General features: G+C 68.3%; 54 protein-coding genes, 1 tRNA gene and 1 pseudogene (2 of these 56 only partly in view). 36 read left to right on the forward strand and 20 right to left on the reverse strand.

Features of this window, described 5'->3' with window-relative positions; genetic code table 11:
• Both FDA38_RS00305 and FDA38_RS00310 read right to left on the reverse strand, forming a co-directional pair.
• Positions 1-199 carry the 5' end (the start) of an SRPBCC family protein gene (locus FDA38_RS00305; RefSeq protein ID WP_137252068.1) on the reverse strand. 200 nt of this gene lie to the left of the window's left edge, so the window shows 199 of its 399 coding nt (coding positions 1-199); its start codon is at positions 197-199; its stop codon lies beyond the left edge, outside the window.
• Positions 200-201: 2 nt separating this feature from the next.
• Entirely contained in the window at positions 202-678 is a 477-nt protein-coding gene (locus FDA38_RS00310; RefSeq protein ID WP_137252069.1) for a MarR family winged helix-turn-helix transcriptional regulator, read from the reverse strand.
• A gap of 161 nt (positions 679-839) precedes the next feature.
• Here FDA38_RS00310 and FDA38_RS00315 point away from each other — a divergent pair, with 161 nt between their 5' ends.
• Positions 840-2465 carry a long-chain fatty acid--CoA ligase gene (locus FDA38_RS00315; RefSeq protein ID WP_170989532.1) on the forward strand — a complete coding sequence of 542 codons (1626 nt, stop codon included), beginning with the start codon at positions 840-842 and terminating at the stop codon, positions 2463-2465.
• 21 nt (positions 2466-2486) lie between these two features.
• On the opposite strand, the gene FDA38_RS00320 is transcribed toward FDA38_RS00315, so the two are convergent.
• On the reverse strand, positions 2487-3299 hold the full coding sequence (locus FDA38_RS00320) for a nucleotidyltransferase domain-containing protein (RefSeq protein ID WP_137252070.1): 813 nt from the start codon (positions 3297-3299) through the stop codon (positions 2487-2489).
• Between the two features lie 57 nt (positions 3300-3356).
• On the opposite strand from FDA38_RS00320, the gene FDA38_RS00325 reads away from it, so the two are divergent.
• From FDA38_RS00325 to FDA38_RS00365, 8 genes and pseudogenes are all read left to right on the forward strand, one after another.
• On the forward strand, positions 3357-3944 hold the full coding sequence (locus FDA38_RS00325; protein WP_137252071.1) for a nucleoside/nucleotide kinase family protein: 588 nt from the start codon (positions 3357-3359) through the stop codon (positions 3942-3944).
• A gap of 57 nt (positions 3945-4001) precedes the next feature.
• Positions 4002-5474, forward strand: a pseudogene (locus FDA38_RS43745) (DNA polymerase III subunit gamma and tau); the annotation flags it as partial.
• 2282 nt (positions 5475-7756) lie between these two features.
• Positions 7757-8359, forward strand: coding sequence for a YbaB/EbfC family nucleoid-associated protein (locus tag FDA38_RS43525; protein ID WP_137252072.1), 603 nt, complete (start codon positions 7757-7759; stop codon positions 8357-8359).
• Position 8360: 1 nt separating this feature from the next.
• Positions 8361-8960, forward strand: a complete 600-nt coding sequence (gene recR, locus FDA38_RS00345; protein WP_137252073.1) for a recombination mediator RecR — start codon at positions 8361-8363, stop codon at positions 8958-8960.
• Positions 8953-9597, forward strand: a complete 645-nt coding sequence (locus FDA38_RS00350; RefSeq protein ID WP_137252074.1) for a DUF5063 domain-containing protein — start codon at positions 8953-8955, stop codon at positions 9595-9597. Before recR ends, FDA38_RS00350 begins: the two co-directional genes overlap by 8 nt.
• A 7-nt stretch (positions 9598-9604) precedes the next feature.
• Positions 9605-10255 (forward strand): hypothetical protein, encoded by a 651-nt coding sequence (locus tag FDA38_RS00355; protein ID WP_137252075.1) that lies wholly within the window; start codon positions 9605-9607, stop codon positions 10253-10255.
• Between the two features lie 21 nt (positions 10256-10276).
• Positions 10277-12052, forward strand: coding sequence for a serine/threonine-protein kinase (locus tag FDA38_RS42565; protein WP_137252076.1), 1776 nt, complete (start codon positions 10277-10279; stop codon positions 12050-12052).
• Complete coding sequence (locus FDA38_RS00365) at positions 12052-12543, forward strand: GNAT family N-acetyltransferase (protein WP_137252077.1); 492 nt, start codon at positions 12052-12054, stop codon at positions 12541-12543. The genes FDA38_RS42565 and FDA38_RS00365 overlap by 1 nt, the downstream gene beginning before the upstream one ends.
• Here the strand turns inward: FDA38_RS00365 and dinB are convergent.
• Positions 12517-13710 (reverse strand): DNA polymerase IV, encoded by a 1194-nt coding sequence (gene dinB, locus FDA38_RS00370; protein WP_325053024.1) that lies wholly within the window; start codon positions 13708-13710, stop codon positions 12517-12519. The genes FDA38_RS00365 and dinB overlap by 27 nt on opposite strands.
• Before the next feature lie 88 nt (positions 13711-13798).
• Here dinB and FDA38_RS00375 point away from each other — a divergent pair, with 88 nt between their 5' ends.
• Positions 13799-15010 (forward strand): MFS transporter, encoded by a 1212-nt coding sequence (locus tag FDA38_RS00375; RefSeq protein ID WP_233714435.1) that lies wholly within the window; start codon positions 13799-13801, stop codon positions 15008-15010.
• Here the strand turns inward: FDA38_RS00375 and FDA38_RS00380 are convergent.
• Together FDA38_RS00380 and FDA38_RS00385 are read right to left on the reverse strand one after the other, a co-directional pair.
• On the reverse strand, positions 14893-15486 hold the full coding sequence (locus FDA38_RS00380) for a dihydrofolate reductase family protein (protein WP_137252080.1): 594 nt from the start codon (positions 15484-15486) through the stop codon (positions 14893-14895). The two genes, FDA38_RS00375 and FDA38_RS00380, sit on opposite strands and share 118 nt — an antisense overlap.
• 34 nt (positions 15487-15520) lie before the next feature.
• A complete protein-coding gene (locus FDA38_RS00385) occupies positions 15521-15844 on the reverse strand; it encodes an ArsR/SmtB family transcription factor (RefSeq protein WP_130445872.1) in 324 nt (107 codons plus the stop codon).
• 231 nt (positions 15845-16075) lie between these two features.
• On the opposite strand from FDA38_RS00385, the gene FDA38_RS00390 reads away from it, so the two are divergent.
• Both FDA38_RS00390 and FDA38_RS00395 read left to right on the forward strand, forming a co-directional pair.
• On the forward strand, positions 16076-17344 hold the full coding sequence (locus FDA38_RS00390; RefSeq protein ID WP_137252081.1) for an aspartate kinase: 1269 nt from the start codon (positions 16076-16078) through the stop codon (positions 17342-17344).
• Positions 17341-18447, forward strand: a complete 1107-nt coding sequence (locus tag FDA38_RS00395; protein WP_202877510.1) for an aspartate-semialdehyde dehydrogenase — start codon at positions 17341-17343, stop codon at positions 18445-18447. Before FDA38_RS00390 ends, FDA38_RS00395 begins: the two co-directional genes overlap by 4 nt.
• A gap of 51 nt (positions 18448-18498) precedes the next feature.
• On the opposite strand, the gene FDA38_RS00400 is transcribed toward FDA38_RS00395, so the two are convergent.
• Entirely contained in the window at positions 18499-19488 is a 990-nt protein-coding gene (locus FDA38_RS00400; RefSeq protein WP_137252082.1) for a helix-turn-helix domain-containing protein, read from the reverse strand.
• Positions 19489-20688: 1200 nt separating this feature from the next.
• On the opposite strand from FDA38_RS00400, the gene FDA38_RS00405 reads away from it, so the two are divergent.
• From FDA38_RS00405 to FDA38_RS00495, 19 genes are all read left to right on the forward strand, one after another.
• A complete protein-coding gene (locus FDA38_RS00405; protein ID WP_137252083.1) occupies positions 20689-21555 on the forward strand; it encodes an ABC transporter permease in 867 nt (288 codons plus the stop codon).
• Entirely contained in the window at positions 21542-22360 is an 819-nt protein-coding gene (locus FDA38_RS00410) for an ABC transporter ATP-binding protein (RefSeq protein ID WP_233714436.1), read from the forward strand. The genes FDA38_RS00405 and FDA38_RS00410 overlap by 14 nt, the downstream gene beginning before the upstream one ends.
• 3 nt (positions 22361-22363) lie before the next feature.
• Positions 22364-23458 carry a glycosyltransferase gene (locus tag FDA38_RS00415; protein WP_137252084.1) on the forward strand — a complete coding sequence of 365 codons (1095 nt, stop codon included), beginning with the start codon at positions 22364-22366 and terminating at the stop codon, positions 23456-23458.
• A complete protein-coding gene (locus tag FDA38_RS00420; protein ID WP_233714437.1) occupies positions 23455-24777 on the forward strand; it encodes a glycosyltransferase in 1323 nt (440 codons plus the stop codon). The genes FDA38_RS00415 and FDA38_RS00420 overlap by 4 nt, the downstream gene beginning before the upstream one ends.
• Positions 24774-25478: a hypothetical protein gene (locus FDA38_RS00425; protein WP_137252085.1), complete on the forward strand. Its 705-nt coding sequence runs from the start codon at positions 24774-24776 to the stop codon at positions 25476-25478. Before FDA38_RS00420 ends, FDA38_RS00425 begins: the two co-directional genes overlap by 4 nt.
• Positions 25471-26664, forward strand: a complete 1194-nt coding sequence (locus FDA38_RS00430; RefSeq protein ID WP_137252086.1) for a hypothetical protein — start codon at positions 25471-25473, stop codon at positions 26662-26664. The genes FDA38_RS00425 and FDA38_RS00430 overlap by 8 nt, the downstream gene beginning before the upstream one ends.
• Complete coding sequence (locus FDA38_RS00435) at positions 26661-27272, forward strand: acyltransferase (protein WP_137252087.1); 612 nt, start codon at positions 26661-26663, stop codon at positions 27270-27272. Before FDA38_RS00430 ends, FDA38_RS00435 begins: the two co-directional genes overlap by 4 nt.
• Positions 27269-28360 carry a DegT/DnrJ/EryC1/StrS family aminotransferase gene (locus FDA38_RS00440; protein WP_137254034.1) on the forward strand — a complete coding sequence of 364 codons (1092 nt, stop codon included), beginning with the start codon at positions 27269-27271 and terminating at the stop codon, positions 28358-28360. The genes FDA38_RS00435 and FDA38_RS00440 overlap by 4 nt, the downstream gene beginning before the upstream one ends.
• 2 nt (positions 28361-28362) lie before the next feature.
• Positions 28363-29364 (forward strand): Gfo/Idh/MocA family protein, encoded by a 1002-nt coding sequence (locus FDA38_RS00445; RefSeq protein ID WP_137252088.1) that lies wholly within the window; start codon positions 28363-28365, stop codon positions 29362-29364.
• A gap of 2 nt (positions 29365-29366) precedes the next feature.
• Positions 29367-30419: a non-hydrolyzing UDP-N-acetylglucosamine 2-epimerase gene (gene wecB, locus FDA38_RS00450; protein WP_137252089.1), complete on the forward strand. Its 1053-nt coding sequence runs from the start codon at positions 29367-29369 to the stop codon at positions 30417-30419.
• A 4-nt stretch (positions 30420-30423) separates the two neighbouring features.
• Positions 30424-31632, forward strand: a complete 1209-nt coding sequence (locus FDA38_RS00455; protein ID WP_137252090.1) for an acyltransferase family protein — start codon at positions 30424-30426, stop codon at positions 31630-31632.
• A 25-nt stretch (positions 31633-31657) separates the two neighbouring features.
• Positions 31658-32959 (forward strand): nucleotide sugar dehydrogenase, encoded by a 1302-nt coding sequence (locus FDA38_RS00460; RefSeq protein ID WP_137252091.1) that lies wholly within the window; start codon positions 31658-31660, stop codon positions 32957-32959.
• Positions 32956-35598: a glycosyltransferase family 4 protein gene (locus FDA38_RS00465; protein WP_137252092.1), complete on the forward strand. Its 2643-nt coding sequence runs from the start codon at positions 32956-32958 to the stop codon at positions 35596-35598. Before FDA38_RS00460 ends, FDA38_RS00465 begins: the two co-directional genes overlap by 4 nt.
• Before the next feature lie 12 nt (positions 35599-35610).
• Positions 35611-36750, forward strand: a complete 1140-nt coding sequence (locus FDA38_RS00470; protein ID WP_137252093.1) for a glycosyltransferase — start codon at positions 35611-35613, stop codon at positions 36748-36750.
• 46 nt (positions 36751-36796) lie between these two features.
• Positions 36797-37705: a hypothetical protein gene (locus tag FDA38_RS00475; RefSeq protein ID WP_137252094.1), complete on the forward strand. Its 909-nt coding sequence runs from the start codon at positions 36797-36799 to the stop codon at positions 37703-37705.
• Positions 37706-37756: 51 nt separating this feature from the next.
• Positions 37757-38728 (forward strand): hypothetical protein, encoded by a 972-nt coding sequence (locus tag FDA38_RS00480; protein ID WP_137252095.1) that lies wholly within the window; start codon positions 37757-37759, stop codon positions 38726-38728.
• Positions 38729-38938: 210 nt separating this feature from the next.
• Entirely contained in the window at positions 38939-39862 is a 924-nt protein-coding gene (locus FDA38_RS00485) for a hypothetical protein (RefSeq protein ID WP_202877511.1), read from the forward strand.
• A 107-nt stretch (positions 39863-39969) separates the two neighbouring features.
• The gene (locus FDA38_RS00490) at positions 39970-40155 is read left to right on the forward strand and encodes a hypothetical protein (RefSeq protein WP_137252096.1); all 186 of its coding nucleotides are present in this window, start codon (positions 39970-39972) and stop codon (positions 40153-40155) included.
• Positions 40156-40189: 34 nt separating this feature from the next.
• Complete coding sequence (locus FDA38_RS00495; protein WP_137252097.1) at positions 40190-41239, forward strand: hypothetical protein; 1050 nt, start codon at positions 40190-40192, stop codon at positions 41237-41239.
• Here FDA38_RS00495 and FDA38_RS00500 read toward each other — a convergent pair.
• Together FDA38_RS00500 and FDA38_RS00505 are read right to left on the reverse strand one after the other, a co-directional pair.
• Positions 41188-42063: an NAD(+)/NADH kinase gene (locus FDA38_RS00500; RefSeq protein ID WP_137252098.1), complete on the reverse strand. Its 876-nt coding sequence runs from the start codon at positions 42061-42063 to the stop codon at positions 41188-41190. The genes FDA38_RS00495 and FDA38_RS00500 overlap by 52 nt on opposite strands.
• A gap of 58 nt (positions 42064-42121) precedes the next feature.
• The gene (locus FDA38_RS00505; RefSeq protein ID WP_137252099.1) at positions 42122-43120 is read right to left on the reverse strand and encodes an SPFH domain-containing protein; all 999 of its coding nucleotides are present in this window, start codon (positions 43118-43120) and stop codon (positions 42122-42124) included.
• An 80-nt stretch (positions 43121-43200) separates the two neighbouring features.
• Here FDA38_RS00505 and FDA38_RS00510 point away from each other — a divergent pair, with 80 nt between their 5' ends.
• From FDA38_RS00510 to FDA38_RS43345, 3 genes are all read left to right on the forward strand, one after another.
• Positions 43201-43878, forward strand: a complete 678-nt coding sequence (locus FDA38_RS00510; protein ID WP_137252100.1) for an NUDIX hydrolase — start codon at positions 43201-43203, stop codon at positions 43876-43878.
• 182 nt (positions 43879-44060) lie between these two features.
• Positions 44061-46832, forward strand: a complete 2772-nt coding sequence (locus FDA38_RS00515; RefSeq protein ID WP_137252101.1) for a DUF4365 domain-containing protein — start codon at positions 44061-44063, stop codon at positions 46830-46832.
• Between the two features lie 460 nt (positions 46833-47292).
• Complete coding sequence (locus FDA38_RS43345; protein ID WP_267901730.1) at positions 47293-47424, forward strand: hypothetical protein; 132 nt, start codon at positions 47293-47295, stop codon at positions 47422-47424.
• 99 nt (positions 47425-47523) lie between these two features.
• On the opposite strand, the gene FDA38_RS00520 is transcribed toward FDA38_RS43345, so the two are convergent.
• The 10 genes from FDA38_RS00520 to FDA38_RS00565 all read right to left on the reverse strand — a co-directional run bounded on the left by FDA38_RS00520 (position 47524) and on the right by FDA38_RS00565 (position 55127).
• Positions 47524-48429 (reverse strand): carbohydrate kinase family protein, encoded by a 906-nt coding sequence (locus tag FDA38_RS00520; RefSeq protein WP_170989535.1) that lies wholly within the window; start codon positions 48427-48429, stop codon positions 47524-47526.
• A gap of 94 nt (positions 48430-48523) precedes the next feature.
• Entirely contained in the window at positions 48524-49153 is a 630-nt protein-coding gene (locus FDA38_RS00525) for a CoA transferase subunit B (RefSeq protein ID WP_137252102.1), read from the reverse strand.
• A gap of 2 nt (positions 49154-49155) precedes the next feature.
• Complete coding sequence (locus tag FDA38_RS00530; RefSeq protein ID WP_137252103.1) at positions 49156-49911, reverse strand: CoA transferase subunit A; 756 nt, start codon at positions 49909-49911, stop codon at positions 49156-49158.
• Between the two features lie 88 nt (positions 49912-49999).
• Positions 50000-50932, reverse strand: coding sequence for a tetratricopeptide repeat protein (locus FDA38_RS00535; protein WP_137252104.1), 933 nt, complete (start codon positions 50930-50932; stop codon positions 50000-50002).
• Positions 50933-50994: 62 nt separating this feature from the next.
• Complete coding sequence (locus FDA38_RS00540; protein WP_137252105.1) at positions 50995-51693, reverse strand: carbohydrate-binding family 9-like protein; 699 nt, start codon at positions 51691-51693, stop codon at positions 50995-50997.
• Positions 51686-52090, reverse strand: a complete 405-nt coding sequence (locus FDA38_RS00545; RefSeq protein WP_137252106.1) for a hypothetical protein — start codon at positions 52088-52090, stop codon at positions 51686-51688. Before FDA38_RS00545 ends, FDA38_RS00540 begins: the two co-directional genes overlap by 8 nt.
• 9 nt (positions 52091-52099) lie before the next feature.
• Positions 52100-52720: a lipoyl(octanoyl) transferase LipB gene (lipB, locus tag FDA38_RS00550; RefSeq protein WP_137252107.1), complete on the reverse strand. Its 621-nt coding sequence runs from the start codon at positions 52718-52720 to the stop codon at positions 52100-52102.
• A 9-nt stretch (positions 52721-52729) separates the two neighbouring features.
• A complete protein-coding gene (locus FDA38_RS00555) occupies positions 52730-54019 on the reverse strand; it encodes a J domain-containing protein (RefSeq protein ID WP_170989536.1) in 1290 nt (429 codons plus the stop codon).
• 71 nt (positions 54020-54090) lie between these two features.
• Positions 54091-54167: transfer RNA gene (locus FDA38_RS00560), tRNA-Pro, on the reverse strand.
• A 9-nt stretch (positions 54168-54176) separates the two neighbouring features.
• Positions 54177-55127 carry a metallophosphoesterase gene (locus FDA38_RS00565; protein WP_137252108.1) on the reverse strand — a complete coding sequence of 317 codons (951 nt, stop codon included), beginning with the start codon at positions 55125-55127 and terminating at the stop codon, positions 54177-54179.
• 26 nt (positions 55128-55153) lie between these two features.
• On the opposite strand from FDA38_RS00565, the gene FDA38_RS00570 reads away from it, so the two are divergent.
• Positions 55154-55621, forward strand: a complete 468-nt coding sequence (locus tag FDA38_RS00570; RefSeq protein WP_137252109.1) for a GatB/YqeY domain-containing protein — start codon at positions 55154-55156, stop codon at positions 55619-55621.
• An 11-nt stretch (positions 55622-55632) separates the two neighbouring features.
• Positions 55633-55929 carry a hypothetical protein gene (locus tag FDA38_RS00575; protein ID WP_137252110.1) on the forward strand — a complete coding sequence of 99 codons (297 nt, stop codon included), beginning with the start codon at positions 55633-55635 and terminating at the stop codon, positions 55927-55929.
• A gap of 6 nt (positions 55930-55935) precedes the next feature.
• Here FDA38_RS00575 and FDA38_RS00580 read toward each other — a convergent pair whose 3' ends face one another.
• Positions 55936-57388, reverse strand: partial view of a penicillin-binding protein gene (locus tag FDA38_RS00580; RefSeq protein ID WP_137252111.1) — the 3' portion only. The gene runs 950 nt beyond the window's last position; only the last 1453 of its 2403 coding nucleotides appear in the window; its start codon lies beyond the right edge, outside the window; its stop codon occupies positions 55936-55938.

Raw genomic sequence — 57388 nt, forward strand, 5'->3', positions numbered from 1 at the left:
CCGGCTCGACCACTGTGTACTGCAGCTCACCGGCGAACCCCGGCCGGACCCGCAGCGCGTAGCTGCTGCCGAGGTCTGCCTCGGCCGGGCCGTCGATGGCCAGGAACGCCTCGTTCCACTCCGGGAGCGCGAGTGCGTCGAGCAGGACGTGGCGGATCGCTGCGGGGCCGGCGTGGATGATTTCGGTGGCCTGTTCCATGACTAGTTCTCCTGAGTGGCGAGTTCGGGATCCCGGCGACGGGCCAGGGCCGCGCCGGCCGGGAAGGCGTCGGCGAGCGTGCGGAGCGTAGTGATGGTCTCGTCGAGCGCCTGGCCGGCGACGAGGTCGTGCATGGTGCGGTGCAGCCGGTTTTCCGCGGTGACGATGCGGCGGTGCAGGGCGCGGCCCTGCGTGGTCAGGCTGAGCGTGAGGTAGCGCCGGTCGACCTTGTCGATGCCGCGTTTGACCAGTCCTTGCGCGACGAGGCGATCGACGAGACGGCTCGGGCTGTTGCCGGTCTCGCAGACCAGCAGGCCGCCGAGCGCATTCAGCGTGAGCGGGCCGTGGTCGCGCAGGACGCGCAGAACCTCTGCCTGGGAAGGCGTTATGCCCAACGGGCGCAGCTCGGCGGCGAGCAGCCGGTTGCCCTCGCGCTGGATCGCCAGCACGAGATAGCGAAGCTCCTCGACAACCTTCATGGTCGATATATTACACGACACGTGTGTCATGACATCTATTTGGCGCGAGTGTTTCGATCGGTGAGAATCTGTTGCCTGAGGCGACGGGTTCCGGAAGAGTGCCGGAGAAAGTCCGGTTGAGGTCATGGCCAAGGCGACATCGCGGCTGGCACAGTGTCTGCATGAAGGGTCTGATGCAGAACTACCAACTGTCCCTGGACACGATCTTCCGCCGGGCCGAGCAGTTCTACCCGGACAAGACCGTCTACACCGGCGGTCCGGCGCCGACCAAGCTGACGTACGCCGAGTGGGCGGAGCGGACCAGACGTCTGGGCGGCGTCCTGGACACGCTCGGGGTCACCCCGGACGGCCGCGTCGGGACATTCGCGTGGAACTCAGGACGCCACCTCGAGCTGTACTTCGCTGCGCCCTGCACCGGCCGGGTGCTGCACACGCTCAACATCAGACTCTTCCCGGACCAGATCGTCTACATCGCGAATCACGCCGAGGACGAGGTCGTGTTCGTCGACCGCTCGCTGCTGGGGGTGTTCCTGCCGCTGCTCGAGCGGCTCCCGCAGATCCAGCACGTGGTCGTCATGGACGACCTGCCGCCTGGGGCGCCGGGTGCGGAGGTCCCGGACGACTCACGGTTCCACGACTACGAGGAGCTGCTGGCCGCGGCCCAGCCGGTCGAGTTCCACGTCGAGGACGAGAACCAGGCCGCCGCGATGTGCTACACGAGTGGGACGACGGGGCATCCGAAGGGAGTCGTCTATTCGCATCGGTCCACCTGGCTGCACTCGATCGGCGTACTGACGAATGCCGGCATCGGGCTGACCGAGACGGACACGGTGATGCCGGTCGTGCCGATGTTCCATGCGAACGCGTGGGGTCTGGCGCACGCGGCGCCGATGGCCGGCGCGTCGCTGGTGTTCCCGGGACCGGACATGACGCCGGCCGGGATTCTCAAGCTGCTCCAGGAGCAGGAGGTCACGTTGTCGGCCGGGGTGCCGACGATCTGGCAGGGGCTGTTGCCGCTGCTCGACGGCGTCGAGTTGCCGAAGCTGCGGAGGATCCCCTGTGGCGGTTCGGCCGTGCCCTTGGCGTTGTCGGAGGCGTTCCGGCTGAAGCTCGGCCGGCCGATCCTGCAGGCGTGGGGCATGACCGAGACGAGCCCGGTCGCGACCGCCTCCCATGTTCCATCGCGGAATGCGGATCTTCCTGAGGAAGAGCAGGCACACCTGCGCGCCCGGGCCGGACTGCCGCTGCCTGGTGTCGAGGTGCGCATCGTCGAGCCTGGTTCGATCGAGGCGCTGCCGTGGGACGACGAGGCCACCGGTGAGCTGCAGGTCCGTGGCCCGTGGATCGCGGCGGAGTATTACCGTCCCGACGACGGTGTCCAGCTGAACACCGAGGACGGCTGGATGAAGACGGGCGACGTCGCCGCGATCGACCAGTACGGTTCGGTCCGGATCGTCGACCGGACGAAGGACCTGGTGAAGTCCGGCGGCGAGTGGATCAGCTCGGTCGAGCTGGAGAACCTGTTGATGGCCCACCCCGCAGTACGAGAAGCGGCGGTCATCGGCGTGCCGCACCCGAAGTGGGTCGAGCGGCCGCTGGCGTGCATCGTCCTGCAGGAGGGTGCGACTGCGACGGGCGAGGACATCCTCGAGTATCTGCGTCCGCTGGTTGCGAGTTGGTGGGTCCCGGATGCGGTCGAGTTCATCGACGAGGTCCCGAAGACCTCGGTCGGCAAGTTCTCCAAGAAGGACCTCCGCACCCGCTTCGCCAACTACCACCTGGAATGAGGTGCGTGCCTCCGGCAACCATCAGGAGAAGTCGACCTGGAAATGGTTCCGGAGGTGGGTGAGGGTTGCGTCGACGAACTCGGTCGGCCAGGGGTTGTCGGTCAGCTTGGCCAGTGCGGTGCCGCGGGTGATGAACTCGCGGCAGATGTACTGGTTCGCCGCGATGATGTCGGCGGGCTCGGTGCCGGCGGCCGGGACGGCTTCCAGGGCGGCGCGTTGCTCGTCGGACAGTAGGGCGTTGAGGCGCTTGGCCCCGCTGGTCCGGCGTACGCCGCGTTCGGCCAGCATGAGCGCGACGAGTTGGTCGCGGACGACGCCGACGCCCTGGTTGCCGACGATCCGCTCGTCACGACCGAGGACCGTGACCAGGTTCCCGAGGAAGTAGAAGAAGAGGTTGACGTTGGTCGCCGGCCAGTACGGTTCTCCGGGTCGGCCGCCCTTCGCAGCGATATCGCCGTGCGGGAACAGCGTCCCGTCCCGGTCGAACAACACGCGCACCCCGTCGTACTGCTCCCGTTCGAACGAGGCCAACGGGTGCACGAACAGATCCACATGCAACCAGTCCGGCGTGATCCCCAGTCCACCGATGAGCCCCGGGACCCTGTCCGTCAGCACGGTCGGCCCGGTCAGCTCCCGCAGTACGTCGTCCCAGTGCTCGCCGAACCACTCCAGGCTGTCGTCTGTGACCACGAGATGTACGTCGACATCGCTGAACCGATCGGCCGCGCCCGTCGCATAACTCCCGATGAGGTAGACCCCGAGCACCCGCTCGTCCTGCGGCAGGACCTCGGCCGCTCGCGCGATCACTGCCTGCTGCCGCTCGTCCCCAGTCATCGCTCCACGCTAGATCGTGTCTGGCGTTTCCCGGGATCAGGGGCCTACGGTCGAGGGGTGACGACTCGGCAGGCCGTTCTCACGCGGTTGATCGAGTCGATCGTCGGCATTTCTTCGGATCGTCCCGTGCGGGTCGCGGTGGACGGGCCGGATGCGGCCGGGAAGACGACGTTGGCCGACGAGCTGGCAGCCGCGTTGTCCGGCATCCGTCCGGCGATCAGGGCGAGCGTTGACGACTACATCCGCCCCGCGGATGAGCGACCGCAGTCGCCGGGCGTCCCCGCGGCGGGGTACTTCGACGACAACTTCGACTTGGCTGCGCTGGTCGCCGGGTACCTGATTCCGCTGGGGCCGGGCGGCGATCGTAGCTATCGGGCCGCGGACGGCTCGACAGGGATCGCGCCGTACGACGCGGTGCTGCTCGTCGATGGCGTGTTTCTGCTCCAGGAGCGACTACGCCCGCACTGGGATGTCGGCATCTACTGCACATCGGCGAGGACGAGATGCTGCGGCGAGGTGTGCTCCGTGATCGGGACAGCTACGGCGGGGAGGACGCCGCGCGGGGGATGTTCGAGACGCAGTTCGTCCCGGGCTGGCGCGCGTACCAGGCTCAGCATGATCCGGCCGCGGCGGCCACCGTCGTGATCGACCACGCAGACGCGTCCCACCCGGTCATCCGGCCCGGCAGCGCGGGCGAAGGAAATGTCGGGCGGCAGCGCTAGGGTTGCGGGCGTGGAAGCACCCCTTGCGCTGTACCGCCGGTATCGCCCGGAGACGTTCGCGGAGGTGATCGGGCAGGAACATGTCACGGCGCCGTTGCGGAACGCGTTGAGCAACAACCGGGTCAATCACGCCTACCTGTTCTCCGGACCGCGAGGGTGTGGAAAGACCACCAGTGCGCGGATCCTCGCCCGCGCGATCAACTGTGAGAAGGGCCCGATCGCCGAGCCGTGCGGGGTGTGCAAGTCGTGCACCGACCTGGCGCGTGGTGGCCCCGGCAGCATCGACGTGATCGAGATCGACGCGGCGTCGCACGGGGGCGTGGACGACGCCCGTGATCTGCGGGAGCGTGCGTTCTTCGCCCCGGTCGAGAGCCGCTACAAGATCTACATCATCGACGAGGCGCACATGGTGACCACGCAGGGCTTCAACGCCCTGCTCAAGCTGGTCGAGGAGCCGCCGCCGCACCTCAAGTTCATCTTCGCCACCACCGAGCCCGACAAGGTCATCGGGACGATCCGGTCGCGTACGCACCACTATCCGTTCCGGCTGGTGCCGCCGAAGGTGCTGGCTGATTACATGGCCAAGCTATGTGAGGCGGAGGGCGTCGCGATCGAGTCGGCTGCGCTGCCTCTGGTCGTGCGGGCCGGCGCGGGTTCGGTGCGTGACTCGCTGAGCGTGCTGGACCAGCTGATCGGTGGGGCTGGGCCGGGAGGGGTGACGTACCAACTGGCGGTGGCGCTGCTCGGGTTCACTCCCGACTCGTTGCTCGATGCGTGTGTTGATGGATTCGCGGCGCATGACAGCGCTGCCGTGTTCGAGACGATCGAGAAGGTCATTGAGACCGGTCAGGACCCCAAGCGGTTCGCCGAAGACCTGCTGCGGCGGTTGCGCGATCTGGTTGTGCTGTCCGCCGTGCCGAATGCTGTCGCGTCCGGTTTGATCGAGGCTGCCGAGGACCAGGGTGAGCGGCTGCAGACGCAGGCCGCTGGCATCGGTCCGGCGGAGCTCACGCGGGCGGCGGACATCGTCGCTGCCGGCCTGCTGGAGATGCGCGGCGCGACGGCACCCCGCCTCCAACTCGAGCTGATCTGCGCCAAGGTCCTGCTCCCCGGCGCCGACGACTCCACCAACGGCATCCAAGCCCGCTTGGACCGCATGGAACGCCGCCTAGCCATCGGTGTGCCTGCCGGTACTCCAGACGCCGCGCAGTCAGCCGCAGGTACTGCGCCTGCGGGGCGGCCGGCCGGATCCAGTACTGCGAACGCGGGGCAGCCCGTGTCAGGTACTGGGAACGCGGGGCAGCCGCACGCAGCCGGCGTGGGTACTCCGGGCGCTGCCGCGCCGGGTGGTGCCTCCGACGACTTCGGCGCACCTGGAGGGGACGCCGCGACAAGCAGGGCGGCAGCACGCGCTGCCGCAACCGCGGGGGGCTCCCGGGGCGCCGCCGATGGCTCGTCGGACGCTGGTTCCGTCGGAGGATCGGCTGCTGGAGCTGGTGCACCTGGTGGAGCAGACGGTGCGGCTGGTGGAGTAGATGCAGCTGGCGCCGGATCTGGTGGAGCTGTTGGAGTTGGCGCGGGTGCCGGGGCTGCTGGGGTCGGTGGAGCTGGCGCGGGTGCCGGAGCAGGTGAGGCCGGTGGAATCGGTGCGGGTGCCGGATCTGGTGGGGCTGCTGGCGCCGGCGCCGGGGCTGGTGGGGCCGCTGGAGGTGGCGCGGGTGCTGGAGCTGGTCAGGCCGGTGCGGGAGCAGGTGGTGGGTCTGCTTCGGCCGGCGCGCAGCGGGCCGGCGCCCCGACCGCAGCCTCGAGCAGCTCCTCGGCTGGTGGTGGGCGTACGGGGGCTTGGGGTGATGGGGCTGAGTCTTCGGTTGGCGGTGTAGTTCCCGCTGAGGTAGTTGCTGGTGGTGCTGGTTCCGGCGGGGGTGGGGCTGCGGCTGGTGGGGGTGCTGGTGGGGCGGTTGGGCTGGCTGACATTCGGCGGTTGTGGCCTGAGGTTTTGGAGGCCGTGAAGAGCAAGCGGCGGTTTGCTTGGATCATGTTGAGCCAGAACGCGCAGGTCATCGCGATCGACGATCAGACGCTGACGCTCGGGCTGGTGAACGCGGGGGCTCGGGAGAGCTTTGCGCGTTCGGGAAGTGACGAGATCCTGCGGCAAGCGATGAACGACACCATCGGCGTCGACCGCCGAGTCGAAGCCGTCGTCGACCCCTCCACGGACCCAGGCGCCGGCGGTTCGGGCGCCAGTGGTCCCGGTGGTCCCGGTGGTCCCGGTGGTCGACAGGGTGGTGGCCCCAGCGGCAGCACGCCAGGCGGTTCCGGCGGCGGTGTCCAGGGCGGACCTGGCGGCGGTGTCCAGGGCGGACCTGGCGGTGGTGCCCAGGGCGGACCTGGCGGCGGTGTCCAGGGCGGACCTGGCGGTGGTGCCCAGGGCGGACCTGGCGGTGGTGCCCAAGGCGGACCCGGCGGTGGTGCCCATGGCGGACCCGGTGGGGGTGTCCAGGGCGGACCCGGTGGAGGTGCTCAAGGCGGACCCGGTGGAGGTGCCCAGGGCGGATCCGGCGGAGTCGGTCAGGGTGGGCCGAGTGGTGTTGCCCAAGGCGGGCCCGGGGGCCACGATGCGCCCGGAGGTCACGGTGGTGGTGCTTCGGGTGATGCCGGTGGTGCTTATGCAGGCGGGTCTGGTGTGGGCGCGCCGGGAGGCCATGGTGGAGATGTGGCGGGCGGACGCGGGCGGGGTGCTGCTGGGATGGGCAGCTCCGGAGCGGGCGGCTCACACGACGGCGGTCTAGGGGCGGGTCCAGGCATTGGCGGACCGGAGGCGGGCGGGTCTGATGTCGGCGGCGGCCTCGCCGCTACCGGGCCGGTTGACGCAGCCTCGCTTGGCGCGGGCGCAGGTGAGTCTGGCGCAGGTGGGCCAGGTGATCGCGTAGCCGCTGGGGGCGGCGTGGACGGAGCTGTGGCGACTGGTCCCGCGGCTGGAGGGTCGGCTGCTGGTGGTCCTGCGGCGGGCGGGTCGGGTGGCGGTGGCGCTGATGGGCGCGGTTCGGCGGGGCGGGCAGGAGCGGCTGGCGGTGCGTCCGGCGAGCCGGTTGGCGGTCGGGAATGGGCGGACGGAGCGGGGAGTGTTGCGCTGCGGGAGCCGCCTGAGTCGGAGTACGACGTGCCGCCGGGGGTGGATCCGTGGGAGGACGGCCGAGGCGGTGCGGCCCAGCCGGTCCAGCCGGTCCAGGCGTCTCCGGTGGATCGGCGGGAGCAGGCGGCTAGTAAGCGGCGGGCGGCGGAGGCTGCGGTAGCGGCTGAGCAGGCTCGGGCTGCGGCGCGGGCGCCGGTTGTGCCTGAGGTGCCGTTGACGCCTGAGGAGGAAGCCGCCTCGATCGGTGAGGACGACGTGGTGCTGGATGACGATCCGCGGTCGCACACCGATCTGCTGCGGGAGACTCTTGGCGCGCAGATCATCACCGAAGAGCCGAACTGAGTTCAGCTGAAAGTCACTCGCACAGGATCGTCCACAGCCAGGACTAGACCGGCACGGTGGGTGTCCACATCATCCACAACCCTGTGGGAAAAGATGTCCACAAGGTTGTGGATAACTTTGGGGAGACTGGTCGGTTTCTGGGCGTGCGTGGGGTTGTCCGACCGACCGGCTAGTGTGGAGTCTCCGGTCGTCGGACGCGTGTCAGGGGCCGGGTAGGCAAGCTCGGGGCTCGGGAGAGCGGTTCGGACGAGGAGATCGCAGTGTTCGACGGTGGCGGTGCTGGGGGCTTCGACATGTCCAACCTGCTCGCGCAGGCGCAGGCGATGCAGAACCAGCTGATGGAAGCGCAGGCAGACCTCGAAGGTCAGGAGATCGAGGGGTCGGCCGGTGGCGGTTTGGTGACTGCCCTGGTGTCCGGCACGGGCGAGCTGCTCAGCCTGAACATCAAGCAAGAGGCTGTCGACCCGGACGACACCGAGACGCTGGCCGACCTGATCGTCGCCGCGGTCCGCGACGCCTCTGAGAACGCGAAGCAGGCTGCTGCCGCCGCCATGGGTCCGCTGGCCGGCGGGCTGGGCGGCGCGTTCGGCGAGGGCGGCATCCCCGGCTTCGGCGGTGGAGCTCCGGCGCAGTCCGCGCCCGCCGGCTTCGGGCTGCCGAGTGCGACGCCGCCTGCAGTAGGACCGGGCGACGACACCACCGCGACCGAGCCGGGCAAGCCTGGGCCGAGCGGTCCGGCGGACGACGAGGGCCGTGCGCAGGCGTCCGAGGGGACCCATGGCTCGGATGACCAGAATCGTGGCGGCGTCGGGTTCGTGAACCCGGGGAGCGGGGCCGGCGCTTCCGGTCAGAACCCGGTCTGACGTGTACGAGGGTGCCGTTCAGGACCTCATCGACGAGCTGGGGCGGTTGCCCGGAGTGGGTCCGAAGTCCGCGCAGCGGATCGCGTTCCACCTGCTCGCGGCCGACGAGACCGACGTACGGCGGCTTGCGCATGTGCTCGTGCAGGTCAAGGAGAAGGTCAAGTTCTGCGAGATCTGCGGCAATGTCTCGGAGGAAGTGCAGTGCCGGATCTGCCGTGACCCGCGCCGGGACCTGAGTCTGATCTGTGTGGTCGAAGAGGCCAAGGACGTGGTCGCGATCGAGCGCACCCGCGAGTTCCGCGGCCGGTACCACGTGCTCGGCGGGGCGATCTCGCCGATCGAGGGGATCGGGCCGGACGAACTCCACATCAAGGAACTGATGCAACGGCTGGCCAGCGGTGAGGTGACCGAGATCATCCTGGCCACCGATCCGAACCTGGAGGGTGAGGCGACAGCCACCTACCTGAGCCGCCTGCTGCGGCCCATGGGGTTGCGCGTCACCCGTTTGGCTAGTGGACTTCCTGTAGGCGGTGACCTCGAGTACGCCGACGAGGTCACACTCGGACGGGCGTTTGAAGGGCGACGATCAATCGATGACTGAACCAACCGATATTGCAGAGCGCGCATTGGCCACGGACTCCGAGGACCTCACCGAGTTCGCCGAACAGATCGCCGACCAGGTCCGGAGCTTCCTGATCTCGGTGCGCGACATCGCCGCGCAGCCGGACGAGGACGGGGTCGACGAGGGCCTCGCCTCGCTGCCGTACCTGCTGCTCGAGGTGAGCCAGTTGCTGCTCGCCGGCGGCCGCCTCGGCGCGTTCGAGGACTTCGTCCCCGAGGAGCGGTTCGAGAGCGACGCCGGTCCGGACCCGGATCTGGACGCGATGCGGGACCGTCTCGCGGTGCTGTTCGAGGGCCTCGACGAGTACGCCGAGGTCTTCGACCCGTACGCCGCTCCGCCGGAGATCACCGTGAACCGGCTCTCCGACGACCTCACCGCGATCGCGACCGACCTTGTGCACGGCCTCGCGCACTACGAGGACGGCCGGGTCGTCGAGGCGCTGTGGTGGTGGCAGTTCTCGTACGTCTCCACGTGGGGCGCGGCTGCGAGCGCCGTACTGCGGGCGATCCAGTCGCTGATCGCGCACGACCGGCTCGAGCCGGCGCACGATGCAGAGACCGAGGCGACCGATCGTGAACTCGTCGAGGTTGCCGAAGAGGCCGTCCAGCGTCGCTGACCACGGAGTGTCTGTTCATGAGGTGATCCGGCGGTTGCCGGATGTCGGCACGGTTCGGCGGGTCAGTCGGGCGTTGGCCGTGTTGGACCTGGTGCTCAACGAGGACGAGCGCACCAGGTACTACGAGTTCGACGCGCGCTGGTCCGAGACCGAAGAGGCCGCGTTGATGCGGAACGGGTCGGGGGACGAGTACTCGATCGTGTTCTCGCCTGACGGGGCGTTCGCGTACGGGTTCGACCATGAGTCGCCGATGTCGCCGTACGCGAATGATCAGAAGGTGTGGCCCGGCCTGCTTGAGGGTGTGCCGGAGGTGTTCCATGCGGCGCGGGACGACAAGGCGTTCAGCGATGAGGGCGTGCCGCGCGCGACCGTGTGCTTCTGGCGTACGACGGATGACTCGGCCTGGCGATCCGGTCCGGTGGAGGACGCGGACCGCGACGGGGCCGACTGGCTGTTCGAGTTGGTCGCTGATGGCCGGCCCGAGGCGTACCTGACGTTTGCCGAGGAGTACTACGAGGTGGCGCTCGACCTCGACGCGATCCGGCATGTGTACGCGCTGATGCCGTTGACGGAGTACGTCGTGACGTCGCTGAACAGGCAGCGACGACTGAGCGATCTCTCCGACGGGATCGCCGAGATCGGTTACCCGCGGTCCTGAAGCGCGTTAGCGTGTCGCCCGATGACAACGCATCCACACGATCCGGCCGTGGTCGGATCGTTCGCGATCCAGGGCCGGCTCGGTCGTGGGGCGATGGGTGCGGTCTACCTTGCGCGTTCGCCGGGCGGCCGGTTGGTCGCGGTGAAGGTGGTGCGCGAGGAGCTCGCCGATGATCCGGGGTTCCGGGCGCGGTTCGCGCGGGAGATCGACGCTGCGCGGAAGGTGAGTGGGGCGTTCACGGCGGCCGTTGTGGACGCTGATCCGGATGCGGATCGGCCCTGGCTTGCGACGGAGTACCTGCCGGGACCGACGCTGCAGAAGGCGATTGAGATGTCTGGACCGATGTCGCCGGGTGGCGCGCAGTCGCTCGCGAGTGGGTTGGCCGAGGCGTTGATGGCGATCCACGCGAGCGGTGTCGTGCATCGCGACCTGAAGCCGTCGAACATCGTGCTGACCGACAACGGGCCGCGGGTGATCGACTTCGGGATTGCTCGGGCGTTGGAGGAGGCGAGTCTGACGGCGACCGGGATGGTGATCGGTACGCCGGGTTACCTGTCGCCGGAGCAGATCACGGGGACTGGGATCGGGCCGGCGAGCGATCTGTTCGCGCTTGGTGCGGTGCTGGTGTTCGCGGCGTCGGGGCGGGGTCCGTTCGCGACCGGGAATCCGGCGTCAATGCTGCATCGGATCGTGAACGAGCATCCACACATCCCGCCGCTCCCGGGGCCGCTGCATGACGTCGTACGCCGGTGTTTGGCCCGCGATCCCGCGCAACGCCCGACACCGATGGAAATCCTGCACGTCCTAGGACCGCCGGTACCAACAGCCCTCCTCAACCCACCCACGATCCCCATGTCACCCGCCACGAAGGTCCTCCCACCAACGGGACCTTTCCCGACGGCGCAGCTGCCCGATGGTGTGTCGCCGCCGAGCCCGCCCGCGGGGGCGGACGGCCCAGCCTGGTCGGCCGGTGCGGCGGCACCCAGTGGTCCCGCGGGGTCGGGTACCGCGGCATGGCCGGGTGGTGCGGCGGGGTTGGGCGGTGTGTCGGGGCCTGGTGGCGCACCGGCGCCCGCTGGTCCCGCGTGGGCGGCTGGCCCGGCCGGGCTGGGTGGTGCGGTGGACTCGGGCGGCGCGTCGGCCCTGGGTGGTCTGGCTTGGTCAGGTGGTGCGGCGGCACCGGGTGGTGTGGCAGGGCCGGGTGGTGTCGCAGGGCCGGGTGATGTGGCGGCACCGGGTGGTGGGGCGGGGCCGGGTGGTGTGGCTTGGTCGGGCGATAGGGCGGGGTCGGGCGGGGTGGGGGCTAGTTTTGCGAGCAGTCGAGCGCGACCGGGTTTGTTCGCGGGGATTTTCACGGTGCTTTGGCTTGCGTTTGTGCCGGTTGATCCGCAAGTGAAGGCGCTTCATCCTGTGTTGTCGACGTTGTCCGGGCTGGTCTCGTTGGTGTTTTTGTACTTTGCGGTTCGGCATTGGATTCTTGTGCTCAGGCCGAAGGTTGTGCTTCGGCTGTCTCCGCAGGGATTGACGGTCAAGCGCGCCTACCGCGAAGCCACCATCCCCTGGTACGGCGTCACGCGGCTCCATGTTGGTGGGGATAGCAAGCGGCCCTGGCTGATCGCATGGCTTGAGCCGCAGTTCCAGAACCAGTTGCCTGTCTCGCATCGCCGCCACCACGGCGGTCTGCGCATCTACCCGATCGCTCACGGCTCCACGCAGGCCCGTCGTCGGACCCAGGTCAACGAGCTGCGCGCCGCCCTCAACTGGTACGCGGGTCGCATCCACGACAATTCCTACTGATGAACATCCGACCAGCCACCGCGGCCGACAGCGCCGCCATCGGCGACCTGCTCCAGCAGTCCTGGGGTAGTCACATCGCGGTCGCCCACGGCGTCGCGTACGACGCCACCACGCTGCCCGCCATCGTGGCCGAGGAGGACGACCGCATCGTCGGCCTGCTCACGTACAACCTGCAGGACGACGAGCTGGAGGTCGTCACGATCGACGCGCCGGCCCAGCACCGCGGCGTCGGCACAGCCCTTCTGAAGGCCGCCACCGAAACAGCACAAGCAGCCGGAGCACGCCGCCTGTGGCTGATCACCACCAACGACAACCTCGACGCGCTCCGCTTCTACCAACGCCGCGGCCTGCGCATCGTCGAGGTCCGGCCCGGCGCCGTCGACGAGTCCCGCAAGCTCAAACCGTCGATCCCACAGGCCGGCGCCTACGGAATCCCGCTCCACGACGAGCTCGTCCTCGAGCTGCTAATCGGGCAGCATCGGCATCTCTAGCCCCGGCCGCTTACCCAGCAGAATGCCCCGCGTAATGGCGTCCGTCCCGAACTTGTCCTTGACCTGATCGAGCGCCGAGTCGAGCTCATTGTTCGCCGCCTTGTCGAACGGCAGCGCCAACTGCAACGCCGCCTCGTTCTCCAGGTTGCCGACCGAAATGCCGATCATCGTGATCCCCTGCGCAGCGATCAGCGGTTGCGCAGCACGCAGCAACGCCCGGGCCGTGATCAAAATCGCCCGCGTCTGATCCGTTGCCTGGGGCAACGTATGTGAGCGGGTCGCCCGAGTGAAGTCGTCGAACCGCAGCCGCAGCGTGACCGTCCGGCCCGAGCGCCCCGCATTGCGCATCCGGCGCGAAACCCGGTCGACCAAGCCGGCCAGTACGGCGTCAAGCGTCGCCGGCGACTTCGGCGACCGCCCCAGCGCCCGCTGCGAACCGATCGACCGCCGCCGTCGCCCGACCTCGATCGGTCGCGGATCCCGGTTGTGCGCCAGCGCATGCAGATGCCGCCCGGACGCCCGCCCGAGCATCGCCACCAACGCCGCCTCGGGCAGGATCGCGACATCGCCAACCTTCGCGAGCCCCCGGCTGCGCAGCTTCTCGGCCGTCACCTCGCCAACACCCCACAGCCGCGAAACATCCAACGGATGCAGGAACTCCAGCTCCCGGTCCGGTGCGACCTCGAGCAGCCCGTCAGGCTTCGCGACCCCGCTCGCCACCTTGGCGAGGAACTTCGTCCGCGCCACCCCGACCGTGATCGGCAGCCCGACCCGCGACAGCACCTCGGCCCGCAACCGGCGCGCGATCTCCACCGGCGTACCGCGGATCTTCCGCAAGCCGCCCACATCGAGGAACGCCTCGTCGATCGACAGCCCCTCGACCAGCGGCGTCGTGTCCTCGAAGACCTTGAACACCGCCTTGCTGGCCTCCGAGTACGCCGACATGCGCGGCTCGACGACGATCGCGCCCGGGCAGCGGCGCATCGCCTGGCCACCGTTCATCGCCGTACGCACGCCATACGCCTTGGCCTCGTAGCTGCACGCGAGCACCACCCCCGCGCCGACGATCACCGGGCGGCCGCGCAGGCGTGGGTCGTCGCGCTGCTCGACCGACGCGTAGAACGCGTCGAGGTCGGCATGCAGGATCGTCGCACCACCCAAGGACACGAACACATGTTCGCATATACCACCGACAAAACGAGATAGGGAGAATTCCCGAAGCGGTGGCCGACGATGTCAGGAAAGAATGCACCTTATGGACCTGTCGGCGTACCGCGATCTCTGGAAGACCCACGGCGTGGTGGCGCTCCTGGCCTCGGCGCTGGTCGCGCGGATGCCGGTGCTGGCGACGATGGTCCCGTTGTCGTTCCTGGCGAAGGACGCCGCCGGCAACTTCGGCTGGGCCGGTGTGGTCGCCGGCGCCTACTCCGTCGGTACTGCGGTCGCCAGCGTGGTCTGGTCACGCATGGCCGACCGCAAGGGCGCACGCAAGGTCGTCATCGGCACAGGTATGGCCTGGGGCCTGTGGATGGCAGTGCTCGCGCTGATGCCGTACAGCTGGTACCGACTGCTCCCGATCGCCGCCGTGCTGGCCGGTGTGTTCGTCTCACCGGTCACCTCGGCCCTGCGCGCCAACTGGCCGCGGATAGTCCACGGCTCTCGTCTGCGAGCGGTCTACTCGCTGGACGCCACCGCGCAGGAGCTCCTGTTCGTCTTCGGCCCGATGCTCGGCGCACTGATGGTCAGCTTCGCCAGTCCGCGTGCCGGCCTCCTGGCGTGCGCAGTTACAGCAGCAGGAGCCATCTGGTGGTTCGGTATGAACCAGCGGACCGACGTACCGCACGACGAGACCGCCGGACCGCGTCCTACCGCCTGGCAGCTGATCTTCCACTCGCACCGCACGCCGATCCTGCTCGCCTGGGCCTGTCTGGTGATGGGGTTCGCGTCGATGTCGCTAGGCATGGTCGCCGTGGCCGATGAACACGGCAACCGTTTGATTGCAGGCATTCTCGAGACTGTGGCCGCAGTGGGCAGTGTCACCGGCGGCATCATCAACGGCGCCCTCCCCGGCGGTCGCACGTCGGCAGTGTGGCGGCGGATGCTGGCGTTCACCGCGCTGGTGACGGTCTGCATCTTCGCCACGTCGTCCGTCCTCGCATTGGCGGTGGCGATGTTCGCAACGGGCTGCATGATCGCACCGACCGTCGCAGCGCTCTATGAGCGCGTAGGCGCACTCACACCGACCGCCGCGCACACCGAGATCTTCGGCTGGACGCAGAGCGGTGGCATGGTCGGATCCGCGATCGGCTCCGCTGTCGCCGGTGCGGTGGTCGAGGCGTTCGGCGTTCGCTACGCGTGGGTCCTGACGGCCGGCCTCGCCGTACTCGCGACCCTGTCCCTGCTCCGTGTGCCGCCCCATCGACCGGCCGAGACAAGCGCAGTGGAGGGTACGGCGGTTGCCGCGTAGCGCACGCGGTAGTTCGCCTCGAGTACGCCGCCATCCCGCGCGCACATCGAGATCAGTCGCAGCGGACGGCGATCCAGCAGCATGCCCCGACCCGCAGCGATCGGGTGGATGAGCAGCGAGACCTCGTCGATCAGACGCCACCGCAACAGCGAGCGGACCAGCGACAGACTGCCGATCACATGCAGGTCGTCGCCGGGCACGGACTTCAAGGCAGCCAGCACGCGGCGAGTGTCGCCCAGAAGCATCTCGGTGCCGGGCCGGGCGACCACCGGACGGGATCCGATCACGAGGTTCCGGGTGTGCTCCAGCCCGGTCAGCGTTCCGGCGTACCGCTCGAACGTCTTGCGGCCGAGCAGCACGGTTCCGGCCCCGGTGACCAATTCTCCGAGGGCCGGCTGGGGGTCGGACAGCCACTGCTCCGGCCGTTCGACGATTCCATCTTCGGACATGCACAGCCTGGCGACGATGTTCCGCATACCAAGCCTGATGCAGGTGACGGCCCGAAGGTTGTCAGTCTTTCCGGCGGCCGCGGTGCAGTTCGGTCTCGAGGGCGTCGAGCCGGTTGATCCAGAACTTGCGGTACCGGTCCAGCCAGGTGTCGATCTCGCGCAGCGGGCCGGGGTCCACGGCGTACAGCCGCCGGGTGCCGTCGACGGTCACGGTCGCGAACCCGTTGTCGCGCAGTACCCGCAGATGCTGCGAGACGGCAGGCTGGCTGATGCCGAACTCCGCGCCGATCGTGCCGGCGATACTGCCGGCCGGCAGCTCGCCGTCGGCGAGCAGTTCAAGGATCCGGCGCCGGACCGGATCGCCGAGGATGTCGAACGCGTGCACCGGACAAGTATTTCAGCGATGACTTATATGAACAAGTCACCGGAGGGTTTGCGGTTGGCGACGACCCGGCGCGGGGAACCTTCCGGTACTGACAGTGATCTGCCGGACGGGGCAGCTCGGGTGATGGTCGGCCGGTAGGCAACGGTCAGGTCACGGCTAGAATGACCGCGAGACTACGCCTGGTGCAACGCCGCACGGCGTACCGCAACCAGTGGTTTGAGGAGAAACACTGTGGGACGCGTCGTACACAAGTACGGCGGTTCTTCGGTCGCCGACGCCGATTGCATCAAGCGCGTGGCCCAACGGATCGTCGCGACAAAGAAGGCCGGGAACGACGTCGTAGTGGTGATCTCCGCCATGGGCGACACCACCGACGAACTGATGGACCTGGCCCAGCAGGTCTCTCCGCTGCCCCCGCCGCGCGAGCTGGACATGCTGCTCACCTCGGGTGAGCGGATCTCCGCCGCGCTGCTGGCGATGGCGATCGCCAACCTCGGGTACGAGGCCCGCAGCTTCACCGGTTCGCAGGCCGGTGTGATCACGACGTCCGCGCACGGTAACGCGCGCATCATCGACATCACCCCGGGCCGGATCGAGGGTGCCCTCGGCGAGGGCCATATCGCGATCGTGGCCGGTTTCCAGGGCGTGGCCCAGGACACCAAGGACATCACCACGATGGGCCGCGGCGCGTCCGACACGACCGCGGTGGCGCTGGCTGCCGCGCTCGAGGCGGACTACTGCGAGATCTACACCGACGTGGACGGCATCTTCACCGCGGACCCGCGGATCGTGCCGGCCGCCAAGCACATCCCGAAGATCTCCTACGAGGAGATGCTCGAGATGGCCGCCTGCGGCGCCAAGGTGCTCCACCTGCGCTGCGTCGAGTACGCGCGGCGCTACAACGTCCCCGTCCACGTGCGTTCCTCCTTCTCGCAGAAGGAAGGCACCTGGGTCGTCGATGCCAAGGAAATGGATGAGATGGAACAGGCGATAATCTCCGGCGTGGTCCAGGACCGCAACGAGGCCAAGATCACGGTCGTCGGCGTACCGGACAAGCCGGGTGAGGCGGCCCGGATCTTCGAGACGGTCGCCGGCGCCGAGACCAACATCGACATGATCGTGCAGAACGTCTCGGCGGTCGCCACCAACCGCACCGACATCTCGTTCACGCTGCCCCGCGTCGACGGCGCCCGGGCGATGTCCGCCCTGGCCCGGATGAAGGACGAGGTGGGCTACGAGCAGTTGCTGTACGACGACCAGATCGGCAAGGTCTCGGTCGTCGGTGTCGGAATGCGCTCGCACCCGGGCGTTTCGGCGAAGTTCTTCTCCGCGCTGGCCGACGCCGGCGTGAACATCGAGATGATCTCCACCTCGGAGATCCGGATCTCGGTGGTCGTGGACGAGAACCTGGTGGATGCTGCCGTGACCGCGGCGCACACCGCATTCGATCTGGACGACGAGCACACCCAGGCTGTCGTGTACGGAGGAACTGGACGGTGACCCCTGTGAGCGCTGTGGAGAACACGATCGAGGACCGGGCGGGCCTGCCATCGCTGGCGGTGGTCGGTGCGACCGGAGCCGTCGGGTCGGTGATGCTGACCCTGCTCTCGACCAGGGAGAACGTCTGGGGAGAGATCCGGCTGATCGCGTCCGAGCGCTCCGCGGGTAAGCGGCTGAAGGTCCGCGGCGAGGAGGTCGAGGTCGTCGCGATCAGCGAGGACGCCTTCGACGGTATCGACGTGGCGATGTTCGACGTACCGGACGAGGTGTCCGCGCACTGGGCGCCGATCGCGGCCGCCAAGGGCGCGGTCGTGGTGGACAACTCGGGCGCGTTCCGGATGGACCCGGATGTCCCGCTGGTGGTCCCGGAGGTGAACGCCGAAGCGGCCCGGAACCGGCCGAAGGGCATCATCTCCAACCCGAACTGCACGACGCTGTCGATGATCGTGGCGATGGGCGCGCTGCACCACCGCTACGAGCTCGAGCAGCTCGTCGTCGCGTCGTACCAGGCCGCGTCCGGTGCGGGCCAGGCCGGTATCGACGCGCTGTACGACCAGCTGACGAAGGTGTCCGGCAACCGCGAGCTCGGCAGCTCGCCGGGCGACGTACGGCGGGTTGTCGGCAACGACCTCGGCCCGTTCCCGGCGCCGCTCGCGCTGAACGTCGTACCGTGGGCCGGCTCGCTCAAGGACGACGGCTGGTCGTCGGAGGAGCTGAAGGTCCGCAACGAGTCGCGCAAGATCCTCGGCCTGCCGGACCTGAAGGTGTCCGCGACCTGTGTGCGGGTCCCGGTCGTCACCACGCACTCGTTGTCGGTGCACGCGCGGTTCGTCCAGGAGGTCGACGCCGACGGCGCCCGAGAGGTACTGCGGGACGCTCCCGGCGTACTGCTGTTCGACAACCCGGCCGAGGGCGAGTTCCCGACGCCGGCCGATGTCGTCGGCACCGACCCGACCTGGGTCGGCCGGATCCGCAAGTCCCTCGACGACCCGAACGAGCTCGAACTGTTCGTCTGCGGCGACAACCTCCGCAAGGGCGCGGCGCTGAACACCGCGCAGATCGCCGAGGTCGTCGCTAAGGAGTTCGCGCCGGCAAAGGCGTAGAAGAACGGTCGAAGGCCCGCACAGCGCTGCTGTGCGGGCCTTCTGCGCGTTCTAGAGCCAGTTCTCGCGAGCCGCGTGCAGGGCGAGCTGGAAGCGGGTGCTGGCGCCGGTGCGGTTCATCAGGCGTTCGAGGTACCGGAAGAACGTGCGGCGGCTGATGCCGAGCGTGCGGGCGATGGTGTCGTCCGCGGCGCCGGTGGCCAGCAGCGCGAGCAGGCGGCGCTCGATCGGCTCCAGGCGGTCGTCCTCGGTGCCGACCGAGGCGTGCAGCGGCAGCGCGTTGCGCCAGCACAGCTCGAACATCCCGATCAGCGCCGACAGCAGGCTGCTCGGCCGGATGATCAGCAGCGACCGGTTCACGTCGGTGTCGCGCGCCGACATCGACACGAACGCGATCGAGCCGTCGATGATCGTCAGCTTCGCCGGTACGTCGGGCAGCACCCGCGCCTGCTCGCCGGCCTCCACGCACGGGAGGATGTTCTCGGTCAGGTACCCGGGCACCTCGACCGACTCGGGCGAGTAGACGATCCGGTACGAGACGCCGCGCCGGAGGTGCTCGATCTCCTCCTGGTTCGGGCCGCCGATGTAGTACGGCGGGGAGTCGATCGCCAGGATCTCGCGCTGCACACCGCCCTTGATCTGGTGGATCCGCTCGACGATCGCGCTGCCGGTGACGACCTCGATCAGGTGCGTGGTCGACTCGTTGTGCACGGTACGGCGGAACTCGTCGTACGCGTTCAGGACCTCGATCCGGGCCTGCTTCAGCTCGGACTCCCGGCGCAGCGTCATCGCCTCCAGGCCCGCGTCCGGGGGCACCGGAAGGTAGCGGGAGTGGTCCGAGCCGGAACGGCGGGCCAGACCGGCCTGCACGAGTCCGCTCAGGATGGAGTCGATCGAGCGTTCCCGGTCCGGGACCGCCTCATCCAGTTCGGTGATCGACGACGGTCCGGTCCGCAGCAGATGCTGGTAGACCTCGATCTCGTCGTCGTTGAGCCCGAGCACCTTCAAATGGTCGGCACGCTCCGTGTCCGTAGTGCTCACAACGCTCCCCTCCCTTCCCAGTGCTGTCACCGTCCGCTACCGTCCCTCAAGCGTAGATGGGGCGGTCCAATGCCGTCGGCACGTTCCGTGTCGACGTGTATGCGCCCAGCGATATTTGTTGTCCGATCAACATTCTTGTGCCGTGTCACCATCTGGCCACCATTTCTGCGCAGTTGTGAGCGAGAATTGAGGTCCAGCAGCCCGGCGACGGACCACCTGAGCGCCGCCGGGCTGCTGTTCCAATTCTGGCCCGAGTTGGCTGTCTCGTCAGCGGAGCCTGTTTCGGTTGGGTCTCGATCCCGGCGCATCGGTGCCCTCGCACTTCCGTGCCATCACCGGCTGTGCTGAAGGGTGTACAAACTGTGGCATCTCCAATCGTGAGGCCGATCAGGAGGAGAGCCCGATGCGACCGGTTCCGCCGTGTGCCGCCGCCCCTCGTGTCGGTGCTGCCGTCCCCAGCGCGCTGGCATCTTTGCAGGGATTCCAGCTAGCGCTGTCCTCCGCCGGCCTCCGGTCCCTCCCCACACCAGCTGCGCGCACCTGCCGGCGTCCGCAGCCGCTCTGGGGACGGACCAGAGGTGCGATGACCGCCGCCCTGGTCATCGTGCCGGTTGATCCGGCACGGCCCGCGTCCGCTTCCGCCCAGCGCGGACGCCGCCCCGGATCGATGGTGGAACCCCGGGAGGTGCAGACCGGTGCTCCGTGGATGGTGAGGCTGTCCATGGGGAGCGCGGATGTGATGTTGCGCGTCACGTCCTCCGTCCGGCTCGCTCCGGCCAGGAAGCATCTTCCGGGGTCCTGCCGATAACACCCGTCCCCTGTGACCACAGCAGTCACGGGACCGGTGTGGCAGGTCACGTCAACTTCGCATCGGTGCGTAGCGTCGTACCTGATGAATTGACGGCGATTTGACTTGGCTGCAAGGCGTTTTGGTCGGTGCCGCCTGTCAAATGTATATTCCGGATAACGATCGGCGAAGGACGACTCAGGTGTTGCTGACGCAGTGTCGTACGGGGTTTCGTAGCCGTCTGTACGTCGTTGCTCACTAAGGAGGACCGCTGTGTCGTCGGCGTTGAAGCCGATCCGCTACTCTGCTTCCCGGTCTGCGTGGCACGCCGCCGTACCCCGGGCGGCAGTCGCCGAAACCCAGGTGCTCGGCCACGTGGATCCAACTTTCCGGCAGAGAGAGGCGTCGCCTGAATGAACGCGACTAGCGTCGACGAGGAGTTCAACCCGTCGGTGCACGTGTACGAACCACACCGGGTCGGCCTGCCGGCCCTGCGCCCGTACTTCAAGGCGCTGTGGCAGCGGAGAGAGTTCGCAGCGGAGATGTCCCGGACCAACATCCGGGGTGCGCACACGAACACCTTCTTCGGCCAGGTGTGGCTGGTGCTGAACCCGCTGTTGCTCGCCTTGGTCTATTACCTGCTCACCGACATCATCGCCGGTGGCGCAACGAAGGTGGACGCCGGACTGCGGTTCGCTCACATGTGCGGCGGCCTGTTCGCCTTCTACTACTTCTCGGGTGCGATGACGGCCGGTGCGGCCAGCGTGGTCGGCGGCGGCAAGCTGCTGATGAACCAGTCGTTCCCGCGGATGTTGCTCCCGCTGTCCGCAGTGCGGACGGCGTTCTTCCGCTTCCTGCCGACGCTGGTCGTGTATCTCGCGATCCACGTCATCGTGGGGCTGAAGCTGCACTGGCAGATGCTGCTGGCACCGGTGTTCCTGGTGCTGCTGACGATCTTCGCCGCAGGCATGGGAATGATCTTCGCCGCCCTGCAGGTGTACTTCCGCGACACCACCAGCTTCCTGCCGTACTTCGTGCGCATCTGGCTGTACATGTCACCGGTGCTCTGGTTCGCCGAGCAGGCGCCGGCGAAGTTCAAGGGCTTCATCCAGTACAACCCGCTGTACTCGCTGCTGGGTGGCTGGACCGACCTGCTCGTCAAGGGCCACATCCCCGAGTGGAAGATGTGGGCCGGCGCCGTGGTGTTCGCGCTCGCCGCGTTCGTGATCGGCTCGTTGTTCTTCATGTCGAGGGAGCGTGAGTTCGTTGTCCGTCTCTGAGACCGAGAAGAAGCCGATGCAGAAGAGCCCGTCGGACATCCCCGCCGTCAAGGTGCAGGACGTGTCGATCACCTACCGGACCACGTTCGAGCGGGTGCCGACCTTCAAGAGCGCGATCATCCGGCTCGGCCGCGGCGAGCGGGCGGTCCGCGAGGTCAAGGCCGTCCAGAACGTGTCCTTCGACGTCAACCACGGCACCACGATCGGCATCATCGGCGCGAACGGCGCCGGCAAGTCGACGCTGATGCGGGCGGTGGCCGGCATCCTGCCGCCGACGTCGGGCCGGATCGAGGTGCACGGCCGGGTCTCCACGCTGCTGTCGCTGGGCGTCGGCTTCAACGCCGCGCTGTCCGGCAAGGAGAACGTGGTGCTGGGCGGCCTGGCGGCCGGCCTGAGCCGCAAGGAGATCGAGGCCCGGTACGAGGAGATCGCCGAGTTCGCCGAGCTCGGTGACTTCATGGAGATGCCGATGCGGACGTACTCGTCCGGCATGTTCAGCCGGCTGGCGTTCTCCGTCGCGGTGCACATGGACCCCGACATCCTGCTGATCGACGAGGCGCTGTCCGCCGGTGACGCGTCGTTCAAGTCCAAGGCCGCGGCCAAGATGGGCGAACTGGTCTCGAACAGCCGGACCATGTTCCTGGTCAGTCACGCGATGAGCAGCGTGCGCGAGATGTGCAACGACTGCATCTGGCTGCACAAGGGCAAGCTGATGATGCGTGGCGAGCCCAACGAGGTCATCCAGGCCTACACGAAGTTCCTGCAGGTCGGCGAAGCGGAATCCGTCTCACTCGAGGACCTCTGACCAATGTCACGCAGCACGGCGCCGGACGTGGGGATCATCACGACCGGTCACGACGTCGCCGACGCGCGCCTGCACAAGATCACCGCGGCCCTGCAGCAGCGCGACCTCACGGTCGAGCTCTGGGGCCTGGGTGAGGCCAGTGGCGGGCCCGCGGGCGCGGTCGTGCACGCCGGACCGCGCGGCACGATGGTGCAGCGGCTGGCCCGGACCGCCGTACTGCCGTGGCGGACCAAGGCGAAGGTGGTGATGACGGTCGATCCGGACATGATCCCGATCGCCCGTCTCGTCACCGGCCTGCGGCGGCGCAAGCTCGTCGTCGATGTCCACGAGGACTATGAGCGACTGCTGGCCGACCGGGCCTGGGCCAAGGGCCCTGCCGGTCTGCCGGCCCGGCTGATCGTCCGCGCCGGGTCGAAGCTGGCCGCGGGCGCCGACCTCACGGTCGTCGCCGACTCGCACCTGGCACCGCACCACGCCAAGCACCGCCTGGTGGTGCAGAACCTTCCTGACCACGGCTTCCTGGCCCCGGCCCCGGCGACCGGCGCACCGCGCGCTGTGTACGTCGGTGACCTGCGCGAGAGCCGTGGACTCTTCGACATGGTCGAGACCGTCGCCGCGGCGCCGGAGTGGTCTCTCGACCTGGTCGGCCCGGTCGCACCGTCGGACCGGGAGCGGCTGGAGGCCCGGATCGAGGAGCCCGAGCTGGCCGGCCGTGTCCGGTTGCACGGGCGCCAGCCACCCGCGGACGCCTGGCGGATCGCGCAGGGTGCCTGGGCGAGCCTGGCCATGCTGCAGCCGACCCCGGCGTTCATCGAAGCGATGCCGTCCAAGATCTACGAGTACCTCGCCAGCGGTCTTCCCGTGCTGTCCACCCGGCTGCCCCGGCAGACCCGGGTGATCGAGGAGTCCGGTGGCGGAGTCCTGGTGGACTCGGTGGCGGAGGCCGCCGAGACCTTGCGGCGCTGGTCCGCGGACCCCGGTGAGCTGGAGAAGTTGCACGACCATGCACTGCAGTGGGCGGCGGAACATCTGCCCACGACCACGCCGTACGACGACCTGGCCGACGCGATTCTCAAACTGCTAAAGGGAAGTGCATGACCGACCGCCCTCACCTGTTGTACGTCGCCTGGGGCTTCCCGCCCTGCCGGGGCGGCGGTGTCTACCGGGCACTGGCCACGGCCAACCGGTTCGCCGCGCTCGGCTGGAAGGTGACCGTGCTGACGGCCGACCGCGACACCTTCTTCCGGTTCACCGGTGCGGACCTGACCCTCGAGGAGCGGGTCGACCCCTCCGTCGAGGTTGTCCGGGTGCCGTTCGAGTGGCCGATCCTCGAAGCCGATCTGCGCAAGTGGTCCAAGCGCCGGGCGCAGAACCCGAAGCTGTGGAGCAAGTGGCGCACCAAGCAGGACCAGATCCCGTTCCCGGAGACCGGGTACGGGCCCTGGCGCTCGGTGATCGAGAAGGCCGCCGAGCAGATCCACAAGGCGAACAAGGTGGACCTGACCGTCGCCACCGCGAACCCGCATGTCGCGTTCACCGCGGCGTACCACCTGCACAAGAAGTTCCAGGTGCCGTACGTGATGGACTACCGCGACGCGTGGCTGCTGGACGTGTTCACCGGCGACCGGCTGCACGAGCCGAACAGCCGGGCGGCCAAGTGGGAGAAGAAGCTGGTCGAGTCCGCTCGCGAGGTCTGGTTCGTGAACGACCCGATCAAGGAGTGGCACGAGAAGCTCTACCCGGCGCAGGCGTCGAAGATGCACACGGTCGCGAACGGGTTCGACCCCGACCTGGTGCCGGACACCGCCGACCGTGGCGCGGTCACCGATCGCCCGCTGGTCTTCGGGTACGTCGGGACGGTGTCGCCGAAGGTGCCGCTGGCCGAGTTCGTCGAGGGCTGGAAGCTCGCCAAGGAGCAGTCCGAGGAACTGGCCGGCGCAAAGGCCAAGATCCACGGCTACCTCGGGTACTACGCGCAGCCGCGGGCCGACATGCTCGCGACGATCAACAGCGCGGCCGATGCCGGGGTCAGCTACGAGGGGCCGGTCGGCAAGGCCGAGATCGCCAAGGCGTACGACGAGTTCGACGCGCAGCTGCTGATGCTGGGCAAGGGGCGTTACGTCACCAGCGGCAAGGTGTTCGAGTACCTCGCGACCGGCTTGCCGGTGGTGTCGGTGCACGACCCGGAGAACGCGGCGTCCGACGTTCTGCGGGGTCATCCGTTGTGGTTCCCGGTGTCGGACGTGACGCCGGAGGCGATCGCGGCGGCGCTGGTCGAGGCGGCGCACGCGGCGCGGACCGCGGACGAAGGGATCCGGGCGAAGGCGCGTGAGTTCGGTGCGTCGTACCGGCGGGACCTGCAGCTGGATCCGCGGATCGAGTCGCTGGCTGCGTCTGTGAAGGGGGTTGCCGCATGAGCACCGTCGTACTGCTGTCCACGCGTCGTCTTCCGCCGACGTACTTCGACCAGGTCCGCGAGGACCTCGGTGACCAGAACATCACAATCGACGTCGTCGGCTGGGTAGCCCCGTCCGCGTGGGTTGCCGACAAGGTCAACACCTTCACGCTGATCGGCCCGGGTCGCATGCCGGCCCAGCCCGCCCCCGAGCCCGAGGTCGAAGCATCCGACGAAGCCCCGGACGCCGTCATCGCTCCCGAGGCAGTAGCCGCCCCGGAGACCGTGGTTGCCGACGAGGCGAAGATCGCCCCGGCCGCCGCGGAGGTAGCAGCTGCCGCGCCTCAGCCGAAGCCTGCACCGAAGCCCAAGCCGACCGGTGCCAAGCGGGTCGTGAAGGCTGTGGAGTGGCGTGCCCGCAAGGCTCGTAAGGTTGCTGGGCGGATGTTGCCTAAGGCAATTAAGACGTCGGCGCCGGTGAAGTTCATCCGGGGGCAGCGGGCAACCAATGATCTCGGGAAGAACTACTGGGAGCGCGTGCTCAGCCGTCGTGACGTGATGGCGACCATCGACAAGGCGGATGTTGTCGTGGCGCTGGATGCCGGTGCGATCTGGGCCGGCTGGAACCTCGGCCAGCGGAAGGCGAGCACCCCGGTGGTGCTCGGTCTGCCGGCCGCCCGCCGCGAGTTCGACCAGTTGAAGGCACCAGCAGGTAATGGGTGACACGACGACGATGAGTATCCGCGAGCACCTGCCGGCGCCGCTGGCCCGGACCGCGGGAGCGGTCCGGCGGCGGCTGCGGGGCTTGCGGTACTCGTTCGCGCAGCTGCCGGCGTTCCCGCCGGCAGCGACGACGCCGGTGCGGATGTGGGTCGGACCGACCAACTCCGCCGGTCAGGGCAACGCCTGGGCACGGGCCGCCCGGACCGTCGACGGCGTCGACGCGGTCTCGTTCGTCCTGCAGCGCAAGGGGCAGTTCCAGTTCGCAGTCGACTACGGCGTACCGCTGGCATGGTTCGGCCAGCCCCGTTGGCAGCGCGCGCAGCAGCAGCACATCCTGTCGAACTACACGCACGTGATGGTCGAGTCGCTGCGCCCGGTCTTCGGCGCGCGCGGCTACGCGGACGCAACCCCCGACATCGAGGCGATGCTTGCGAAGGGCATCAACGTCTCGCTGCTCTTCCACGGCTCCGACATCCGCCTGCCCAGCCGGCACGCGAAGCGCGAGCAGTGGTCGCCGTTCACCCCGGGTGACGAGCTGACCGAGCGGCTCGAGACGCAGGCCCGCCGGCACGCCGAGCTGGTCGAGTCGCTGAACCTTCCGGTCTTCGTCTCCACGGTCGACCTGCTGGACGACGTACCGAACGCGCACTGGCTTCCGGTCGCGATCGACCCGGTGCCGTGGCAGCAGGCGGCGCGGCCGCTGTTCAGCCACGAGAAGCCCGTCGTTGCTCACGTTCCGTCGAACGCCAAGCTCAAGGGCACCGAGGAGATCGACGCCGTCCTCACCGCACTGCACGAGAGCGGACGGATCGAGTACCGGCGGATCACCGGCGTACCGCACAGCGGCATGCCGGCCGTGATCGGTGACGCCGACATCGTTGTCGACCAACTCCACATCGGCCTGTACGGCGTGGCGGCCGCGGAAGCGCTGGCCGCCGGGCGGATCGTCGTTTCGTACGTCGGTGACGGCGTGCGCCAGCGGGTGCGTAGTCTGGCCGGGCGAGAGGTGCCGATCGTGGAGGCGGATCCCGACACCCTGGGTGAGGTCGTCACCGGTCTGATCGCCGATCGTGACGCCGCCGCCGAGCGGGCGGCCGACGGCCCCGGATTCGTGACGGAGCTGCACGACGGACGCCGCTCGGCCGAAGTACTGAAACCCTGGCTGACCCAGAAGGAGACCCTGTGACGTCCCGCATCGCGCCATCCGCCGACGTCGACGACAGCGCCCAGATCGGCGACGGATCGTCGGTCTGGCACCTCGCGCAGATCCGCGAGAACGCCGTCCTCGGCAAGAACTGCATCGTCGGCCGCGGCGCCTACGTCGGGACCGGGGTCCGGATGGGCGACAACTGCAAGATCCAGAACTACGCGCTGGTGTACGAGCCCGCCTCGCTCGAGGACGGTGTGTTCATCGGACCGGCCGTCGTACTCACCAACGACTACTTCCCGCGCGCGGTGAACCCGGACGGGTCGCCGAAGAGCGGGCACGACTGGGAACCGGTCGGGGTGACGATGAAGGAAGGCTGCTCGCTCGGTGCGCGCAGCGTCTGCGTGGCCCCGGTCACCATCGGCCGCTGGGCTACCGTCGCCGCTGGTGCAGTGGTGACCAAGGACGTGCCAGACTTCGCGCTGGTCGCCGGGGTTCCGGCTCGTCGGCTCAAGTGGGTCGGCAAGGCCGGAGTTCCGCTGCTCTCCGTCGGTGACGGCGAGTGGAAGTGCCCGAACACGGGCGAGATGTACATCGAAACCGACGGGCGGCTGCGGCCGGCCGAAGAAAACCTGGAGGAGAACTGATGGTGCAGCCGATTCCGGCCGCGAAGCCGATCATCGGGAAGGAGGAGCGCGAGGCCGTCGACCGTGTCATGCAGTCCGGCATGCTGGCCCAGGGCCCCGAGGTAGCGGCGTTCGAGCAGGAGTTCGGCGCAGCGCTGGTCTCCGGCCGTGCGTGCGTCGCGACGAACTCGGGCACGTCGGGTCTCCACCTCGGCCTGCTGGCCGCGGGCGTCGGACCGGGTGACGAGGTCATCGTCCCGTCGTTCACCTTCGCCGCGACCGCGAACAGCGTCGCGCTGACCGGCGCCACCCCGGTGTTCGTCGACATCGAGCCGACGTACTTCTGCCTGGACCCGAAGGCGGTCGAGGCAGCGATCACCGAGAAGACCAAGGCCGTCATGCCGGTGCACCTGTTCGGTCACCCGGCCAACATGACCGCTCTGCAGGAGATCGCGGACAAGCACGGCATCCAGATCTACGAGGACGCCGCGCAGGCCCACGGCGCCACCTGGAACGGCGCGCCGGTCGGTACCTTCGGCGAGTTCGCGATGTTCAGCCTGTACCCGACCAAGAACATGACGTCCGGTGAGGGCGGTATGAACTCGGTCGCGAACGCCGAGATCGAGCGCCGGATGCGGCTGTTCCGCAACCAGGGCATGCTCAAGCAGTACGAGAACGAGGTCGTCGGCCTGAACAACCGGATGACCGACCTGCACGCCGCCATCGGCCGCGTGCAGCTGACCAAGGTCGGCGGCTGGACCAAGCAGCGGCAGGAGAACGCGGCCTTCCTGGACGCGAACCTCGCCGGTGTCGGCGTCCCGGCCGTGGCCGCCGAGGCCAGCCACGTGTACCACCAGTACACGATCCGGGTCACCGAGGACCGCGACGGATTCGCGAACGCGCTCCGGACCGAGTACGGCGTCGGCTGCGGCGTGTACTACCCGATCCCGAACCACCGGCTCCCGTCGTTCCAGCGCGAGCTGGACCTGCCGGAGACCGAGAAGGCCGCGGCCGAGGTGCTCTCGCTGCCGGTCCACCCCTCGCTGTCCGAGGATGACCTGAACCGGATCGTGGCCGCGGTGAACACCGTGGCGAAGGCGGGTGCGTGACAATGGCGAACCTGCGTGCGGGCCTGATCGGCCTGGGCATGATGGGACGGCACCACGCTCGCGTGCTGGCCTCCCTCGAGGGCGTCGACCTGGTTGCGGTCGCCGACCCGGGGGGTGACAAGTTCAACGTGGCCGGCGGTCGTCCGGTGCACGAGAACATCGAGCAGCTGATCGGCGAGAACCTCGACTACTGCATGGTCGCGGTGCCGACGCAGTACCACGCCGAGATCGCGAAGGCGCTGGCCGAGGCCGGCGTACACGCGATGATCGAGAAGCCGCTGGCCGGCTCCTCGTCCGAGGCGACCGAGATCGCGAAGGCGTTCGAGGCGGCCGGGCTGGTCGGCGCGGTCGGCCACATCGAGCGGTACAACCCGGCGCTGCAGGCGCTGCGGGTGCGGCTCGAGGCCGGCGAGCTGGGTGACATCTACCAGATCACCACCCGTCGCCAGGGCCCGTTCCCGGCCCGGATCGCCGACGTCGGCGTGGTGCTCGACCTGGCCACCCACGACATCGACCTGACCGCGTGGGTGACGCAGTCGCCGTTCGTCACGGTGTCCGCGCAGAGCGCCCACAAGTCGGGCCGGCAGTACGAGGACCTGATCGCCGTGACCGGCAAGCTGGCCGACGGTACCGTCACCAGCCACCTGGTCAACTGGCTGTCCCCGATGAAGGAGCGGCTCACCGTCGTCACCGGTGAGAAGGGCGCGTTCATCGCCGACACCCTGCTCGCCGACCTGTCCTTCCACGCCAACGGCACGGTTGCCACCGCCTGGGACGACGTCGCGCACTTCCGCGGTGTCAGCGAGGGCGACATGATCCGGTACGCGATCAGCAAGCCGGAGCCGCTGAAGACCGAGCACGAGGCCTTCCGCGACGCCGTACTGGGCAAGGAGGCCGACATCGTCACGCTGCAGCAGGGTCTGCGCACCGTGGCGGTCGCCGAGGCCGTGATCCAGTCGGCTGCCGAGGACCGCACGATCAAGATCGCCGGGGAGTCCGCGTAGTCATGAAGGTTCTGAGTGTTGTCGGGGCTCGCCCACAGTTCGTGAAGCTGGCGCCGGTCGCGGAGGCATTTGCCGCGACCGAGCACCAGCACGTGATCGTGCACACCGGGCAGCACTACGACAAGAACATGTCCGACGTGTTCTTCGCCGACCTGCGCATCCCGGACCCGGACGTCCACCTGGGCGTCGGGTCCGGCAGCCACGGCGTCCAGACCGGCGCGATGCTGGCCGCGATGGACGCCGTACTGGACGAGCACAAGCCGGACTGGGTGCTGGTGTACGGCGACACGAACTCGACGCTCGCCGGCGCCCTGTCCGCGGTGAAGATGCACCTGCCGGTCGCGCACCTCGAGGCCGGCCTGCGCTCGTTCAACCGGCTGATGCCGGAGGAGCACAACCGGGTGCTGACCGACCACGCGGCCGACCTGCTGCTCGCGCCGACCCAGGTGGCGATGGACCACCTGGCGAACGAGGGCCTGACGGACAAGTCGCGCCTGGTCGGCGACGTCATGACCGACGTCTGCTTCCGGGTCCGCGACGCGGTCCAGGACAAGCCGCTCGACCTGCCGTTCAAGCAGGGCGAGTACGTCGTCTCGACCATCCACCGGGCCGAGAACACCGACGACCCGGCGCGACTTGCCGGGATCGTCGACGGTCTGGCCGCGGCCGGCTCGCCGGTGCTGCTGCTGGCCCACCCGCGGCTGGTCGCGAAGTGCGCCGAGCACGGCATCAAGCTCGAGCGTCCGGACGGGTCGCTGCACGTCCGCGAGCCGTTGGCGTACCCGGAGATGGTCTCGGCCGTCCTCGGTTCGGCCGGTGTGGTGACGGACTCCGGCGGTCTCCAGAAGGAGGCCTTCCTGCTCGGCCGGGTGTGCACGACGCTGCGCACCGAGACCGAGTGGGTGGAGACGCTGGAGGACGGGTGGAACGTGTTGACATCCGACGTGAGTAAGCTGCCCGAGTTGGCCGCACGGCCGGCTCCCACGGGGGAACGCCCGATGCCCTACGGCGACGGCCACGCTGCTGAGCGTGTCGTTGCCACTCTCGCGGAGTAACTACATGACGAAGGCCGCCGAAGAGAACCAGACGCCGTCGACCCAGGAGCTGCCTGGGTCGACAGATGTGGGGACCCCGCCGCCCGGCGCGCCGTTCAGTGCCTTCCCCGGGGAGTCCGGTACACCGCCGGCTTCCCGCAGCGGACGGCTACCACGAGTCGAGTCGCTCACCGGCCTGCGCTGGTGGGCGGCCTTCTTCGTGTTCTGCCACCACATGACCAACCTGGCGCCGCTGCCGATCTACGACTTCCTGAAGTACGGCACCTCCGGGGTCACGTTCTTCTTCGTGCTGTCCGGTTTCGTGCTCACCTGGTCTGCCCAGAAGGGCACGAAGATCCGGACGTTCTACCGGCGCCGGTTCGCCCGGATCTTCCCGCTGTACTTCCTCACGCTGGTCGCGGCGTTCTTCGTCTTCTACCGGGCCGACCCGCCCGCCGGGATGTCGTGGATCAAGCCGATCTCGGTGGGCGTGCTGGTGCTGTCGCTGTTCCTGGTGCACGGCTGGTCGAACAACCCGACCATCCTGTACGGCGGAAACCCGGCGGGCTGGACGCTGTCGGTCGAGGCGTTCTTCTACGCCTACTTCCCGTTCGTCTGGCGGGCCACGCAGCGGTTGAAGACGACCGGCGGCCTGATCCTGTGCGTCACGGTGATCGTGGCCGGCGGCGCCTATCGATTGGCGTTGTTCCATTACAAGGACGTCGTACCGATCCTGCCGCAACCGGTCCTGCATTCGGTCGCTTTCCTGTTCGGTATCGGTCTGGCGATCTCGCTGCGGTCGGGCTGGAAGCCGCGGATCCCGGTGTGGTTCGCGTTCCTGGTCACCGGCGGCGGCCTCTATATCCTCTGGTACTCCGGTGCGCACCCGGCGAACTTCCCGGGCGCGGTCACCATGGGCCTGTGCCAGAAGGAGATCCTGACCTTCCTGTACGGCTTCCTGATCCTCGCGGTCGCGGCCCGCGACACCCGCGGCGGCCGGTCGCTGCTGCGCAGCAAGCCGATGGTCGCGCTCGGCCAGTGGTCCTACGCCTTCTACCTCGTGCACGCCACGATCCTGTACGCGATCAAGGAGCAGCACGGTGTGGCCGGCCCGATCGGCTGGTCCAACCTGACGTGGTACGCCGGTGTCCTCGTCATCTCGATCATTGCCTCGTGGCTGCTCTTCAAGTTCGTCGAGCACCCGCTGGAACGGAAGCTCCGGGGCCCCCGATGAAGAATCACTACCTAGTGGAGAACCTGTGCGTGTCAGTGTTGTTGCCTTAGGCAAGATCGGACTGCCGTTGGCGGTCCAGTTCGCGGCCAAGGGTCATCAGGTCGTCGGCGTCGACATCAACGAGAAGTTCGTCGAGCTGGTGAACGCCGGCAAGGAGCCGTTCCCGGGTGAGGCCCACCTGCAGGAGCTGCTCGCCGAGACCGTGGCCGACGGCCGTCTGCGGGCGACCACGGACTACGCGGACGCCATCCCGAACAGCGACGCGGTCGTCGTGGTCGTGCCGCTGTTCGTCGACGAGAAGACCGGCGAGCCCGAGTTCGGCTGGATGGAGAACGCAACCCGTTCGCTGGCCGAGCACCTCAGCCCCGGCACCCTGGTCAGCTACGAGACCACGCTGCCGGTCGGCACCACCCGCAACCGGTGGAAGCCGATGATCGAGGAGATCTCCGGTCTGACCGAGGGCACGGACTTCCACCTGGTGTTCTCGCCGGAGCGGGTCCTGACCGGCCGGGTCTTCGCGGACCTGCGCAAGTACCCGAAGCTGGTCGGCGGTCTGTCCGAGGAGGGCGCGAAGCGCGCCATCGCCTTCTACGAGGCGGTGCTGGACTTCGACGAGCGTCCCGACCTGCCGCGGGCGAACGGCGTCTGGGACCTCGGTTCGGCCGAGGCGTCGGAGCTGGCGAAGCTGGCCGAGACCACCTACCGCGACGTGAACATCGGCCTGGCGAACCAGTTCGCCCGGTTCGCCGGCCAGAACGGCATCGACGTACACGCCGTGATCGAGGCGTCGAACTCGCAGCCGTACAGCCACATCCACCGGCCGGGGATCGCGGTCGGCGGCCACTGCATCCCGGTCTACCCGCGGCTGTACCTGTGGACCGACCCGGAGGCAACCGTTGTCCGGGCCGCCCGCGAGGCGAACGCCGGTATGCCCGACTACACCATCGGCCTGCTCGAGGGCGCCTTCGGCGACCTGAAGGGCGCGAAGGTGGTCGTGCTCGGTGCGGCGTACCGTGGTGGCGTGAAGGAGACGGCGTTCTCCGGAGTCTTCCCGGCCGTCGAGGCGCTCAAGGCGCGCGGCGCCGAGGTGTCCGTGCACGACCCGCTGTACACCGACGAGGAGCTCCAGGGCCTCGGCTTCACGCCGTACACGCTGGGTACTCCGGTCGACGCGGCGGTGCTGCAGGCGGACCACGCGGACTACGCGCAGCTGAGCCCGGCCGACCTGCCGGGTGTGCAGGTACTCGTCGACGGTCGTGACCGCACCGACCCGGCCCGCTGGGCGGGCGTGCGGCGGATTGTGATCGGAAGGTCGGTCAGCCAGTGACAACTGCCGACCTGCGGGTCGTGATGATTGTCGCGAACGACGTCACCAACGACAGTAGGGTCCGCAAAGAGGCCGCAGCACTGGCCGAGACCGGAGCAGAGGTAACTGTGCTCGGGGTCTCGGCCAGCGGCCTGCCGTCGAGGGAGATGCTCGACGGTGCGCTGATCGTCCGGGTGGCGGTGCCGTTCGCACTGCGTGAGGAACGGAAACGAAGCCGTACGGCGCGACGCAACTGGCGGCCGCCGATGGTGGGGTACAAGCACCGCACGAGCTACGTGGCGCGCAGCGAGCGGATCCAGGCCGAGCTGAAGGAGCTCAAGGCCGACTCCGGTCATGCGATCGCGCGGGCGAAGGCGGGCCAGCGGAATCCACTCAAGTTCAAGGCCGGCGTCGGGACCCGCCTGCTCCGCCGGGCGCGCTGGAAGGCCGCCGAGCGGGCCAGCTGGGTCCGCAAGGGCGTGGGCAACAAGGCCGACGCGCCGTTCAAGTTCAGCTGGCGGGCGTACGACGGTGTGCTGCACCGGCTGCCCTGGCCGGCGCCGTGGCGCAAGCTGCACCCCGAGGCGCTGGACCTGGAGGTCGCGTTCGGCGACCTGATCGACCGCCTCGAGCCGGACGTGGTGCACGCGCACGACATGCACGTGATCGGTGTCGCCACCCGCGCCGCCGGCCGGGCGAAGCTGCGCGGCCGCACGTTGAAGGTCGTCTACGACGCGCACGAGTACGTCGCGGGCCTGTCGATGTACGGCGCGCGCACCCGGCGTTCGATCGCGGCCTGGGCCAACCACGAGCGCGAGTACATCGGCGACGTCGACCGGGTGGTCACCGTGAGTCCGGCGATCGCGACGCGGCTGCAGGCCGAGCACAAGCTCAAGCTGAAGCCGACCGTGGTGATGAACACGCCGAACCCTGCTGACGTGTCGGTCGAGGTGGCCGACATCCGCAGCCGGATCGGGCTGGCTTCCGACGTACCGCTGCTGGTTTACAGCGGTGGTGTGACGCGTGCACGCGGCGTCCACACCGCAGTACAGGCGCTGGTCGATCTGCCGGACGTGCACCTGGCTGTTGTGTGCGTGCCCGGTGTGGCGACGGATGCGGTCCGTGCGCTGCAGTCGCAGGCGATCGAGCTCGGTGTCGACAACCGGCTGCACTGCCTGGAGCCGGTGAAGCCCGACGAGGTGGTCGCGTTCCTGCGCACCGCCGACGTCGGCCTGATCCCGATCCTGCGCTACCCGAGCCACGAGATGGCGTTGCCGAACAAGCTGTTCGAGTACGCCTTCGCCGGCCTGCCGGTGGTCGTCAGCGACATGCCGAGCATGAAGGAGTTCGTCGACCGGACCCGGATCGGCGAGGTCTTCGCGGCCGAGAACACCGCGGACCTCGCGGCCAAGGTACGCACGGTGCTCGCGGACCTGGACAGCTACCGGGAGCGGGTAGCGGACCCGGTGTACCAGCAGGAGGTGTCCTGGTCCGGCCAGGCGGCCAACCTGCGCTCCCTGTACGGCGAGCTCACCGGGCGGCAGCTGGAGATCGTCCGCCCCGGCGGGCCGGTCGAGAAGAAGCGGCCGCACCTGCTGATCGGTCCGGTCAACAGCGCCGGTCAGGCCTGGCTGTGGGCTACCGCCGTCGAGCGCGAGGTGCCGGACGTCAAGGTCGAGTCGCTGACCACGGGCAGCGGCACGTTCGACTTCAAGGTGCACCGCACCGGGACGTATAAGCAGTACCGGACCGACCTGCGCTGGCAGCTCGAGCTGACGTCGTACGCGTTGCGTGAGGTCACCCATGTGCTGTTCGAGGCGGGGCGGCCGATGTTCGGTCAGCTGCGCGGGCAGATGTGGACCACCGACGTACCGATCCTCGAGCAGGCCGGGATCAAGCACGGCGTGTTGTTCCACGGCTCGGAGATCCGCGACCCAGCCCTGCACCGGGCGCGCTACCGGTACTCGCCGTTCCGCAACCCCGAGGACGAGCTGACCCAGCGGCTGCAGTCCGGCAACGACAACATGCGCCGGCACCTGCAGGGGTACGACGGCCCGGTCTACGTGACCACGCCGGACCTGCTGGAGTTCGTCGAGAACGGCATCTGGATCCCGCTGGCGGTCGACGTCGAGGGCTTCGCGTCGAACCGGCCGGTGCTCGAGCGCGAGGTTCCGGTGGTGCTGCACGCGCCGTCGGCCAGTGCGCTCAAGGGCTCGGCGTACGTCGACCCGGTACTGACGGATCTGGACGCGCGCGGCCTGATCACGTACCAGCGGGTGCAGGGCGTGCCGCACGCGGAGCTGGCCGAGATGGTCAAGGACGCCGACATCGTCGTCGACCAGATGCTGCTCGGCTCGTACGGCGTCTTCGCCTGCGAGGCGATGGCGGCCGGCCGGGTCACCGTCGGCCACATCGCGGACCCGGTCCGGGACCTGCTGCCGACCGATCTGCCGATCGCCGAGGCGACACCGGACGACCTGTCCGAGGTGATCGAGCGGCTGGTCGCCGAGCGCGACTCGGCCCGGAAGATCGCCGACGCCGGCCCCGGCTACGTCCGGGACCTGCACGACGGGCACCGGTCGGTCGAGGTACTGCTGCCGTTCCTGAAGAACGAGCTGGGCCCCAGGCTCGGAGCCGAGACCGAGGCCGGCGGCGAGTAGGTGCGGATTCTGATGATCGCGCAGTCCCCGATCGCCGGGGACTCGCGGATCCTGCGGGAGGCCACGGCGCTGGCCGCGGCCGGTCACACGCTGCACGTGATCGGCCGCGACGTCCCGGACGGCTTTGAAGTCGGCCCGGGGATCACAGTGGAGTCGGTCTCCCGCTCCTCCGGTCTACGGACCGGGAACGGCGGGCTGACCGTCGGGCACGGGCATTCCGGGCCCAAGGTGCTGGCGAAGCGGTTCGGGCGGTGGTTGCTGCTGCCCGAGCACCGCAACCGCACCGAGAAGCACTGGCGTACCGCTGCCGCTCCGGTTGTCGCTGCGGCAGGGCCTGTCGATGTCGTGCATGCGCATGACTTCAACACGTTGGAGCTCGCAGCGGAGTACGCCGCGAAGTGGTCGGCCAAGCTGGTTTATGACAGCCATGAGCTGTGGTTCGACCGAGCGCTACCGGGCCGGCCGACGCCGCTGTGGCGGGCGCGCGGGCGGCGGTACGAGGTTTCGCTCGCGTCTCGTGCGCGGGTGGTGTTCACGGTGTCCGACGGGATCGCGGAGCGGTTGCGTTCGCGTGGGTTGTCCGACGTACGCGTCGTACGGAACACGTTCCCGCGGGCTGACGACGTACCGGCTGCGCCGGACCGGCCGGAGGGGTTGCTGTACGCCGGTCGCGTGGGTGCGGGCCGGGATCTGCCGACTGTTGTTGCTGCGGCGCGGCAACTGTTGCCGTTCCGGACGGTGCTGATGGGGTCGGTGGATCCCAACTATCGCTTGGATCTGGGCCCGGTGGAGACCGTCGCGGAACGGTCGATCGACGAGGTCGACGACACGCTGCGGACGTACGGCATCTCGCTCGTCACTCTCACCAACACGTGCGAGAACCACCGCCTTGCCCTTCCTAACAAGCTCTTCCACGCCGTCCGCGCCGGCGTCCCCGTTGTCGCCGCTGACCTGCCCGAGCTGCGTGCGGTCGTGACGCAGTACAAGCTCGGTGGGCTGTACGAGCCTGGCAACGCGCAGTCGCTGACGGCTGCGGTCCGCTCGGTGATCGAGAACTACAGCACGTACACGGACGGCGTCCGCACAGCCGCCGCAGAGCTCAACTGGGAGCACGACGCAGCCACCCTGGTGACTGCCTACTCCGAACTGTAAGAACTTTCTGCGTCCTCCACGCATCAAGCTGGGTGAGGGGGACGCCATGAAGCGACGGATTGCGGCTTTGGCCGGAGGTGCGGCGCTCATAGCCGCCACGGTAGTGCCGACGAACGCACACGCAGCTGGCAGCGCGGTGTGCCAGGTTTGGCTGGGATCGGTGACTGCGACCGGTATGCAGCGGAGTCTCACTGTGACCGCGAACCTCCCGCCGACGATCGAGCAGGGCCAGTCCCTCGCGGTCTATCAGCCTGGGCAGGTCCGGCTCAGTGCCCGGCAGACGTCCGAGCCGGGGCCTGGAGGCACCGACCGTTACGGGTACGTCGTCGTCGGCGACGGGCTCTACTACGGCGGCTATCGCACGGACATGGCCGGCGGTCTGGATCCGTCGAACCCGCCCGGCCTCGGCCGGATCGGCGGCGGCTGGACGAACTTCACCGCGATCGAGCTCGCCGACTACGCGAGCTACCCGGACGGCAAGATCAACCACACCGTGTTCTACGGACTGCGCAACGACGGCGTCCTGTTCCGCTGGAACCAGGTGCGGGGAGGACTGCGGGCGAGCGGTTCGTACCCGGGCTTCGCGTCGGTCAAGTCGATGACGCTGATCGCGAAGACGCCGACGTACGACACCTTCCTGGCCAACACCCGCGGCGGTGCGCTCTACACCATCCGGATCCCACTGACCTCGCCGATGAAGCCGATCGTGACACCGGTCCGTACGCGCACCTGGCAAGGCTTCGAGACGCTGTCGGCGATGTCGTGCGGCAAGAACGGCACGCTGCTGCTGGCGATCGACAAGGACACCAAGACTGCCAACCTGTACGCCGTCGGCCATGCGAACGGCACGGCAACGGTGATCCTGTCGCGGGGTGTGGTCCCGGGTACGCTCGACGACCCGGTCTACTTCCGTTGGGTGCCGATCTCGCTGTTCGACGTCGCCAACGGCGACTGAGCCGCAACCTTTCGTGCTTGCTCTGTATCAGAGTGTGTGAAAGGGGTGGACATGAATCGACGACTGACTGCTTTGGCGGGCTGCGCGGCGCTCGCGCTGACTGCATTGATGCCTGCAGCTGCCCACGCGGCGAAGCCTGATCCGACCAAGCCCGGAGCGACGGTCCCCGGGACCAATAAGAAGATCACCGCGGCGCAGGCCAGCGCCTGCTTCGTCTGGCAGGGCGGGGTGACCGCGAGCGGCGGGCACCACTTCGCGGACCCGACGGCGACGACGCCTCCGCTGGTGGCGGACAACTGGACCACCGCCGGGGTGTACGCGCCCGGGCAGGTCCGGCTGAGCGCGCGGCAGACCATCGAGCCGGACATCTCCGGCACCGATCGCTACGGGTACGTCGTGATCGGCGACGCGCTCTACTACAGCTACTACCAGGCGTACGAGGACGGCACCATCGACAACCGGTCGCTGACCCGGGTCGGTGGCGGCTGGGGCAGCTTCACGTTCCTGGAGACCTCGGACTACGAGAGCCCGGACAACGGGACGAAGAAGATCTATCGCTCGACGTCGTACGCGCTGCGCAACGACGGCGTGCTGTACCGCTGGAACATCGGCGAGAAGGGCTGGCAGGCCAGCGGGTCGTACCCTGGCTTCTCGTCCGCCAAGACGATGACGCTGATCGCGAAGACCCCGACGTACGACACCTTCCTCGCGAACACGCGCGGCGGGGCGCTCTACACGATCCGGATCCCGTCGGCGTCCCCGATGAAGCCGGTGGTGAAGCAGGTTCGGACGCGCACGTGGCAGGGGTTCGAGACGCTGTCGGCGATGGGCTGCGGTCAGTACGGCACGCTGCTGCTCGGCATCGACAAGGACACCAAGAAGAACTACCTGTACGCCGTTGGCCACGCCAACGGCCTGTCCACCGTCATCCAGTCCCGCGGCGAAGTAGCCGGCGACCTCAGCGACCCGGTCAACTTCCGCTGGGTAACCATCCCCGTCTACGACACCGCCAACGGCGAGTAGGCCGCCGCGCCGGCCAAAGGACACCGCTTCGCGGCGGCTGCCTTTTGGCCGGCTTCGCCGGGGTGCGGGTTGCGGCGATGCGGGACCGCTTCGCCCGGCCCGGCTGAGAGGTCGGGGCGATGACGCATTGCGTAACCGTGGTGGGGTGCGGAGCATCGAGGTAGGTGGGGGATCGACTGGGCGGTACCGGTCGACTGGAGGGTGCGGATCATGTGGCGACGGCTGATGGGAGCTGGAGTTGCGGTCGTGCTGGTCGCGGCGATCGCGACTCCGGGGGCGGCGGCGCGAAGCGGTGGGGCCAGTGCTACAACGGCATGCTGGTTCGACTTCGGGTCGGACACGGTGGCCGGAGCTCAAACGCAGACCAGGGTGGTGGCAACCGCGCCACCGACCGTCCTGAAGACGCTGACAACGGATCAGGTTTACCGAGGCGTGGGGACAGTACGCCTCAGTACCAGCTTCGCGAACGAGAACGGAATCAACACGGGTAGGTACCGGCATGGCTTGGTGGTGATCGGAGACGCACTGTCGAGCACCTACTACTCGATCACCGGGGATGGTCGCGTCGACCCGACCCAGCCGCGGGAGTTTCTCCATCGGATCGGGGGCGGCTGGACGCCGTACCGGTTCCTCGAGAGTGCGCCGTACGCCGCGTTCGGCGGAGCCGCCGTCACCCGGACGAATCGGTACGCGTTGCGCTCCGACGGCGTACTGGTCCGCTGGAACGCCGACTGGCGGCTCACGCGTTCGTTCCCGGGGTTCTCCGCGGTCAAGACGATGGTGTTGATCAGCAAGACGGCGACGTACGACACCTTCCTGGTAAACACCCGCGGCGGTGCCCTCTACACGGTCCGCATCCCGACCTCGGTGCCGGCCAAGCCGATCGTACGCGTGGTGCGTACCGCGACCTGGCAGACTTTCGAGAGCCTGATCGCGGCTCGCTGCGGTCAGTACGGAACGCTCCTGATCGCCATCGACAAGGACACCAAGGCCGGATACCTGTACGCCGTTGGTCACACCAACGGTACTGCCACAGTGATCAAGGGGCTCGGCAAGCTGTCGGCGACATTCGCCGATTCGGTCTATTTCCGGTGGACGCCTGCCGCCACATCGGATCAGCTCAATGGGGATTGAGCGGTGACCAGAATCTGAAGCGCGGCCTGCGTCGCGCGGTCCACGGGGGTGTAGGTGATGACGTGCTGGCCCGTGTCGCCCGGTAGTTGGAGGGACTCGAGCCGGGCATGATCGACGGCACCGAACTCGCCGACAGCTTTCCGGACAGCCTGCGTGCCATGGTGGACGACCTGCGCAGCACCCTCCCCGCTGTCCCGAGGAGTGAGGTCGCCGGGCTCATCGCGTACGTCGTCAGCCGGCCGCGGGATGTGAATCTGCCGCACCTGATCATCCAGCCGTCGAAGGAGGTCTAGCGCCTGTTCACCCGGGCTTCGTAGCGTCGCGCGTATGATCACGACGCGACGTACGTTGTTGAAGGCCGGCGCCCTGGGGATCGGGCTCGCTGCGACGCCGGGGCTTTCGTTGGCCGCCCGGCCGCGGCGGACTCGGGTGCTGTTGGCAACCAACGAGCCGTGGGGGACGTACCACGCCCAGCCGTTGCTCGCCGAGGCGAAGTGGCGGGGGTGGGAACTGGTCCAGGTCGTACCGGATCTGACCCAGATCAAGCCGGGCGATCCGGTGACGGTTGCCACGCTCAACGACGTACCGCAGGCTGATCTGCTGGTCGTGAACGGCGCCGAGGACTGGCCGGCGGACGTGGCGAAGGCGCTGAAGCGGTTGCCGATGGCAGCGAGTTCGCTGGCGTACCTGAATCCGGTGGAAGCCGTGCGGGCGAAGGAGTTCCGGCGTCGGCTGGAGTTGGTGACGGCGGCGTCGCCGGCCGAGTCCGACGTGTTCGCGAAGTACCTGGGATGGAATCGTCGGGTGCGGATGGTCGGGTCGGCTCAGACTGACGACCTGCCGGACTACAAGCCGCAGACGGATCGCGTTCTCGTGCTGACGAGCGTGACGCACCCGGATCAGACCGGCAATGCGGCGCCGGGCACGCAGTTGCTGCTCGACGCGGCCGCGAAATTGGAGGCCGCGGGGAAGCACATTGTCGTCGGGTTGCATCCGCGCGAAGACCGGACGTTGTGGGAGCAGTACGAGATCAGCGCGCTCGGCTCGGTCCCGGAGTCGGCGACGGTCGAGTGTGCGGTCGGAATTCCGGGTACGGTCTTCCCGATCGTCGCGGCGGTCGGCGTACCGCTGGTCGGGTGCGTGGACCCGAAGTTGCAGGTACCGGAGTACATCCTGAGCGTGTGTTCGTCGACCATCGACGCACCCGAGCAGGCGGTCGACGCGATCGAGAACGCCGAGCCGGCCAGCCGTGGCGCGGTCTTCAACGCGGTCGGGCCGATCGGCGGCTCGGCCCGTCGGCTGTACTCGGCCTGGAACACGACCATTCAGACCACGAGGTGCAACTTCACCGCGGCCACGCCGACCTCGACGCGCTGACCCCAGCTCAGCGCGAGCGTGTCGGACTCCATCCCGTCACCGAAGACGACCAGGTCCGACTCGGCCGTGATCGTCAACGAATCCGGTGCCTTCAGCAACCCTTCGGTGTTGTCGATGCCGGTCGCCGGTGACGGCCAGGCCTCGCGCACGAACCAGCACAGCATCGGATCGGTCGGCCCCGGCAGCCCGAGCGGACTGCGTCGTTCCTGCCAGGCCGATCGGCACCAGCCGGTCGATCCGGTGCTGGTGCCGACCAGGATCCCGGACGACGACTGCCGCTCGGGCAGCGCGTCGGGCGAGCTGAGGCGGTACCGGGCGGATTGGTGCGTGCGGTGGCCGACGTACACCTCGTTGAGCGCCAGCAGTTGCTGGCCGTCATCGGTGCTTGCGGCAACCATTGTGCGTTCGGCGAATGTCCGGGTGACGAGCAGGTCTGCGATCGCATCCGGTTCGTGCGGTACGAGTACGCCGGGGTTGCGGGCCGGCTCGGGGTTGATGCCGATCACCGGCTGACCGTCGAGGTACTTCGCGACGTTGGCGACGAGCCCGTCCTGGCCGACCGCGATCACCACGTCCTCCGGCCCGAACCCGAACCGGTCGAGATCGTTACGCTCGGCAACAGCTCGGCGCCAGTCCAGCGGGATCGCCGCCGAGACCGTGGCCAGCGCGTCCTGCTGGGCCTGGTGTCGCGCGTCGAGCTCGGCCAGGTCACGCCCGCGCCCGGCCAGGAAGAACCCGGCCTGCTGCCGCGTCCCGTGCCGGGCGACCAACTCGGTCAGCTCGGTCGCCCGATGCACGATCACCGCCCGGGGTGGGAGGCTCATGGTCGACCTCCCGTGGCGGGCCGCCCCCGGCGCGGCCCGCCACGCCATGGCCTCCGGATCATGCCGTCTCCCCGGAGGTCAGCTTGGTGAGGAGTGGGGTGAGGAGGTCCGGGGTCACGTTGAGAGTGCCGATGTCCGGAAGCGCGCCCTGCTTGATCGCGAGCGCGAGGATCGTGCCCTGGTCCAGGTCGGCGTACGCCTCGAGCAGCGCCTTCTCGGTGACGGCTTCCGCTGCGCCGATCACGCGCTTGGCGTCGGCCTCCGCCTCGGCCAGCGCGCGCTGTCGTGAGGCCGCGGCCTGCGTCTCGATCTGACCGGCCGCGGCGGCCTCGGTGGCACGCATCCGTTCGTTCTGACCACGCTGGTTGACGAGCTGCTCCTCGCGGCGGGCGAGTTCGATCTGGTTCTGCAGTTCGTTCTCCGCGATGGAGCGTTCCCGCTCGACCGCCATCGCGCGACGTTCGTACGTCGCCTTGTCCGCGGCCTGCTGCACCATCTCGCGGGTCGGAGTTTGCAGCGCCTTCTCGACATCCCGCTCCGCCCGCACGGCGACCACGCGGACATCCTCGACGCCGATACCCAGACCGGTCAGGCGGTGGTCCTCGCGCAGGCCGGTGCCGACTGCCTGGCGCAGCGACGTCATGCCCTCGGACAGGGCCTCGGTGAGCGTCATGCGGGCCAGCAGGTCCAGTGCGGTCTGCTGTGCGAGCTCGGTCAGCAGACCGCCGAGCTGCTCGAGTGGAGTGGCTCGCCATAGCCCCGTGTCCGGGTCGATCCCGAAGTCGAGGCGGCTCGAGGCCAGCGCCGGGTCGGTGACGCGGTACGTCACGCTCGCCTGCACGGCGACGTCCTGGAAGTCCTGCGTCCGGCCGTGGAACAGCAGCGGCTGCTCGCGGTCGTCGATCGGGATCTCGCTCAGCGACGAGTTCAGCGCCCGGAACCAGAACGCCTGGCCGGCGCCGTCGTGCGCGACCTTGCCGTTGCGCAGGTGCCGCACGTGGGTGGTCGGGTTCGCGCGCAGGTGGCTGATGAAGCGGAACCGGGTGATGTCTGCCATCTCTTCGTTCTCCTTGTCGTCACTATGACGATAAGGGGTTGCGTGACTTCTCGTCAAGGTGACGATTAGAGTGGGTTGTTATGGACTTCGAGCCGCTCGGCCTGGCCGCCGACCTGGTCATCCTGACCGTGCGCGACGGCCGCCTCCAGGTGCTGCTGATCCGCCGGGGCATCCCGCCGTACCAAGGCCGCTGGGCACTGCCGGGCGGCTTCGTCCGCCCGGACGAGGACCTGGAGACGACCGCACGCCGGGAGTTGGCCGAGGAGACCGGGCTGTCCTCGGACCGGATCCACCTCGAGCAGGTCGCGACGTACGGCGCTCCCGATCGCGACCCGCGCGGCCGGGTGGTGAGCGTCGCGTACCTGGCTCTGGTCCCGGATCTACCCGCGCCGGTCGCCGGGTCGGACGCGGCGTCGGCGCAATGGGTCGAGGTGGCGGAGGTCGATGCGGGGCGGCTGGCGTTCGACCATCACCGGATCCTGGCGGACGGCGTAGAACGGGCGCGGGCGAAGCTGGAGTACTCCCCGCTGGCAACGGCGTTCTGCCCGCCCGAGTTCACAATCTCCGAACTACGCGGCATCTACGAGGCCGTCTGGGGCACACCCCTCGACCCCCGCAACTTCCACCGCAAAGTCACCAAAACCGCCGACTTCGTAACCCCCGCCGGCACCACCACAACCCGAGACGGCGGCCGCCCCGCCCAACTCTTCCACCGCGGCACCGCCACCACCCTCCACCCCCCGATGACCCGGGCTTGACGCCTACCGCGAGACGGTCCGTCGGCGGTCGCGGAATCCTAGTCGGCCTAGGAGTTGACGACGGGGGCTCCTCGTCGGGGACATGGCCGAAGCCTGCGAGAGCCGCCCTCCAAATGAACATACGAGCGGCACGTTGGTTGCTAAGCGCGACAGATGCCCGTTCAATTTGATGGACTGGCGTTATGGCCACTCCGGTGCACTCGACCAAGACGACGGGCTCCCGGGGGGAGCTCAAGGCCCAGGTCATCTTCGCCGACATCGGGTGGGCTCCCCCAGTCAAACTCAGCGAGGACATCGGGACCGACCTCGTCACGTTCGCTCGCGACAATGCGGCTCCGGAGGAGAAGGAGAACGCCTGGGACCTCGGGGCGCCCGTCTTCATTCAGGTCAAGGGCAGTGAAAGTGAGTATCTGAAGCCGACTAACAAGAGGAACGGGGAGCAAGGCTGGTGGTTCGACGAGTCCGACACCTACCACTTCGACCACTGGCTCTCCTTCGGGCTGCCGTACCTGCTGGTCCTCGTCGATACCAAGAACCAGATCGGGTATTGGGCCGAGGTCACCGGTGATGCCATCGTCCCCACCGGCAAGGGCCGCAAGATCTTCGTCCCCGCCGGTCAGAAGATCGACGAGACCAACCTCGACGCGCTGACCAAGATCGCGATCTCACGCCGCAGGTATGCCCTTGAAGGTGCGGTCTGGAACGGCACCCTGAACGACCTTGCGCCCGCAGATCGGCTGCGCAACGCTCTGATCCTCCCCCGCCTAGTCGCGCCGCACGCCAACCGAACTATCGACAAGGTCAGCTTCGAAGAAGCTGTGGCAATGGTCATGCGGAACCGGTTCGTCGAGCTCGTGCACCGGGCCAATGAAGGAAAATGCCCGAAGGTCGAGGACTGGGAGTCCCACAAAGAGTGGAGCTGGCGGTTCGTTCATGCGCTCCGCGAGCTTGTCAGCACTGGCGGCGGTGACCGGTTCGAGCAGCTCGCAGCAGATGCTCGTCACCGGTTCGAACGCGATGCGTGCCTCGTCCTGCGAGCTTGTACTGCCTACGCCAGCGGCCACGCGCAGGATGCAGTGGACGTCCTCAAACCCAGCTCGGCCACGAAGCCGGCGGACCGCGGATGGCTCCTCGTCCAGCGAGCCGCCTTCCTTCTCGAACTCGATAAACCCGCGGAGGCTGCCACGATCGCGAAGAAGGCGCTGGTTGCGACCAAAGCACTCGACGGCGACCTCTCCGTCAGCGCCATTCGCGGTGCTGCCGCCTCCATCCTGTACACCGTCGCCGGGTTCGCCGCAGGCGACCTCGCGGGCACCATCACCGCACAAGACCACGCCGGGAACTGGTGGCGGGCTCAGGACGTCAGCTGGGCCCTCGAGAAGGACCTGACGCTCCGATTCGAAGGCTGGACCTCGAACAACACGACGCACTTCATCAACAGCTCCGCAGGCGACGACCTGACTACTGTGGCGTGGAACGCCGCCTTCAGTGCTGCCTGGAATGCCTGGCGGCACCTCACCGCGATGACCGCCCAGATCACGTTCACCTCAACGACCGACCCGGTCCGTCTTGCGGCAGCCCTTGACGCACTGATCTTCATCGGCGAGAAGAAGGCATCGAAGGATGCCACGCGGAAAATATGGCTCGACGGGCCGGTAGACCCCCTACAAAGCCTGGTCAATGCTATTGCGTACCGGCCATGGACCAAGCGTGACGAAGGCCCGGCGATGGCCGTCCTCTCCCAGGCCGGTGACCTGCTCGACGTGAAGGCTGCGGACCACGTCGTGCAGCGCATCCTGGACTTGCTCAAGACCGACGGGCCCGTACGCGTTCACGGAAGCACCTGGAGCTACCGCTGGCCCGAGGCCGGCGACACGCTGGCGCGGGTCCTAAAGGGGGCCTCGACGAGGTCGAAGAGGAAAGTCGCCGACCTCATCACAACCGACTTCGCGACCTGCGACGACTCGATCGCGCACGCGTACATATGTGTCGCTCACGCCCTCGGCGCCACTGACCTCGGCGCCACACGTGTCAACAAGCTCATCAAGGCGGCCATCAAGCGACCTGACCACTACGCCATCGACCTGCTCGGGGCCATCGCCCCCGTCAGCCCCGAGGCTGTCGCAGAACTTCGTACGCGTGCGGACGCCGGCGACGGCCGTGCCGTCCGCGCCCTCCTGGTCGCCGGCTCAACGGACCGCGACGACTTCCTCGCGTTAGGGAAGAGTGCCACGACGACCGTGCGCACCATGGTTGCGGATGCTCGGGGAAACGACGGCACTATAAAGATGAGCGGCCACGTCAATGATCAGCTCGACGACCTGACTCTCGCCGCGCTCAACACCGACGACCGAAAGCTTTGGAAAGAGGTCACCGACGCTCTCGAGGCGTGCGTTATCGAGGAGACCCAGCAGCAGCGTGCAATCCGCCGTCTCGCCGCGCGCTTCAAGACACTCCCGCCGTACGTGCAGAGGAAGCTGAACAGGCTGGCACCGACCCTGCACGGTCGATCGTTCGGGATCGCGCTCGGGCGCACCAATGAGTTCGCCGCCGCCGTGACCCAACTGCGGATCGCAACCGGCACTGTTCCGGACCTCGAGGTCGAGGCGCAGCTCCTCAGCGAACGCCGGGCCGACCCAGTCGGCTTCGCCAGGACGCTCGCGGCCTGGAACTCCGAACGCAAACTCCCCTTCCTCGCCACCATGGTCGTGGACGACAACCCTGCGGTCCGCGCGCAGGCAGGTTTCAGCATGATCGAATACGCGCACAACTACCCCGATGATCGCGACCGCGCGTTCGCCCTCATCCGCAGCGCCCTCATGCAGGAGAAAGGCTGCGCACTCCTCGACGGTCTGGCCCAGGGCCTAACGGCGTACCCGGCTAAAGAACTCGCGACCCTGGAGGACACACTGCGGAGCCACAGGTCAGCGGTCATCCGAGAGCGTTTCGTCTAGGACAACTGACGGCAACAGCCCTGCGGCTGATGGCTGCGCAGCAACTGTCGGCCGTCTCGACATCGTCGTGAAGAGTGGCGCCAGCTACCTCGGTGCCGATGCGACCCCGGACACCATCACCGACACCATCGCCGGCGCTTCGACCGGTACGTCCCGCTCACCGAGCGGCTGCTCCTGCTCCTGCGTGTCTCCGACCGACCCGACATCGTCAACCTCATCTGCGCCGCCGGCAGGTAGGCCGGCGCTGCGCTGCTCCGAGATTCACACGGCGTTCTACGCGGCGAAGCACGCCCGGGCCGGGTACGCCAAAGTCTTGTCTGTGCGCCACCATCCGGAATGGCGCCGCGTCATCTTGTCCTTCCTGCCAGACCTCTTCCAGGTCGGCTCACGTGACGCCGACTCAACCTCACCGCCAACTCAGTCGTCGACCTAGCAGACACTGAGAGGTTGCTCCGAGAGCTTGCAGTACGAGCTGCTGGCGGCGCATGCGGATCCGATGTTGTGGACGCCTGATGCGGTCGCTTGGTCGTGGGTGAAGGGCGGGGAGTGGCGTGATTTCGTCGCGCCGTACTCGACCGTGATCCGGGTCTAGACGCGCGAAACCCGGCTCGCCAACCGTCCGGATGACTGCCGGGTTCACTTCCCGAGGGCTACTGCCCTGAGCTACCACCAGTATACAGACACCTCATCTTCACGGAGCTTGTCTGCTTCGAACAGCTAGTTCTTCGGCGGTGATGAGGTTGGTGTGGGTGCCGGGGGAGCCGCAGGACCAGGCGCCGGCGATGGTGCCGGCTTGGGCGGCGGCGGGCCAGGGGGCGCCGTCGAGGTAGAGGGCGAGGAAGGCGGCTACGTAGGCATCGCCGGCGCCGTTGGTGTCTATGACGGGGCGGTCGGGGAAGGTGATGGCGGGGAAGTGGCGGATCGGTTCGCCGCGGACGTGGAGGTAGCTGCCGTCGGCGCCGGCCATCGCGACCACGACCTCGGCGCGGCCGTTGGCGAGGATCCATTCGACGCCGTCGGGCGGCAGCGAGGTGGTCGAGACGAAGACGATGTCCGACGCGGTCGCGAAGTCCTTGTGGTGGCCGTTGCGGCCGTCCCAGTCGTGCAGGTCGGTGGAGATCGAGCGGTCCGCGGCGATCGCGTCGCCGAGAGCGTCGCGGGCGAAGTCCATGATCGAGACGTGGACGTGCTGCGCCTGGCGGATCACCGGTCGCCACAGCCCCGGGTCGACCCGCAGCCCGGCCGGGTGGCGCCCGTCGTACATCGAGAGGCGGCGACCGTCCGGGCTGACCAGGTTGACCGAGCGCCGGGTGCCGCTCGGGTGCAGCGCGACCCGCAGCGGCAGGCCCAGCTCCTGGTACGTACGGCGGATGCGAGCGCCCTCGGGGTCGTCGCCGATCACGTCCACCAGACCGGCGTTGAGTCCGAGCAGGTGGCAGCCCAGCGCGACACCGTGCCCGGTGTGCCCCAGGTACGACTCGATCGGTTCGACCGCGATCGTGTCCACATCATCCAGCGGCAGGCTCGGCACCCGCACGATCGTGTCGATCCCGATTCCACCGATCACCAGCACATCCAACTCCACGGGTCCCGTCATACCCGACTTTCACCAGGGATCACAGGTGTCTTTCGGAAGCTGAACGCACTATTCGTATCCGGGCACGGTCAGTCCGCGCCCGATTGCCGGAAGCTCATTGCTTGATCGGGGCGCCGGTCTTCTCCTGGAGTTCGTCGAAGGTGACGCAGTCGGCGAGCTCGACCAGCTGCAGGCCGTCGTCGGTGATGTCGAGTACGGCGAGATCCGTGATGATCCGGTTCACCACGCCACGCCCGGTGTACGGCAGGTCGCACTCCTCGAGGATCTTGTGCGAACCGTCCTTGGCGACGTGCTCCATCAGCACGATCACCCGCTTGGCGCCGTGCACGAGGTCCATCGCGCCGCCCATGCCCTTGACCATCTTGCCGGGGATCATCCAGTTGGACAGGTCACCCTTGGCCGAGACCTGCATCGCGCCGAGGATGGCCGCGTCGATCGCCCCGCCGCGGATCATCCCGAACGACAGCGACGAGTCGAAGAACGACGCGCCGGGGAGCGTCGTGACGGTCTCCTTGCCGGCGTTGATCAGGTCCGGATCCTCCTCGCCGGCGACTGGGTACGGCCCGACGCCGAGGATGCCGTTCTCGGACTGCAGTACGACGGTGACGCCGTCCGGGATGTAGTTCGGTACCAGCGTCGGCAGGCCGATCCCGAGGTTCACGTACGAGCCGTCGTCCAGCTCCGTGGCCGCCCGCGCCGCCATCTGCTCACGGGTGAGTGGCATGCTCAGGCCCCCTTCTGAACGGTGAGCTTCTCGATCCGCTTCTCAATATCCTTGCCGACAGCAACAACACGCTGGACGTAAACGCCCGGCAGGTGGATCGAGTCCGGGTCCAGCTCACCAGGCTGGACCAGCTCCTCGACCTGCGCGATCGTGACCCGGCCGGCCATCGCGGCCAGCGGGTTGAAGTTGCGCGCGCTGCGGTCGAAGACCAGGTTGCCGTGGGTGTCGCCCTTGAGCGCGTGCACCAGGCCGAAGTCGGTGGTGATCGAATCCTCCAGCACGTACGTCGTGCCGTTGATCTCCCGCGTCTCCTTCGGCTCCGACGCCTTCGCGACCGAGCCGTCCGCGTTGTACTTCTGCGGCAGCCCGCCCTCGGCGACCTGCGTACCGACGCCGGCCAGCGTGTAGAACGCGGCGATCCCGCAGCCGCCGGCCCGCAGCTTCTCGGCGAGCGTGCCCTGCGGCGTCAGCTCGACCTCCAGCTCGCCGGTCAGGAACTGGCGGGCGAACTCCTTGTTCTCCCCGACGTACGACGAGGTCATCTTGGCGATCCGCTTGTCCGCGAGCAGGATGCCCAGGCCCCAGTCGTCGACGCCGCAGTTGTTCGACACCACGCTGAGCCCGCTCACCCCCTTGTCGTGCAGAGCGCTGATCAGCTGCATCGGGTTGCCGCACAACCCGAAGCCCCCGACCGCGAGGCTCGCCCCGTCCCCGATGTCCGCCACCGCTTCCTGCGGCGACCCGTACGTCTTGTCCATCAGCTGCTCCGTTGCAGTCGTCGGTGCGGATTCGCTCCCGACTCTAACCAGCACCACCGCCTGCCGCGATGTGGCTGGCACCACACTGCTAGGCGGAGGCTTCGGACGCGTTCAGCACGCGGAGCTCGTGCAGGGCCTCGAAGTGGGCGTCCTCGAGGTTGGGGAGCGTCAGGACGGCCGAGAGATGGCTACGAGCGGCTGGGACGTTGCCGGAGTACCGGGCTGTGCGGGCCAGTCCCAGTCTGGCCGCGGCGACGGTCTCCGGGAGGTCTGCGTGCTCGCCGATGGACAGTGCGCGGCTGTAGTCCGCGTGAGCGTCCTCCAGCTTCCCCAGCCGTCGGTAGAGGTCAGCGCGCTCACACAGCAGCAGCGCGGTCTCCTCAGCCAGGCACAGCTGCTCGGCGAGCTCCAGCGCCTCGGTGGTGATGTCCAGCGGCTCGTCGACGACCTGGCGGAGCGAGCAGAGGGCCAGGAACATGCCCCAGCGGTCCTCGAGCATCCGGAAGCGGCCCAGCGCCGTACGCAGAGCCTGGGCCGCATCGTCCGGCGCAGCCGCCGTCAGCCCCGGGTAGCCGCGGCAGAGCTCCACAGCGGCCCGGGTCCAGGCGTCGCCGCTCTCGTTCCGCTCCAACACGTCCTCGACGACATCGGCCGGCTCGAACGGTCCGAAGACCAGCGACCACAGCAGCACGGTCACGGAGTACTGGAAAGGGCCTGTCGTGGTCAGAACGATCTGCTGGGCGAGCTCCAGCTGCTCCTGCTCGGCGGACCCGGCGCCGTGGATGACGGCGAGCAGGTACTCCTCGTCCAGCCCGACCGGAACCGTCCGGCCGAGCATGCTGAGTACCCGCTCCGCCGCGGCCGCAGCCTCGTCCTGGAGCCCGTTGGACCACCAGTACGCCGAGTAACGCGCAACGAGCCGCAGGGCGGTCCGCAGGTCGCTCTCACACGCGCGCTCGATCGCGCTGACGACCTGGTCCGCCTCCAGACTGTGTGCCTCTCCGGAGCCCCCCAAGTTCACGTACCTCATTGTTGCGCGGCCCTGTTAACGCCACGTCACGGGGGTCACGGGGGTCACAGAGGTCAGAACCTGAGGACGCCCCAGCGGTCCGGCCGGTGCATGTCCTCGATGCCCTGCGGGGACCAGACCCAGAACTCGATCTGGTCACCCTTCACGTACGCACCGTCGACGACCTCGTGCGGCCACTCGCACCGCATCAGGTTCATCCGCCACTCGTCACCCGGGTTCGGCGGGGTCGCCCGGCCCTCGTTGTACGACGCGAGGTCGGCCCACGGTACGGCGAGCTCCACCGACCACGCGGTGTCCGTGTCGGACGGGTCGTTGACCGTACCGTCGACGTGGATCGCGGTCCGCAGCCCGGGTAGGTTCGTCGGGTCGATCGGCAGGCCGCCGTCGACGTACGGCTTGGGCAGCGTCAGCTCCCAGATCGTGCCGAGCGGGTTGATCTCGAACTCGTAGTAGTTCAGCCCGTCGCCGTCCGGGTCCAGGAACAGCTCGAAGTTGTTCTCGTGGAAGAGCTTGCTGTTCTTCTCGGTCATCGTCGACCAGATGTGCGGCTCCTCGAGCAGGCCGCCGACGTACAGGTACCGGTCGTCGTACATCAGCTTCGCCCGGGTCCCGAACCGCGGCGCGGGGCCGTCGTGGATCGGGACGAAGTCGGTGGTCCAGGGCGCGGCCTCCCAGGCGGGGTCGGTCAGGGTGCCGTCGAGGTTCGGCGCGGTGGTGGTCCGCGGGCACTCGTAGACGGGCAGGTCAGGCATCGGCACGCTCCAGCAGTCGGGCGACGAGATTGGCGAGCAGGAAGGTGATCGCGGTCAGCGCCGGTACGACGGCGATGATCCACGGCGAGTCGAGATGACCGGTCAGGAACGCGACGACGAGCGCCACCATGAACGCGACCCCGAGGAACGGGATCAGCTTCGGATGCGGCATCGCGAGCCGGCTGAGGGCGAGGCCGCCGAGCACCATCGTGACGGCCACGATGACCACCAGCAGCGGGAGCCCGAGGGCGCCGCAGTTCGTGGTGTCGCGGAACCGGTCGCAGCTGCGCTCGCTCAGCCAGACGAAGGCGATCGTCGCGAACCCGCAGAGCAGGCCGACAACGGCCAGGATCAGCGCCGGCGGCAGCGGCGGGGCGTCGTACCGTCCCTGACTCATTCCCGAAGGTTATCGGGCTCCCAGGGAGTTCGCGATCGCGTCACGTACGTCGGCGTCGGTGGGCGTGGGCACGCCGCGTTCGGCCGCGAGCTCGGCCAGCGAGGTCATCGTGACGTCGTGCAGCCCGCAGCTCGTGAACGTGTGAAACACGGTCATGTCGGGGTCGACGTTGACCGAGAAGCCGTGACTGGTCACGCCGCGGCGGATCCGCATCCCGATCGAGCACAGCTTCCGGCCGTCCTCGGTCCAGACCCCGACCAGGCTGCTCGCGCCCTTCGGCGTGTCCCGGCGTACCAGCGGGAAGCCGAGCGAGCCGAGCGCGTCGATCAGCCCGTTCTCCACCCAGCGGACGATGTCGACCGGGCCGCGCTGCTTGAGGTCGATGACCAGGTACCCGACCAGCTGGCCCGGTCCGTGGTACGTCGCGAAGCCGCCGCGATCCACCGCGATCGCCGGGGTGCCGGCGGGCAGATCCTCCGGCGACGTCCGCGGCCCGTACGTGATCACCGGCGGATGGCTCAGCAGGAAGAGACGGTCCTCGGCCTTGCCCTCGATCCGCTCCTCGACCCAGCCGCGCATGTCCTTCGCCGCGACGTCGTACTCGACCTCACCCAGCTCAACTCGCTGCATGCTTTCAGCCTAGGCATACGGCGCGCGGTGCAGGATGTCGTACAGCGTGAGGCGGTCGAGCAGCAGGCCCTCCGGCTGCAGCCACGCCTGGAGCTGGCTGGCCGCGGTCTGGGCGGGCAGGCAGGTGATGGCGGCCTCCGATCCCAGTGCGGCGGTGATGCCGCCCTGGCCGTCGACGGCGGGGTGGACGACCAGGAAGCCGCGGACCTCGACCGGGGCGAGGCGCTGTCGCCATGCGGCGACGGCAGCATCCAGACCGGAGACCGGGCTGTCGAGTGGTACGCCGTTCAGCTGCAGCGCACCGTACACGTCCAGTGCGTAGTGCCCCGGCGGTCCGACGACCGATGAGATCAGCGCGACGCGGTGGCCGTTGAGAAGAAGGTGGCTGACGGCCATGTCGCCGATCCGCGCGCCGTGGACCAGCTTCGAGGCGGGGAGTGCGTTGACGACCGGGTCCAGGACACGGGCGGTACGCCTATGGCGCAGTACGTCGGCCGGCGCGAGCCACGCCGTACGCCCGTCGTCCACGAGCGGCTCGCCGGGGCGGCCCCAGAGGTTGAAGTCGTACGCCGCTGTGGGGTCGATGGTCCGGTCCAACTTGTGCACCTTCGACCAGCGTCCGGTGAGGAAGCGGGTGAGCATCAGGCCGACGAGCAGGGCGATGATCACGACCCGCTGGAGCGCGGTCGCACCGCTCTTCGAGAAGGGAAACAGCACCAGGAAGTACAGCAGCGCGGTGACGATGCCGAACGCCTTGAACACCCGATGCAGCGGAATCCGTTTGCTCCAGTGCGGCGGCATGGCCACCACGATCATCGCGACCGTGCCGACGGCGAAGACGATGTCCGACACGCCGTTGAGCCCGCCGATGGCGATGATCGCGATGTCCAGCACTGTCAGGACAGCGAGCGACAGCAGCGCCGGCAGTCGCCAACGCCCGAACGCCGGGACGACCTCGATGCCGCCGGACAGCGGCTCTGGCACCGGCTGCGAGGCCTGCGCCGAGGTCTGGGTCCAGGTGAACGGATCCGGCTCGGGCTCGGGCTCCGGATCGGGCTGACGGGTGTAGGTCGGTTCTTCGTACGTCGGTGGGCTGTTGCGCGCGTCCAGGGTGCGGTCGTAGGCGGCCCGCTTCGCCGGATCGCCCAGCGTCGTCCAGGCTTCCTGCACCATCCGGAACAGCGCAGCGTTGCCGCCCTGGTCCGGGTGGACCTGGCGGACCAGGCGCCGGTACGCCGACTTGATCTCCGCCGTCGTGGCGGTTCGCTCGACGTTCAGCACCTCGTAGTGGTCAGACACCCCAGCGCACCTCCACAAACAGGCCTGAAGCGCACTCAGGGCCAGCCACCTAAGTGACTGGCCCTGAGTGTTGGTCGGGCTGACAGGATTTGAACCTGCGACCTCTTCGTCCCGAACGAAGCGCGCTACCAAGCTGCGCCACAGCCCGAAGTCGCGGTTAGCTTACATGGGCCGAGCGTCCGGACGAAATCGGGTTAATCCGTGGGACGAGGGTGAGCAGTGTCGCCTCCGGCCGGCACGCGAACCGCACCGGCGCGTACGGCGAAGTACCGAGGCCGGCGGACACGTGCAGGGCAGCCTGGCGGCCGTCGTATCCCCAGGTGGACAGGCCCTTCACCCGAGACGTGTCGAGGTCGCAGTTGGTCACCAGCGCGCCGTACAGCGGCACTGCCAGCTGGCCGCCGTGCGTGTGACCGGCCAGGACCAGGGGATACCCGTCGCCGACGAAGCCGTTCAGGACCCGCTGGTACGGCGCGTGCGTGACGCCGATCGAGAGGTCGGCCGTCGGATCGATCTCCCCGGCGACCTCGTCGTACCGGTCGCGCTTGATATGCGGGTCGTCGGTGCCGGCGAAGTCGAGGCGTACGCCGTTGACCTTGAGGGTGGCCTTGGCGTTGTTCAGGTCCGTCCAGCCGGCGCCGGTGAACGCGCGGCGCATCTCCTCGTACGGCAGGTCGGGGCCGTGCGGCTTGTGGCGCTGTTTGTGGGCCGGGAGCAAGTACTTGCCCGGGTTCTTGAAGTGCGGCTTCCAGTAGTCGTTGGAGCCGAAGACGAACACGCCGGGCAGGTCCAGCAGGTCGCCGTAGGCACGGAGCAGCGGCCGGACCGAGTCCTCGTGCGAGAGGTTGTCGCCGGTGTTGACGATCAGGTCGGGCTCGAGCGCGGCGAGCTCGTTCACCCAGCGGATCTTGCGCTCCTGGGTGGGCCAGAGGTGTAGGTCGGACAGGTGCAGCACCCGGAGGGGCGCCGTACCTTCGGGGAGCACCGGGACGGTGACTCTGCGCAGGGTGAACCAGCGCACCTCGATGGCTGCGGCGTAGGCGACACAGGCGGCGCCTACGGCGGTGACGGCGGCCGTCGTCTTCAGGGCGGTCCTGGCGATGCTCATTTCACCAGCCTGCCACAATCGTGGTCATGTCCAACTCCGGAATGAAGCAGCGCCTGCACGACGACATGACCGCGGCCCTGAGGGCGCGCGACGAGATCCGCAAGTCGACCCTGCGGATGGCGCTCACCGCGATCACCAAGGCAGAGGTGGCCGGCAAGGAGGCCCGCGAGCTCAGCGACACCGAGATCGTCGACGTACTCAGCTCCGAGGCGAAGAAGCGCCGCGAATCCGTCATCGCCTACCGCGACGCCGGCCGCGCCGAGCTCGCCGACAAGGAACAGGCCGAGGCGGACATCCTCGCCGAGTACCTCCCCGAACAACTCACCGAGGACGAGATCAAAGCCCTGGTCACCGAAACCATCGCGGCCACCGGCGCCGCCGCCCTGGGCCCCCGAGGCATCGGCAAGGTCATGGGCGCCCTCCAACCCAAGGTCAAGGGCAAAGCCGACGGCTCCGTGGTCTCAGCCGAAGTAAAGCGCCAACTCGGCGCCTGATCCGAGCTGCCATGGGGATATGGCTGTACATCCTGAGCGTGCCGGTGCCCGGGCTCCTCGCCGCGAGCGTTCCGGTACGACGGATGCGCGCGCGAGCTCTCGCGTCCGACGACCTGTGCTGGCGCTACCTGATCCGGGTTCTGGTCCTGCTCGCGCTCACGTGCGTCGTGGCTGCGATTGCCGCGACGCACGACTACCCGAACAGTCCGATGTACCCGGTGGTCGCGTACGGGCCGGGCCTGGCACTGGCAGCCGTTCGCCTGGGACTTGAGGCGAAATACGTGCGGCAGGTGCTCGCCGGCCCGTGAGCCTTGTTAGCCGTGGCCGCGGCCGCCGCCGCCGCAGTTGGGGTATTTGGGGTTCCAGGGTGGGCAGTTGGGGTTGATGGTGGTGGGGCCGCCCGGGGGTTTGGTGGTGTTCTGGGGTTTGTTCGGCTGGTTCTTGTTGTTGCCGTTGGAGACGTAGATGGTGACCAGGGAGCCGTCGGGGGCGCCGTCGCGTTGGCGGGGATCGGTGTAGGCGACGGTGCCCGCCGTCTCTTCGGAGTTCACGGTGCCGCTGGCGATCGCTACGTCGAAGCCGGCCTGGCGGAGCTTGTTCGCGGCGTCGTCGGGGTTCATGCCGTTGACGAACGGAAGGCTCTTCACGTCGCCGCGCTGGATCTTGTCCGACGGCGCGACGAAGTGCGTGGTCGGGTAACCCTGCAGGGCGGCCTTCATCGCGGCCTCCCAGATCGGCCCGGCGGTGCCGGAACCTGTCGGGTCGTGGATGCCGTGTCCGTTGAGCGTCTGGCCCTGGAGCGGTGAGTACGGCAGTGAGGCGTCAGCCACCGTGGCAGCCGCGGCCAGCTTCGTCGAGTAGCCCGCGTACCAGACTGCCTTGGCCTCGTTGATGGTTCCGGTCTTGCCGGCCAGGTCGCTGTTACCGAACTTCAGCTTGCCACCGGTTCCGTTCGGCTCCATCACCTGGTGCAGTACGGCGTTGACGCCGTCGGCGACCTCAGGCGCCAGAGCCTGCTTGCAGTCCGCGCCGCGGGTGCTGACCGGCTTGCCGGCCGCGTCCTTGACCGAGGTGACCACCCACGGGTTGCAGTACATGCCCCGCGCGGCGAAGGCGGCGTACGCACCGGCCAACTGCAGCGGGGTCACCAGGTCGACGCCCAGCGTCATGGACGGGACCTGCTGCAGCGGCCCCAGCGACTGGGCGTTGTACATGCCCAGGGAGGCCGCGATCTTGGCGATCGGGCACAGGCCGGTCCGCTGGGAAAGCTGCAGGAAGTAGGTGTTGGTCGACTTCTGCGCCGCCTGGATCATGGTCGGATCCGCGACGTTCTGCGTCGAGTTCTTCGGCGAGTAGTCGTCGGGAGTCTTCACCGTGCCGTTGCAGGTGCTGAACTTCGTGCCGCCCAGCGGCAGCGGGCTCGGTGAGTTGATCTTGTAGGTGAGCGGAATGCCCTTCTGGATCGCCGCCGCGATCGTGAAGGCCTTCATCGTCGAGCCGTTCTGGAAGCCGCCGTACCCGCCCGGATACGTCTTCGGGGCGTTGTAGTTGTACGCCGTCTGCCCGCGCTTGCTGCCGTACTTGCGGCTCTGCGCCATCGCCTTCACCAGCCCGGTGCCGGGCTCGATGATCGTGATCGCGGCGATCGCCTGGTCGGTCGGCTTCGAGTGCGTGTCGATCGAGCGCTGCGCATCCGCCTGGATCTTCGGGTCGAGCGACGTCCGAATCGTCAGGCCTGCGGTCTTCAGGTAGTTGGAGCGGTCGGTC

This window comes from Kribbella jiaozuonensis, from assembly GCF_005233875.1.
In the GTDB taxonomy this organism is placed as follows: domain Bacteria; phylum Actinomycetota; class Actinomycetes; order Propionibacteriales; family Kribbellaceae; genus Kribbella; species Kribbella jiaozuonensis.

Coding starts and splice junctions, on each gene's coding strand:
- FDA38_RS00415 (WP_137252084.1), top strand. CDS start 22,364: ATGTCACGCAGCACGGCGCCGGACGTGGGGATCATCACGACCGGTCAC.
- FDA38_RS00540 (WP_137252105.1), bottom strand. CDS start 51,693: ATGCCTGACCTGCCCGTCTACGAGTGCCCGCGGACCACCACCGCGCCG.
- FDA38_RS00470 (WP_137252093.1), top strand. CDS start 35,611: ATGATCGCGCAGTCCCCGATCGCCGGGGACTCGCGGATCCTGCGGGAG.
- FDA38_RS00545 (WP_137252106.1), bottom strand. CDS start 52,090: ATGAGTCAGGGACGGTACGACGCCCCGCCGCTGCCGCCGGCGCTGATC.
- FDA38_RS00430 (WP_137252086.1), top strand. CDS start 25,471: ATGGGTGACACGACGACGATGAGTATCCGCGAGCACCTGCCGGCGCCG.
- FDA38_RS00320 (WP_137252070.1), bottom strand. CDS start 3,299: ATGACTGGGGACGAGCGGCAGCAGGCAGTGATCGCGCGAGCGGCCGAG.
- FDA38_RS00495 (WP_137252097.1), top strand. CDS start 40,190: ATGATCACGACGCGACGTACGTTGTTGAAGGCCGGCGCCCTGGGGATC.
- FDA38_RS00455 (WP_137252090.1), top strand. CDS start 30,424: ATGACGAAGGCCGCCGAAGAGAACCAGACGCCGTCGACCCAGGAGCTG.
- FDA38_RS00405 (WP_137252083.1), top strand. CDS start 20,689: ATGAACGCGACTAGCGTCGACGAGGAGTTCAACCCGTCGGTGCACGTG.
- wecB (WP_137252089.1), top strand. CDS start 29,367: ATGAAGGTTCTGAGTGTTGTCGGGGCTCGCCCACAGTTCGTGAAGCTG.
- FDA38_RS00485 (WP_202877511.1), top strand. CDS start 38,939: ATGTGGCGACGGCTGATGGGAGCTGGAGTTGCGGTCGTGCTGGTCGCG.
- FDA38_RS00570 (WP_137252109.1), top strand. CDS start 55,154: ATGTCCAACTCCGGAATGAAGCAGCGCCTGCACGACGACATGACCGCG.
- FDA38_RS00490 (WP_137252096.1), top strand. CDS start 39,970: ATGATCGACGGCACCGAACTCGCCGACAGCTTTCCGGACAGCCTGCGT.
- FDA38_RS00525 (WP_137252102.1), bottom strand. CDS start 49,153: ATGCCACTCACCCGTGAGCAGATGGCGGCGCGGGCGGCCACGGAGCTG.
- FDA38_RS00510 (WP_137252100.1), top strand. CDS start 43,201: ATGGACTTCGAGCCGCTCGGCCTGGCCGCCGACCTGGTCATCCTGACC.
- FDA38_RS00350 (WP_137252074.1), top strand. CDS start 8,953: ATGACTGAACCAACCGATATTGCAGAGCGCGCATTGGCCACGGACTCC.
- FDA38_RS00475 (WP_137252094.1), top strand. CDS start 36,797: ATGAAGCGACGGATTGCGGCTTTGGCCGGAGGTGCGGCGCTCATAGCC.
- FDA38_RS00425 (WP_137252085.1), top strand. CDS start 24,774: ATGAGCACCGTCGTACTGCTGTCCACGCGTCGTCTTCCGCCGACGTAC.
- FDA38_RS00380 (WP_137252080.1), bottom strand. CDS start 15,486: ATGCGGAACATCGTCGCCAGGCTGTGCATGTCCGAAGATGGAATCGTC.
- FDA38_RS00505 (WP_137252099.1), bottom strand. CDS start 43,120: ATGGCAGACATCACCCGGTTCCGCTTCATCAGCCACCTGCGCGCGAAC.
- FDA38_RS00500 (WP_137252098.1), bottom strand. CDS start 42,063: ATGAGCCTCCCACCCCGGGCGGTGATCGTGCATCGGGCGACCGAGCTG.
- FDA38_RS00515 (WP_137252101.1), top strand. CDS start 44,061: ATGGCCACTCCGGTGCACTCGACCAAGACGACGGGCTCCCGGGGGGAG.
- FDA38_RS00365 (WP_137252077.1), top strand. CDS start 12,052: ATGAACATCCGACCAGCCACCGCGGCCGACAGCGCCGCCATCGGCGAC.
- lipB (WP_137252107.1), bottom strand. CDS start 52,720: ATGCAGCGAGTTGAGCTGGGTGAGGTCGAGTACGACGTCGCGGCGAAG.
- FDA38_RS00520 (WP_170989535.1), bottom strand. CDS start 48,429: ATGACGGGACCCGTGGAGTTGGATGTGCTGGTGATCGGTGGAATCGGG.
- FDA38_RS00375 (WP_233714435.1), top strand. CDS start 13,799: ATGGACCTGTCGGCGTACCGCGATCTCTGGAAGACCCACGGCGTGGTG.
- FDA38_RS00420 (WP_233714437.1), top strand. CDS start 23,455: ATGACCGACCGCCCTCACCTGTTGTACGTCGCCTGGGGCTTCCCGCCC.
- FDA38_RS00315 (WP_170989532.1), top strand. CDS start 840: ATGAAGGGTCTGATGCAGAACTACCAACTGTCCCTGGACACGATCTTC.
- FDA38_RS00310 (WP_137252069.1), bottom strand. CDS start 678: ATGAAGGTTGTCGAGGAGCTTCGCTATCTCGTGCTGGCGATCCAGCGC.
- FDA38_RS42565 (WP_137252076.1), top strand. CDS start 10,277: ATGACAACGCATCCACACGATCCGGCCGTGGTCGGATCGTTCGCGATC.
- FDA38_RS00530 (WP_137252103.1), bottom strand. CDS start 49,911: ATGGACAAGACGTACGGGTCGCCGCAGGAAGCGGTGGCGGACATCGGG.
- FDA38_RS00575 (WP_137252110.1), top strand. CDS start 55,633: ATGGGGATATGGCTGTACATCCTGAGCGTGCCGGTGCCCGGGCTCCTC.
- FDA38_RS00480 (WP_137252095.1), top strand. CDS start 37,757: ATGAATCGACGACTGACTGCTTTGGCGGGCTGCGCGGCGCTCGCGCTG.
- FDA38_RS00565 (WP_137252108.1), bottom strand. CDS start 55,127: ATGAGCATCGCCAGGACCGCCCTGAAGACGACGGCCGCCGTCACCGCC.
- FDA38_RS00445 (WP_137252088.1), top strand. CDS start 28,363: ATGGCGAACCTGCGTGCGGGCCTGATCGGCCTGGGCATGATGGGACGG.